The sequence below is a fragment of the Vibrio renipiscarius genome (assembly GCF_000827885.1).
Lineage (GTDB): Bacteria > Pseudomonadota > Gammaproteobacteria > Enterobacterales > Vibrionaceae > Vibrio > Vibrio renipiscarius.
Window position 1 is genome coordinate 519,043 of record NZ_JTKH01000024.1, and the last position, 57,671, is coordinate 576,713.

56 protein-coding genes and 2 pseudogenes (2 of these 58 only partly in view) are annotated in these 57,671 nt (G+C 46.0%); 25 read left to right on the forward strand and 33 right to left on the reverse strand.

The features are described 5' to 3' along the window. Positions 1-87, forward strand: the end of a protein-coding gene (locus OJ16_RS15925; protein WP_040992232.1) for an alpha/beta fold hydrolase. It extends 1,221 nt beyond the left edge of the window; the window shows 87 of its 1,308 coding nt (coding positions 1,222-1,308); its start codon lies beyond the left edge, outside the window; the stop codon is at positions 85-87. A gap of 62 nt (positions 88-149) precedes the next feature. After that, positions 150-563 (forward strand): alternative ribosome rescue aminoacyl-tRNA hydrolase ArfB, encoded by a 414-nt coding sequence (arfB, locus tag OJ16_RS15930; protein WP_040992233.1) that lies wholly within the window; start codon positions 150-152, stop codon positions 561-563. A gap of 105 nt (positions 564-668) precedes the next feature. Here the strand turns inward: arfB and OJ16_RS15935 are convergent, their stop codons facing one another. The 3 genes from OJ16_RS15935 to OJ16_RS15945 all read right to left on the reverse strand — a co-directional run bounded on the left by OJ16_RS15935 (position 669) and on the right by OJ16_RS15945 (position 2,686). After that, positions 669-1,496 carry a hypothetical protein gene (locus OJ16_RS15935; protein WP_040992234.1) on the reverse strand — a complete coding sequence of 276 codons (828 nt, stop codon included), beginning with the start codon at positions 1,494-1,496 and terminating at the stop codon, positions 669-671. 117 nt (positions 1,497-1,613) lie between these two features. Next, on the reverse strand, positions 1,614-2,042 hold the full coding sequence (locus OJ16_RS15940) for a MarR family winged helix-turn-helix transcriptional regulator (protein WP_040992731.1): 429 nt from the start codon (positions 2,040-2,042) through the stop codon (positions 1,614-1,616). Between the two features lie 14 nt (positions 2,043-2,056). Continuing rightward, positions 2,057-2,686 (reverse strand): cytochrome b/b6 domain-containing protein, encoded by a 630-nt coding sequence (locus OJ16_RS15945; RefSeq protein ID WP_040992235.1) that lies wholly within the window; start codon positions 2,684-2,686, stop codon positions 2,057-2,059. A 156-nt stretch (positions 2,687-2,842) separates the two neighbouring features. Here OJ16_RS15945 and OJ16_RS15950 point away from each other — a divergent pair, with 156 nt between their 5' ends. Further along, positions 2,843-3,274, forward strand: coding sequence for a cytochrome c (locus OJ16_RS15950; RefSeq protein WP_040992236.1), 432 nt, complete (start codon positions 2,843-2,845; stop codon positions 3,272-3,274). 252 nt (positions 3,275-3,526) lie between these two features. Here the strand turns inward: OJ16_RS15950 and OJ16_RS15955 are convergent, their stop codons facing one another. The 5 genes from OJ16_RS15955 to OJ16_RS15975 form a co-directional block, all read right to left on the reverse strand. Further along, a complete protein-coding gene (locus tag OJ16_RS15955; RefSeq protein ID WP_040992237.1) occupies positions 3,527-3,985 on the reverse strand; it encodes a YaiI/YqxD family protein in 459 nt (152 codons plus the stop codon). Positions 3,986-4,132: 147 nt separating this feature from the next. Beyond that, positions 4,133-4,468: a YkvA family protein gene (locus OJ16_RS15960; RefSeq protein ID WP_052810394.1), complete on the reverse strand. Its 336-nt coding sequence runs from the start codon at positions 4,466-4,468 to the stop codon at positions 4,133-4,135. Between the two features lie 229 nt (positions 4,469-4,697). Then, positions 4,698-5,822: a M20 family metallopeptidase gene (locus OJ16_RS15965; RefSeq protein ID WP_040992238.1), complete on the reverse strand. Its 1,125-nt coding sequence runs from the start codon at positions 5,820-5,822 to the stop codon at positions 4,698-4,700. A gap of 9 nt (positions 5,823-5,831) precedes the next feature. Next, positions 5,832-6,299 (reverse strand): YjiG family protein, encoded by a 468-nt coding sequence (locus OJ16_RS15970; RefSeq protein ID WP_040992239.1) that lies wholly within the window; start codon positions 6,297-6,299, stop codon positions 5,832-5,834. Further along, the gene (locus OJ16_RS15975) at positions 6,299-7,024 is read right to left on the reverse strand and encodes a nucleoside recognition domain-containing protein (RefSeq protein ID WP_040992240.1); all 726 of its coding nucleotides are present in this window, start codon (positions 7,022-7,024) and stop codon (positions 6,299-6,301) included. Before OJ16_RS15975 ends, OJ16_RS15970 begins: the two co-directional genes overlap by 1 nt. A 417-nt stretch (positions 7,025-7,441) precedes the next feature. On the opposite strand from OJ16_RS15975, the gene nhaD reads away from it, so the two are divergent. The 4 genes from nhaD to OJ16_RS20100 all read left to right on the forward strand — a co-directional run bounded on the left by nhaD (position 7,442) and on the right by OJ16_RS20100 (position 11,193). Next, positions 7,442-8,875 (forward strand): sodium:proton antiporter NhaD, encoded by a 1,434-nt coding sequence (gene nhaD / locus OJ16_RS15980; protein ID WP_040992241.1) that lies wholly within the window; start codon positions 7,442-7,444, stop codon positions 8,873-8,875. Positions 8,876-9,013: 138 nt separating this feature from the next. Continuing rightward, the gene (locus OJ16_RS15985; RefSeq protein ID WP_040992242.1) at positions 9,014-9,325 is read left to right on the forward strand and encodes a hypothetical protein; all 312 of its coding nucleotides are present in this window, start codon (positions 9,014-9,016) and stop codon (positions 9,323-9,325) included. A gap of 187 nt (positions 9,326-9,512) precedes the next feature. Continuing rightward, positions 9,513-10,709 carry a DEAD/DEAH box helicase gene (locus OJ16_RS15990; protein ID WP_040992243.1) on the forward strand — a complete coding sequence of 399 codons (1,197 nt, stop codon included), beginning with the start codon at positions 9,513-9,515 and terminating at the stop codon, positions 10,707-10,709. A gap of 304 nt (positions 10,710-11,013) precedes the next feature. Next, on the forward strand, positions 11,014-11,193 hold the full coding sequence (locus OJ16_RS20100; protein ID WP_040992244.1) for a hypothetical protein: 180 nt from the start codon (positions 11,014-11,016) through the stop codon (positions 11,191-11,193). Here the strand turns inward: OJ16_RS20100 and OJ16_RS16000 are convergent. Then, positions 11,190-11,663: a methylated-DNA--[protein]-cysteine S-methyltransferase gene (locus OJ16_RS16000; protein ID WP_040992245.1), complete on the reverse strand. Its 474-nt coding sequence runs from the start codon at positions 11,661-11,663 to the stop codon at positions 11,190-11,192. The genes OJ16_RS20100 and OJ16_RS16000 overlap by 4 nt on opposite strands. Beyond that, positions 11,660-13,014, reverse strand: a pseudogene (locus tag OJ16_RS16005) (AlkA N-terminal domain-containing protein). Before OJ16_RS16005 ends, OJ16_RS16000 begins: the two are co-directional and overlap by 4 nt. A gap of 247 nt (positions 13,015-13,261) precedes the next feature. On the opposite strand from OJ16_RS16005, the gene OJ16_RS16010 reads away from it, so the two are divergent. Continuing rightward, on the forward strand, positions 13,262-13,465 hold the full coding sequence (locus OJ16_RS16010; protein WP_040992246.1) for a hypothetical protein: 204 nt from the start codon (positions 13,262-13,264) through the stop codon (positions 13,463-13,465). 472 nt (positions 13,466-13,937) lie between these two features. Beyond that, positions 13,938-14,399 (forward strand): DUF2846 domain-containing protein, encoded by a 462-nt coding sequence (locus OJ16_RS16015; RefSeq protein WP_040992247.1) that lies wholly within the window; start codon positions 13,938-13,940, stop codon positions 14,397-14,399. Between the two features lie 70 nt (positions 14,400-14,469). On the opposite strand, the gene OJ16_RS16020 is transcribed toward OJ16_RS16015, so the two are convergent. Next, positions 14,470-15,351 (reverse strand): LysR family transcriptional regulator, encoded by an 882-nt coding sequence (locus OJ16_RS16020; RefSeq protein WP_040992248.1) that lies wholly within the window; start codon positions 15,349-15,351, stop codon positions 14,470-14,472. A gap of 248 nt (positions 15,352-15,599) precedes the next feature. On the opposite strand from OJ16_RS16020, the gene OJ16_RS16025 reads away from it, so the two are divergent. The 3 genes from OJ16_RS16025 to speB all read left to right on the forward strand — a co-directional run bounded on the left by OJ16_RS16025 (position 15,600) and on the right by speB (position 19,037). After that, complete coding sequence (locus OJ16_RS16025; protein ID WP_040992249.1) at positions 15,600-15,956, forward strand: DUF413 domain-containing protein; 357 nt, start codon at positions 15,600-15,602, stop codon at positions 15,954-15,956. Positions 15,957-16,196: 240 nt separating this feature from the next. Then, entirely contained in the window at positions 16,197-18,107 is a 1,911-nt protein-coding gene (gene speA / locus OJ16_RS16030) for an arginine decarboxylase (protein WP_040992250.1), read from the forward strand. Further along, positions 18,108-19,037 (forward strand): agmatinase, encoded by a 930-nt coding sequence (gene speB / locus OJ16_RS16035; protein ID WP_040992251.1) that lies wholly within the window; start codon positions 18,108-18,110, stop codon positions 19,035-19,037. It begins immediately after the preceding gene. Between the two features lie 164 nt (positions 19,038-19,201). On the opposite strand, the gene OJ16_RS16040 is transcribed toward speB, so the two are convergent. The 3 genes from OJ16_RS16040 to OJ16_RS16050 all read right to left on the reverse strand — a co-directional run bounded on the left by OJ16_RS16040 (position 19,202) and on the right by OJ16_RS16050 (position 22,275). Further along, a complete protein-coding gene (locus OJ16_RS16040) occupies positions 19,202-20,590 on the reverse strand; it encodes an SLC13 family permease (RefSeq protein WP_040992252.1) in 1,389 nt (462 codons plus the stop codon). Between the two features lie 114 nt (positions 20,591-20,704). Beyond that, positions 20,705-21,565: an alpha/beta fold hydrolase gene (locus tag OJ16_RS16045; RefSeq protein ID WP_040992253.1), complete on the reverse strand. Its 861-nt coding sequence runs from the start codon at positions 21,563-21,565 to the stop codon at positions 20,705-20,707. Between the two features lie 95 nt (positions 21,566-21,660). Then, positions 21,661-22,275 (reverse strand): TetR/AcrR family transcriptional regulator, encoded by a 615-nt coding sequence (locus OJ16_RS16050; protein ID WP_040992254.1) that lies wholly within the window; start codon positions 22,273-22,275, stop codon positions 21,661-21,663. Positions 22,276-22,488: 213 nt separating this feature from the next. On the opposite strand from OJ16_RS16050, the gene OJ16_RS16055 reads away from it, so the two are divergent. Then, on the forward strand, positions 22,489-23,511 hold the full coding sequence (locus OJ16_RS16055) for an acyltransferase (protein WP_040992255.1): 1,023 nt from the start codon (positions 22,489-22,491) through the stop codon (positions 23,509-23,511). A gap of 71 nt (positions 23,512-23,582) precedes the next feature. Here OJ16_RS16055 and OJ16_RS16060 read toward each other — a convergent pair whose 3' ends face one another. From OJ16_RS16060 to OJ16_RS16080, 5 genes are all read right to left on the reverse strand, one after another. After that, entirely contained in the window at positions 23,583-24,101 is a 519-nt protein-coding gene (locus OJ16_RS16060; protein ID WP_040992256.1) for a hypothetical protein, read from the reverse strand. Positions 24,102-24,152: 51 nt separating this feature from the next. Continuing rightward, the gene (locus tag OJ16_RS16065; RefSeq protein ID WP_040992257.1) at positions 24,153-24,539 is read right to left on the reverse strand and encodes an MAPEG family protein; all 387 of its coding nucleotides are present in this window, start codon (positions 24,537-24,539) and stop codon (positions 24,153-24,155) included. Positions 24,540-24,804: 265 nt separating this feature from the next. After that, positions 24,805-26,985 carry a 1,4-alpha-glucan branching protein GlgB gene (gene glgB, locus OJ16_RS16070; RefSeq protein WP_040992258.1) on the reverse strand — a complete coding sequence of 727 codons (2,181 nt, stop codon included), beginning with the start codon at positions 26,983-26,985 and terminating at the stop codon, positions 24,805-24,807. 202 nt (positions 26,986-27,187) lie between these two features. Further along, the gene (gene malQ, locus OJ16_RS16075) at positions 27,188-29,371 is read right to left on the reverse strand and encodes a 4-alpha-glucanotransferase (protein ID WP_040992259.1); all 2,184 of its coding nucleotides are present in this window, start codon (positions 29,369-29,371) and stop codon (positions 27,188-27,190) included. Positions 29,372-29,476: 105 nt separating this feature from the next. Then, positions 29,477-31,927: a glycogen/starch/alpha-glucan phosphorylase gene (locus tag OJ16_RS16080; protein WP_040992260.1), complete on the reverse strand. Its 2,451-nt coding sequence runs from the start codon at positions 31,925-31,927 to the stop codon at positions 29,477-29,479. Between the two features lie 542 nt (positions 31,928-32,469). On the opposite strand from OJ16_RS16080, the gene malT reads away from it, so the two are divergent. The 3 genes from malT to OJ16_RS16095 all read left to right on the forward strand — a co-directional run bounded on the left by malT (position 32,470) and on the right by OJ16_RS16095 (position 37,127). Then, positions 32,470-35,193, forward strand: coding sequence for an HTH-type transcriptional regulator MalT (gene malT / locus OJ16_RS16085; RefSeq protein ID WP_040992261.1), 2,724 nt, complete (start codon positions 32,470-32,472; stop codon positions 35,191-35,193). A gap of 228 nt (positions 35,194-35,421) precedes the next feature. Then, entirely contained in the window at positions 35,422-36,081 is a 660-nt protein-coding gene (locus OJ16_RS16090) for an NAD(P)H-dependent oxidoreductase (protein WP_040992262.1), read from the forward strand. Between the two features lie 170 nt (positions 36,082-36,251). Further along, positions 36,252-37,127, forward strand: coding sequence for a tetratricopeptide repeat protein (locus tag OJ16_RS16095; protein ID WP_040992263.1), 876 nt, complete (start codon positions 36,252-36,254; stop codon positions 37,125-37,127). Positions 37,128-37,202: 75 nt separating this feature from the next. Here the strand turns inward: OJ16_RS16095 and OJ16_RS16100 are convergent, their stop codons facing one another. The 4 genes from OJ16_RS16100 to OJ16_RS16115 all read right to left on the reverse strand — a co-directional run bounded on the left by OJ16_RS16100 (position 37,203) and on the right by OJ16_RS16115 (position 41,858). Then, positions 37,203-39,398, reverse strand: coding sequence for an immunoglobulin-like domain-containing protein (locus tag OJ16_RS16100; protein ID WP_040992264.1), 2,196 nt, complete (start codon positions 39,396-39,398; stop codon positions 37,203-37,205). 278 nt (positions 39,399-39,676) lie between these two features. Next, entirely contained in the window at positions 39,677-40,444 is a 768-nt protein-coding gene (locus OJ16_RS16105; RefSeq protein ID WP_040992265.1) for an alpha/beta fold hydrolase, read from the reverse strand. Between the two features lie 98 nt (positions 40,445-40,542). Further along, positions 40,543-40,950 carry a TrmO family methyltransferase domain-containing protein gene (locus OJ16_RS16110; protein ID WP_040992733.1) on the reverse strand — a complete coding sequence of 136 codons (408 nt, stop codon included), beginning with the start codon at positions 40,948-40,950 and terminating at the stop codon, positions 40,543-40,545. 23 nt (positions 40,951-40,973) lie between these two features. After that, positions 40,974-41,858, reverse strand: coding sequence for a DMT family transporter (locus OJ16_RS16115; protein ID WP_052810387.1), 885 nt, complete (start codon positions 41,856-41,858; stop codon positions 40,974-40,976). 139 nt (positions 41,859-41,997) lie between these two features. Between OJ16_RS16115 and OJ16_RS16120 the strand changes: the two genes are divergently transcribed. Further along, entirely contained in the window at positions 41,998-42,588 is a 591-nt protein-coding gene (locus OJ16_RS16120) for a TetR/AcrR family transcriptional regulator (protein ID WP_040992735.1), read from the forward strand. A gap of 57 nt (positions 42,589-42,645) precedes the next feature. On the opposite strand, the gene OJ16_RS16125 is transcribed toward OJ16_RS16120, so the two are convergent. Continuing rightward, on the reverse strand, positions 42,646-43,641 hold the full coding sequence (locus OJ16_RS16125) for an MBL fold metallo-hydrolase (RefSeq protein ID WP_040992736.1): 996 nt from the start codon (positions 43,639-43,641) through the stop codon (positions 42,646-42,648). A 343-nt stretch (positions 43,642-43,984) separates the two neighbouring features. Between OJ16_RS16125 and OJ16_RS16130 the strand changes: the two genes are divergently transcribed. Beyond that, positions 43,985-44,281, forward strand: a complete 297-nt coding sequence (locus OJ16_RS16130; RefSeq protein WP_040992266.1) for a PTS transporter subunit EIIB — start codon at positions 43,985-43,987, stop codon at positions 44,279-44,281. Between the two features lie 36 nt (positions 44,282-44,317). Beyond that, positions 44,318-45,727 (forward strand): glycoside hydrolase family 1 protein, encoded by a 1,410-nt coding sequence (locus OJ16_RS16135; RefSeq protein WP_040992267.1) that lies wholly within the window; start codon positions 44,318-44,320, stop codon positions 45,725-45,727. Between the two features lie 111 nt (positions 45,728-45,838). On the opposite strand, the gene OJ16_RS16140 is transcribed toward OJ16_RS16135, so the two are convergent. After that, a complete protein-coding gene (locus OJ16_RS16140; protein WP_040992268.1) occupies positions 45,839-46,780 on the reverse strand; it encodes a zinc-binding dehydrogenase in 942 nt (313 codons plus the stop codon). A 263-nt stretch (positions 46,781-47,043) separates the two neighbouring features. Then, positions 47,044-47,925 (reverse strand): LysR family transcriptional regulator, encoded by an 882-nt coding sequence (locus OJ16_RS16145; RefSeq protein ID WP_040992269.1) that lies wholly within the window; start codon positions 47,923-47,925, stop codon positions 47,044-47,046. 190 nt (positions 47,926-48,115) lie between these two features. Here OJ16_RS16145 and OJ16_RS16150 point away from each other — a divergent pair, with 190 nt between their 5' ends. Then, positions 48,116-49,312 (forward strand): MFS transporter, encoded by a 1,197-nt coding sequence (locus OJ16_RS16150; RefSeq protein WP_040992270.1) that lies wholly within the window; start codon positions 48,116-48,118, stop codon positions 49,310-49,312. A 54-nt stretch (positions 49,313-49,366) separates the two neighbouring features. On the opposite strand, the gene OJ16_RS16155 is transcribed toward OJ16_RS16150, so the two are convergent. Continuing rightward, entirely contained in the window at positions 49,367-49,804 is a 438-nt protein-coding gene (locus tag OJ16_RS16155) for a MarR family winged helix-turn-helix transcriptional regulator (RefSeq protein ID WP_040992271.1), read from the reverse strand. A 95-nt stretch (positions 49,805-49,899) separates the two neighbouring features. On the opposite strand from OJ16_RS16155, the gene OJ16_RS16160 reads away from it, so the two are divergent. After that, positions 49,900-50,391 carry a DUF2798 domain-containing protein gene (locus OJ16_RS16160; protein ID WP_040992272.1) on the forward strand — a complete coding sequence of 164 codons (492 nt, stop codon included), beginning with the start codon at positions 49,900-49,902 and terminating at the stop codon, positions 50,389-50,391. A gap of 172 nt (positions 50,392-50,563) precedes the next feature. Then, the gene (locus OJ16_RS16165; RefSeq protein WP_040992273.1) at positions 50,564-50,875 is read left to right on the forward strand and encodes a DUF3861 domain-containing protein; all 312 of its coding nucleotides are present in this window, start codon (positions 50,564-50,566) and stop codon (positions 50,873-50,875) included. 217 nt (positions 50,876-51,092) lie between these two features. Here OJ16_RS16165 and OJ16_RS16170 read toward each other — a convergent pair whose 3' ends face one another. Next, complete coding sequence (locus tag OJ16_RS16170) at positions 51,093-52,070, reverse strand: helix-turn-helix domain-containing protein (RefSeq protein ID WP_040992274.1); 978 nt, start codon at positions 52,068-52,070, stop codon at positions 51,093-51,095. Between the two features lie 92 nt (positions 52,071-52,162). On the opposite strand from OJ16_RS16170, the gene OJ16_RS16175 reads away from it, so the two are divergent. After that, complete coding sequence (locus OJ16_RS16175; RefSeq protein WP_040992275.1) at positions 52,163-53,533, forward strand: serine hydrolase domain-containing protein; 1,371 nt, start codon at positions 52,163-52,165, stop codon at positions 53,531-53,533. Between the two features lie 188 nt (positions 53,534-53,721). Here OJ16_RS16175 and OJ16_RS16180 read toward each other — a convergent pair whose 3' ends face one another. Beyond that, positions 53,722-54,327, reverse strand: coding sequence for a hypothetical protein (locus OJ16_RS16180; RefSeq protein WP_152613861.1), 606 nt, complete (start codon positions 54,325-54,327; stop codon positions 53,722-53,724). A gap of 112 nt (positions 54,328-54,439) precedes the next feature. On the opposite strand from OJ16_RS16180, the pseudogene OJ16_RS19995 reads away from it, so the two are divergent. Beyond that, positions 54,440-54,644: pseudogene (locus tag OJ16_RS19995) on the forward strand (IS110 family transposase); the annotation flags it as partial. 118 nt (positions 54,645-54,762) lie between these two features. Here OJ16_RS19995 and OJ16_RS16185 read toward each other — a convergent pair. Next, a complete protein-coding gene (locus OJ16_RS16185) occupies positions 54,763-55,842 on the reverse strand; it encodes a type I restriction endonuclease (RefSeq protein ID WP_040992277.1) in 1,080 nt (359 codons plus the stop codon). Between the two features lie 176 nt (positions 55,843-56,018). Then, positions 56,019-56,264 carry a hypothetical protein gene (locus tag OJ16_RS16190; protein WP_040992278.1) on the reverse strand — a complete coding sequence of 82 codons (246 nt, stop codon included), beginning with the start codon at positions 56,262-56,264 and terminating at the stop codon, positions 56,019-56,021. A 324-nt stretch (positions 56,265-56,588) separates the two neighbouring features. On the opposite strand from OJ16_RS16190, the gene OJ16_RS16195 reads away from it, so the two are divergent. Next, on the forward strand, positions 56,589-56,882 hold the full coding sequence (locus OJ16_RS16195) for a SemiSWEET transporter (protein ID WP_040992279.1): 294 nt from the start codon (positions 56,589-56,591) through the stop codon (positions 56,880-56,882). Positions 56,883-57,008: 126 nt separating this feature from the next. On the opposite strand, the gene OJ16_RS16200 is transcribed toward OJ16_RS16195, so the two are convergent. Then, positions 57,009-57,452, reverse strand: a complete 444-nt coding sequence (locus OJ16_RS16200; protein WP_040992280.1) for a GNAT family N-acetyltransferase — start codon at positions 57,450-57,452, stop codon at positions 57,009-57,011. A 33-nt stretch (positions 57,453-57,485) separates the two neighbouring features. Next, positions 57,486-57,671: the final stretch of a pentapeptide repeat-containing protein gene (locus OJ16_RS16205; protein WP_040992281.1), read on the reverse strand. The gene runs 261 nt beyond the window's last position; the window shows 186 of its 447 coding nt (coding positions 262-447); its start codon lies off the right edge, out of view; its stop codon occupies positions 57,486-57,488.

Consider the following 57,671-nt stretch of genomic DNA (forward strand, 5'->3'; position numbering starts at 1 on the left):
GGCCTTAGAGCCGATGGGGAGCGTATTCTAGATAAACTCATAGCCATGGGTGAACAAACGGCCGCGATGCTAAAGCCGTTGTGCTAAAGTAAGCACGACTCAATGACATTCTCTATCAACAAGACGCCCTCATTAGGGGGCAACAAATTATGCTAACAATATCGAATACCGTCACTCTACAAGCTTGGGAAATTCAATTAACCGCCATTCGCGCCCAAGGCGCCGGTGGTCAAAATGTGAATAAGGTTTCCTCTGCGATACATTTGCAATTTGATATCAACCACTCTTCTTTACCCGCTTTCTATAAAGAGCGGTTATTGGCGCTAAAAGACTCGCGCATCTCAAAAGAAGGCGTGATTACGATTAAAGCGCAGCAATTTCGTACTCAAGAGCAAAATAAAGAAGATGCGCTCAATCGCTTAGCGGAACTCATCAGAGCGGCAACCGTCGTGCAAAAACATCGCCGTGCGACTAAACCCACCAAAGGGTCGAAAGAACGTCGTCTCAAAGCGAAAGGCATTAAGAGCCAAACCAAATCACTACGTGGCCGCTTGCGCGATTAAAATCATCCTGTTCGATTGCATCAGACCATAAAAAAGCCGCCTAACGATAACGCTAGGCGGCTTTTAAACAATCAAAATATCGCTATCTAAATCAAGCCGATCGGATTAAAAACGGTGGTCGATAGAGACAAAAGCGCTTTTACGATCGCCAAGCCCGACTTCTCCAAGCAAGTACCAGCTGTCTGTCACTTGGTATTGCAAGCCCAATAACGGGTTCCACTTAGTAGTGAGGTGCTGATTAACCGTAAATTTTGCTTTTTCAGGTAAATGTGCGTTGATATCTTTTAAGCTACCCGACAGTGTTTGCTCGACATCTTGATACATGGCTCCCGCCCATACGCGAAGAGGGACACCATGCTTAGTAAGGTCATAACCAACACGTGGTGAAATCACTATCGCGTCGATTTCACCATCAATAATCGACAGCTTGGTCTTAGAATAATTGACGTCAACCAAGCCAAATACATTCTTATAACCACCCGCAAGCACAAAGCCCAATCCTGAAGTATACCCTTCAAGATCCAATTTAAAATCAATCGGCGCCATTTTAGGCGAGCGAGCATTTTTTCTCGTTATCGACACTTCCGTTTGGGAGTAACCATCCAGAGCGCCCAATAAACCGTATACGTTAAGGAATGGCAGTAACCATACATCAGCACGGAGCGTCATTACTTCGGTTTTTTGCGTACCACCGTTTGCTTCGAGTTCGAGGCCAAATACATCAACGATAGGCATTCCAGTCAATTCTATCGAATCAACACTGATGCCTTGCTCTAGTGTCATATAGCTTACGCTAAAGCCCACGGCTTTCGGCAGTTCATAACCGAGCGCCTCCGCCTTGTCTTTCCAAATAGGCAGCGAAAAAGATTCGGCTTGTGCAGAGAATGAGAACAGCGAGGTCACTAAGGTGGTGAAGAAAGTACGTTTAATCAAGGTCAGGGTACATCAGCAAAATAATCAGCGCGCATCATACTATGACGAAACCAAAAGTAAACCCTGAAGTTTACCTATTCTCGACGCGCCTTTTATCACCTTGACAAAACATGGCGTTTACACCGCTGCCACCATTTTTTTAAGCAAAGCGATCATCTGTGCTTGCTCTTCACTTTCTAAGCTACTTAGCATCGCTTGATTCACCGCTATTGGGATAGGCAATAACTGCTCTTTCAGATTTTTACCCTTGTCTGTCAAATAAATACGATATGAACGGCGACTATTAGGATCGGCTCTGCGCTCCACCAAACCTAAGTGTTCCAGCTTGTCGAGTGTGCGTGTTGTCGTGGAGTTCTCCACTTTCGATTTTTCCGCGATGTCTCGCTGTGTCACCCCTTCCTCTTCCCACAAACACATCATGGTGGGCCATAGGGCAACACTTAAGCCTTGTTTTTTCAGCTCAGCATCGAACATTTTTTCCGCTTTAACGGCGACGACGTTAATCATCCAACCAAAACTCGATTGTCTATCAAAGGTGTCATTCATCATTAGACCATTACTTAAATAATTGATAATGCAATTATTGCCATAGTAACTAATGAGGCGACGACTAGCATTAAAAATGCGTAGCCTTGTGAAGCAAATACAACCGGCTGTGCAGAGTCAACTTGCGATTGCACGCCAGTGATCATCGCCTTAACCAAGCCTTTGCCACGTAATTTATACAGTAAAATCGCCGCGAGGTGCACCGCCACCAGCGCAGGCAGAACTTTCGCTAACACGACATGCGTCTGCACTAATAGATCGAAGACATCGTCAGTTAACCATAAGTGTGCCAGTGGCAAACCATCGAGTAACCCAGCCAGAGCAAGCCCGGACAAACATTGGATCAATAGTGCCAACAATAGGCTAATCACCATCCAAGCCCCTAGCGGATTGTGTCCTACTTTTGCCTTAACTCGGCCTACCGCGTATTGCATTGTTGTCATTGGAGAGGACACAAAATAGCGAAAGCGACTGGTTTCACTACCAACCACGCCCCAAATCAATCGCCATACAATTAAGGTCAATAGTGCTAAGCCCAATTGTACATGCGGGCCATTACCTGAGTGACCACTTACAAGTAATCCCATAAACAGCAACGCTTGTAGCCAGTGATAAAGACGTGTCGCTAAATCCCAAATTTTCATATTGACTCTCATTTCTCGTGTATTCAGTCATTTAGGTGTGAAAACATTCGCACCGTTATTGTCTTGCCATTTAATTTACATGACAACTGTTGCGATCGCAACTATTGTTGTGTAAATTAGGTTTCAACGACAAACTACTCTACAGAGCGTAATAATATGAATCTTGCCTTAGCCCTACTCACGTTAATGACCCCATGTCTCGCACTTGCCAATAGCAGCGCCGATATCATTAAAGATCGCCAACAACATTTTGTGCATATCGAACAGCAACTTGATAAGGCTTCGGAGAGTTTGGACGGAAGTGATACTGATTGGGCACAATTGGAGATCACCGCATCACAACTAAAAGCATCCGGCGAATACTTACAGCACAGTTTTCCACAAGGGAGCCAAGACGGCAGCAAAGCCAATGAGAAAGTCTGGCAGCAGCCCGCTGAATTTGGGCAATTGATGAATGAAATGGACCAAGGCTTCGAAGAGCTCTATCGCGCAGTGAAACAACAGAACGCAGAGCTTGCTGAGCAAGGCATTGATGCTGCACAGCAAACATGCCGCAGCTGTCACCGCAGTTATCGTTCTCGCTGGTAAGGCCTTCTTGGCCAGGCATTAGTGGCGAGGCACTGATGACATCAAACTGAGCGCATGGGTAAGTCACGCTCGTCACTCATGTGTGAATAGCTGCATGAGCACAAGTAAACGTAGTCAAGAGAGACGGACTAGCGAAAAGAAGGTGAATGCTTACTATACCCAGCCTCCCCCTAAGACAAGGGGATCGTGAGCATCGACTCAAATCGATGCCATTTACTGGGTATATTGAGATGGTTCGGTTAGAACGACGGGCTACTTTTGCGCACGCTGCCACTGCACCAACCATTTGTCGAGTTGGTTGGCAAATTGTTGGCGATCGGCCTGATTCATTGGTGCAGGTCCACCACTTTGAATACCGCTACTGCGCATTGTTTCCATAAAATCACGAATATTCAGGCGTGCTTTTATGTTCTCTTTGGTAAATAACTCACCGCGTGAACTTAATGCGTGGCCACCTTTGGTGATCACCTCATCAGCCAGTGGAATATCACCGGTAATAATGAGATCGCCCGCTTCTGTACGTTTTACAATCTCGTTATCGGCAACATCAAAGCCCGCTTCTACTTGCAAACTGGTTATATTGGCCGCCGCCGGAGTACGGATAAACTGGTTAGCAACAAAAGTCACTTCTACGCCAGTACGTTGCGCGGCACGAAATAGCACCTCTTTGATCACGACAGGACACGCATCCGCATCAACCCAGATTTTCATATTAATTCCACTTATTTAATTTGGCCAAATTGTAACGTCAGACTGACGATTTGTCTCACTGTTGTTCGCCAAACTTGTCGCCAAACTCTTGCGGGTATTGATGATACAGGGCGCACTCCCTCTTCTCTTCTCTTCTCTTCTCAATGCTTACTCCCCCATTGAGTCCCATTTGTCGCGCGCTGCTTGTTCATGCTGTTCGGTGATCGCATTGCCAACCGTGTTGGCAGCCAATGTCATCGCCGCCATATCATCGGTAAACCCTACCCCAGCTAACACATCAGGCACCATGTCAGTAGGCAAAACGAAATAAGCCAATGCGCCACCCAATATCGCCTTATGGCGTACCGAGGTTTGTGAATCGGTCATCGCCAACCAAGATTTGATGCCCGTAACGGCGATTTCTTCACCTAACTTCTTCGCTGACCGTTTGACTTTACGCCAAAATGTTCGTTCATCAGGAGCGGATTTCTGCTCATCAAGCATTGCCAGCGTGGGCTCTGCAACCTTATTTTCCTGCGCGCCAATGGGTTCATTCAGCGACTCTATTGTGGAGTTCATTTTTACCTCCCGACTTTATTGAAACAGAATTATGTTGGCCATTTTACCTCAAAGTTTAGCCGTCGTTAGATGAACATGGGATTAATGATAAAAAAATCCCCCAACCGAGGTTGAGGGATTGTATTGGGGAACTAAATTGGCACTGCGCGAAAAATTATTTCGCTAGCTTCTCTAGTACACGCATCAACATACGGATACGTGGCTCAATCGATTCCAACAGCAAGTATTCTTGATCGCTGTGGAAACCTGCGCCAACTGGGCCGAAACCGTCCAGTGTTGGTACGCCTAGAATTGCCGTGTTGTTTGCATCCGAACCACCACCAACTTCTTTCCAGTTGATTGCGATTTCAAGCTCTTCAGCAGACTCTTCGACTAATGCCATTAGCGCTTCAGTCAGTGGGCTTGCCACCATTGAAGGCTTGTAAGCCTCACGTTCCATCGCGATAGAGACACCATCAACGAACGGTGTTTCAAGCATTGCACGTAGCTTAGTGTCAACATCGTCGTACTCTTCGTTGCTCCAGAAGCGAACATCAATCACAGCGTGAGCAGCTTCAGGAACGATGTTTGCGCCAGCACCACCCGATACCACGCCAACGTTTAACGTTGTGCCTGATTCGAAGTTAGTCATCGCATTGATCGCAAGAATCCAGTTTGCCATCTCAGTGATTGCACTACGGCCATTTTCAGGTTCGTTACCTGCATGAGCAGCCACACCCTTAAAGGTGATTTTGTAACCCGCCATGCCTTTACGCGCTTTCACTAAACCGCCGTCTGCACGAGCCGCTTCCGCAACCAAAACGTTTTTCGCGTTTTTCGCCACAGACTGAATCCATTCAACCGAATCAAGAGAGCCTGTCTCTTCATCTGGGTTCATACAGATACAGATAGACAATTTGTCTAGCACCGCTTGATCGAGGTTACGCATTGCGTAAACCACGTTTAGCAGACCTGATTTCATGTCTGAAACGCCAGGGCCGTAGGCTTTTTCTGCATCGTTCGTCATTGGACGAGCGGCTGCCGTACCCACTGGGAATACGGTGTCCATGTGACCAATCATCATCACGTCGATGATTTCAGCGTCTGGCTTATTGCGGATTTCTAGGCCAAGACCGGCTTTACCACAATCGACACGTTTAACACTCCAACCCGCCATATCCGCAAATTTTGCTTCAAACTGAGTTGCGATGAATTCGATACCTTCAACGGTGTAAGTGCCACAATCCACATCAATCAGTGGGCGAAGCTCTTCTAGATATTCATTTAGAGAAAAATTCATTACGTATCCTTAAACAAATAGGTTCATCACAAGCATTGCACCAAACGCGTTCAGAACAGAGATAGCGATCATCACTGGGATGTAGCGACCTTCTGTGCCGATAGGACCCATGATACGACCCATGTATTGAACTTGAGAACCCATTAGGTAGATAGCCGGTGCAAGAATCGCAATGTGTGCACCGTTTAGGATACCTTGGTCAAACAAAGTGATCACAACGCCCACAGCGCCGCCCATTGACATCCATGCGCCAATCAGTACTGCTGCCGCTTCACCAGGAAGACCAAAAATTGCCATGATAGGAGCAAAAACCGTACCCATCAGATCCAACGCACCCGTAATTTGTAGTGCTTTGATGATTACGAATGCCATCAATACGTTTGGTACTGTAGAAGTCGTTGCGATTACCCAGCCTTTTTTAGCGCCTTCAACAAAGATATCAGTAACCATTGGTTTTTTAGCTTTAACTTCGCTCATTATGCTTTCTCCTCTTGTAGACGTGCTTCTTCGTTTTTATCTTCTTTGCCTTCAGTGATGTTTAGGTAGATGCGGAATAAGTTAGCGCCTACAAACTTGAATACAAACATCACCGCGACAGCAAGACCGATAGAAGACGTCACCGCCATAGAACCATCTGCCAGCGTTAGCGTAAATAGCACTGCGCCTGACGAGAAGAAGTTAACGATTGCCGCACCAGCAGTGAACTGGAACATAGTAAATACATCCGTTTCACGCTTAGTTAGACGGCCTTCATCTTTCAGCTGACGCGTCATTGCCGCACCCGCATCCGTACTTTGTAGAGAAGCGATCAAAGCTAGACCTGAACTACCTGGGATACCCATAAGAGGGCGAAGTAGTGGTGTAAGCAGTTTGCGTGCTGCATCAAGTGCACCGTAGTGCTCAAGAACATTGATGACGCCCAAAGCGAACATAACGGTAGGAATTAGCGTTAACGCAAAGATGAAACCATCGCGAGCACCGCTACCGCCTTTACCACGGAATGATGTCATTGTCGCTTGCACGCCATCAGCCGTTTCTTGCACGCCGTATGCCACGCTACCGAACGAGCCATTTAGCGTCGTAAAGTCGAAAACACCGTACCATTCACTCGATTGCATAGCACCAGAGAAAAACACAACAGCGAAAGCCAAAGCAACATAGCATCCCCATGTCACCTTGCGATCTGTATTGGGAGTGGACATTTTTACACCTCAAAAGTTTTTAGGAACAGACCTCGCGATTCTGGGGCAATTGCTGTGCTAGAGAACTGATCCGTATCAAATCGACATTAACTCTGTTCATATCCTGCAATCTAACGTCACATTTTGTGACAATACGCATGAATATGAACACGCGCCAACTCAAGTTAATAACAATTCCAACGATAAATATTCATGGAATTAGTGATAAGTATTAAATATTTAGCCAATTGATTCGAATTAAGGCGACGTCACACCCAAACAAATTAATAGCACCTAGACTAAAGTGTTGTTTTATTAATCGCTTATTCCAAGTGCGCTTGCGGTAACGTCGTGAGAATAGGCAACCCAACCTCAAACCACCGACAACCAAACCACATTGCATCGGATGGGAATGTGAATACTTAAGGAGTTGAGTGAATGACAAGATTATGGCCAGCATGCGCCACCTTATTACTTTTCCCCGGTGTGGTTTTTGCCTCTGGCAATGATGAGCTTCCCCTCGCTCTCACGCAGTCCACAACGGGTTATGTGGCGCTGGTCATTTTCACGGTGGCTTATGCCCTCGTCATGCTTGAAGAACACCTGCAATTGCGCAAGTCCAAACCCGTTCTCTTGGCGGCGGGGTTAATTTGGGCGATGCTCGGCTATGTTTACTCACAGCACAATCAAATCGAGATTGCCAAAGCCGCGCTCGAGCACAACTTGCTGGAATATGCCGAATTGCTCTTATTTTTGCTCGTCGCCATGACGTATATCAATGCCATGGAAGAGCGGAAATTATTCGATGCCTTGCAAGCTTGGATGGTTGGAAAAGGGTTTGATTTCCGCGCGCTATTTTGGCTCACGGGAGTCTTAGCCTTTTTGATCTCGCCGATTGCCGATAACTTAACGACCGCTCTATTGATGTGTGCCGTTGTCTTAAAAGTGGGCGGCGATAATACCCGTTTTATCAATCTCGCTTGTATTAACATCGTCGTCGCCGCCAACGCGGGCGGCGCATTCAGCCCATTTGGGGATATCACCACCTTGATGGTGTGGCAGGCTGGCCATGTTTCGTTTTCTGAATTTATGCCGCTCTTTATCCCCTCCGTCGTGAGCTATGTGGTGCCCGCCATGATCATGTCGCGTTTTATTCCACGGACGAAACCCAATGTCGCCCATGTTCATGTTGAACTAAAACGTGGCGCACGACGTATTGTCGGCTTATTCATTTTAACGATCGCCACCGCCGTCGCTTTTCATGCCGTACTCCATTTCCCACCGGTGATTGGTATGATGATGGGGCTTGCCTACTTACAGTTTTTTGGCTTTTTCTTACGTCGAACCTTAAAACGCTCTCTTAAGCGCAAAGCCATGGCGGCCATCGCGAATCGAGACGATTTCGCGTTAAAACGTTTAGGTTCAGTCGTTCCCTTCGATGTATTTCGTCGTGTTTCCCATGCCGAGTGGGACACATTATTGTTTTTCTATGGGGTGGTCATGTGTGTCGGCGGGCTCAGTTTAATTGGTTACCTCAGCCTTGTATCTGAGGTCATGTATCTTCAATGGAACCCTGTATGGGCCAACATAATGGTCGGTATTTTATCCGCTATTGTCGATAACATTCCCGTGATGTTTGCCGTTCTCACCATGGACCCTGACATGTCGATGGGTAACTGGTTATTGGTCACACTGACGGCAGGGGTTGGCGGCAGTTTGCTCTCCATTGGGTCTGCGGCGGGTGTCGCGCTTATGGGAGCAGCACATGGTAAATACACCTTCTTCGGCCATTTGAAATGGATGCCCGTCATTGCACTCGGTTACGCAGCCAGCATCATGGCCCACCTGTGGCTAAACAGCGCACTATTTTAGAATAGAAAAAGTCATATTAAATTAGCCAGTTAGCACTCACTTACTGGCTAATTATTATAAAACATCTCGGTAAAACAGGAAAAACACATAACTTGGTCAATACTCAATAGTGACTTTGTAAACAATGAGAGGTTCACCATGGTTCGTATTCCCACCCTACTTTCTCTTCTTTGTGCCTTAATTATTAGCCCGTTAGCACTGGCCGATCATCACGCAGACGCCGTCGATATGGATGCTGCAAAAGACAAAATGATAGAAAAAGGTGACAAAGTCATGGATGAAAACCATGACAAAATGATGGATAAGCAAGACAAGATGATGGACAAGCATGACGGTGATATGAAAGAGCATAAAACCGAAATGAGATCTAAAATGCAGCATCACGAAGAAGATAAAAAGAAACTCATGAAAGCGGCCGAAGATACGGAAGTGAAGAAAGAGATGTTCTAAGCAAGTCGAGCTAAACGTTCTGACTATCGCCTCAGCGATAAGGTCAGGTTTGAGAAGCCGTCAGCGGTATACCTGCCTCAAATCAGGCGGGTATATATCCATAACATCTCTGATGGCTTCATGCTAAACTTAGCGCGATAACAAGGGGCGAAAAGCCCCTTTCCACTTTTTGATGCAGAGTTTAATCATGCCATTCTCAACACTTGGTTTAAGCCAACCAATCACAGACGCACTAAATCAGCTTGGCTATACCAAGCCAACCTCGATCCAAACTAAAGCGATTCCTGAGATTCTAAAAGGCCAAGACTTACTTGCTGCCGCACAAACCGGTACCGGTAAAACGGCCAGTTTCGTGCTTCCTATCTTAGAAAAATTGAGCAAAGGCGAAACTCAACGTAAAAAACGCATCCGCGCACTGATCTTGACACCAACACGTGAACTGGCGTGCCAAGTAGAAGAGAAAGTGCGTGACTATGGTCAAAACCTGCCACTAACATCATTAGCGATGTACGGTGGTGTTGACGATAAATCACAAAAACAAGCGCTAATCGAAGGCGTCGATATCCTAGTCGCAACACCAGGTCGTTTGCTGGATCTTTATGGCCAACATGCGATTCACTTCGATGAAGTTGAAATGCTGGTGCTAGATGAAGCTGACCGCATGCTGGATATGGGCTTTATCGAAGACATCAATAAGATCCTAGATCGTCTACCAAAAGACATTCAGCACCTTCTGTTCTCAGCAACGCTATCAAACAAAGTGCGCGATCTGGCTAAAACGGCGGTGTACGACCCATATGAAATTTCAATCGCGGCCAATCAAGCGTCTAAGAAAAGCATTGAGCAGTGGTTGATCTCGGTTGATAAAGACAAGAAATCAGCGTTACTGAGCCACCTGATCAAAGAGAACGATTGGGATCAAACCCTAATCTTCATCGAGACCAAGCATGGTGCCGCTAAACTGGCACAGCAGCTAGAGAAACGTGGTATTGAAGCGGAAGCCTTCCACAGTGGACGTAGCCAAGCGGTACGTACTCAACTACTGCAAGATTTCAAAGCCGGTAAAATTAAATACATGATCGCAACTGGCGTGGGCGCTCGTGGTATCGATATTGAAGGTCTAACACGTGTTATCAACTATGACTTGCCGTTCCCTGCGGACGAATATGTACACCGTATCGGTCGTACTGGTCGTGCCGATGCGCGCGGTGAAGCGATTTCGTTTGTGTCACGTGATAACTTCAAAAACCTGTGCATGATTGAAAGCCGCTTAGGCCATTTGCTAGAACGTCGTGAAATTGAAGGATTTGTACCGGCTAAACCGCTACCTATCTCAATTTTGAATTATGTTCCTATGCATAAGCGCATCAATAAAGACGCGTAATAAGCGCAGAGCACTTCAAGCAAGTAATCGATGACCAAGTACGCGGTGACTTTCAAACACCGCGTGCTTACTCGCATACTGTAAGCCCCATCGCTGCACATAAGAATCAACGGCGATATCCGTTGGCTTAAATAACTCCCCTACCTCAAAACCGATGCTTATCTCACCCTATTTCACCAACATGAAATAATGGTCACAATTTAAATACCATCGTTAAATCAGGCGCGATAAAAACGTTCTAGATCAAAAATACAAACCACAAGACGCCGTAGGCTGTCCTTCTATCGGATAGAAGGGAATCTCTATGTTTAAATGTGGACAGTGTCGACAATTCAGTCGAGCGCGTGACAATCTAAAAGATCTATGTGCCGCTTGGCAGCAACCCACTTTAGCAACGCGTGAGGCTTGCGACTTTTTCAGTCTAAAGAAAGCGTTGTTCGATCCTCAACAATACGCGAGCGCTCCCATCAAGAACAAGCCTTAATACCCTTGTTCTAACTTCAGCAGTGCAGCTTTTCTGGTCACGCCCCCGGCGTAACCGGTGAGTTTGCCATTTTTGCCAATCACACGATGGCAAGGCACAATGACTGAAATCGGGTTTTTCCCATTGGCCAACCCCACCGCTCTCACGGCTCTAGGGTTACCGATGGCATTAGCTAAATCCTGATAACTCCATGTCTCACCGAATGGAATCGTCGTTAAGGCTTGCCAGATTTGCATTTGAAAAGGGGTGCCCGTCGCCGCTAATGGCAAATCAAATTGATTTCGAATACCTAAATAATACTCATCAAGCTGCTTGATGGTTTCAACCAGCAGAGCGAAGTGATCATCTCGTTCTCCAAGATGCTCAGGCAAGGTCGTATTCACCTCAAACCACGCGCCAGTTACCCCATCATCATTTGCTTGTAAGGTCATTTCCCCTAAGGGGGTCTTCATCACGGTGTAGCGTTTCATTGTGCATGACTCCATAAGTGAAACGTTGCGTAGCTGCCAAAAGGGGCAACCGATTTGGCATTAATGTTAGGAAATTGAATCATTGCTTTTTTAACGACTAAATCTCCGTCTAAAAAACAATCCGGCTGAGAAAGCCCGCGCAACGCGGCATAACTCACCGTCCAAGGGCCAATGCCTTTCAATGCCAGCCATTGGCTAAAATCTGCGTCAGAATTGTGCATCATCAACTCTGCAAAACGGCTTAGCGTCTCTTTGCGGCTTTGTGGCATTCGTAAAAAGCTTAAGTCCGCTTGTGCCAACTCTTGTGGCGTGGGGAAGTGAGTGGCCCCTTGCGGTTGCAGTGTACTCACCAATAAATTCAATTGATTGATCGCGGCTTTGATGGAAACTTGCTGCCCGAGAATTGCTCTAACGCCCGCTTCCCACACATTCCAAACGCCAGGGATACGTAAACCCGAAAGTTGCACCAAAGCCGGTTCAAGGTGATGAAAATGGTCTTCAATGGCTTGTGTATCCACATCTAAATCCAGCATGCGGCGCACTTGCCTCACCAACCCCTTCATTTGAGTGATGTCAGACAAGTCAAATTCAAGCTGAACTTTATTGGCCGTACGGCCAAAATAAACCGAAAATTCACCACTCGCATCACCCAACTGGAAGCGGCGGTGATAACTATCTTCACCTACTCGCTCTAGCCCTTCGATAGCACGAAGGCGATAGAAATCCAAAGCGTATTGCCATGCAAACGGTCCATGGTAGCTCAATTCGATGGTGTGTGTTTCCAGCGGTAAATTAGCGGTTCGTCGTACTTCGCGGGGGTCAAGTTGAGTGCTTTTTGAAACGCATCATTAAAACGACGTGTACTATTGAAACCACTGGCAAAACCAATGTCCATGATGCTCATATTGCTGCTATGTAAGAGCTGCTTGGCAAACATCAATTGGTGATAAAGCGCGTACTGCTTCGGCGACATACCCAACTTTTTTTGAAATAACTGCCGCAAGTACCGGTCGCTAATACCCAGCCTTTCGGCCAATGCTTCTAATGTCGCATGCTGCAACGCCCCTTGTTCGATGAGGGCTAATGCACGTTCAAACGACGTTGAACTGCCTCGCCATGCCCATGAATGTGGTGCGCTGTCAGGCCGACAACGCAAACAAGGACGATAACCTGCGTGCAACGCCTGAGCCGCATCAATAAAATACTCAACGTTTTCTTCTTTGGGTAAATTGGCGGGACAAATGGGCCGACAAAATATCTTCGTCGTTTTCACCGCAACAAAGAATTGCCCATCAAATCGAGCATCTCTTGCTTGTCGAGCAAGCTGGTATTGACGTTGTTGATGATCCATTTTCTCCCCCTTATCCCAATGCAATGACACTTAGGCCGACCCTGTTAGTCATGATTTAGTTTACGTATTTTTTACTGATTTTATCGCCATATTCGGAACTCTATACTGTTTGTTAAAAAAAGTGGCGATTAAACTCATCATAGGGTTGATTGTTAACTGACCTTTCGCTAATTTTAACAGTAAGAATTTGTCTACTCGGCTTAAAAAAGAGACAAAAATCATAAAAACAAACAACAGGATGTTGGCTATGTATTTACAATCGTGCACCATTGTGCTGAGAAATCACTCAACCTTAATTTGCAAAACCGTCGAACAATCACTTGGTATCATCGACCATCATGGTTCGTCAAATATTGACGCTATCGTCATTAAAGCAAAGAAAGGCAATCACGTTCATCATTATCAAACCCTTTCTGTAGAAGAGTCGATCGAAAGTTTAATGAGTCTATAGAGCTCTCCCACCCCCTTACCGACTTTCTTACCGACACTTTCTACCCAACTTTGATACGCCATATTGGCAATGCACGAACGACTATGTGCATTGCCATTAATACACGACATCGCAACTCAATCACATCCGTTAAGCTCATTGCATGCCTCTGCTCTAGACATTCTCTCGCCAAGACAATCTTCTCCCCTCCCTTTACGACCTCTGTTTATTGAATGCTCGCTTTTCTTACCTTTCGATTTGTGTATCTTTTTTATTGCTTCTCTTCTGAATGACTGACCTTTTGAGTTACACATTCCATACTCTAAAATGTTCATATTCGAGCTTGTGTTGGTCGTAACATTGAGACAAAACTCAATTAATAAAGCTCTTGAGCGTTTCGTGCCTTGTACCGCAACTTCCCTTTAAACCCCCACAATCGATATATTCATCAATTATATTGGCTTTGCAAATCATAGTATTAAAGGGATTTCTTATGAAAAAGGCAGCTTTAGCTCTCACCATATTACTTGGCCTTTCTGGCTGTGCATCGGTTCCAACAGCGGATACAAGTCAAACGGAGAAGGTGCTTGAATTTTCTGCGCCGAGTGACAGTATGGCGGGTATTTATATCTACCGCCCTGATGCTTTTGCAGGCCAAGCGCTTAAAAAGGATGTCTATCTGAATGGCGAGTGTGTGGGTGAAACCGCACCCGGAGTCTTCTTTTATGAAGAAGTTGAAGGGGGCAAAGAACATATTATTGGGACAGAATCTGAATTCTCGGCCAACAATATCACTCTCTTGACCGAGACAGGGCGTCTCTATTTTATCGAGCAATACATTAAGATTGGGTTATTTGTCGGCGGAGCGCATGTTGAAGTCGTCGATGAAGAAACGGGCCGAGTAGAAGTTGCGAAGACGCAAATGGCCATTAAAGGCACGTGCAATAATCAATAATCAATAATCAATAACTGACCACCGATAAAATAAAACTCGTCAATCGACGAGTTTTATTTTAGTTCGGCACTTACATCTCGGCTGCGTTTTGCAAACTATAAGCGGTAATCGGGTCAATGTTTTTCACCAACTCTTCAACCTGCTTAATGGCTTCAACCGATGTGCTCGCCTTGCGATAGCTCAAATAAATCGGACGACACCACTCTTCAACGCCGTCCACTTTTTTCAATTGTCCGTTCGCTAAGAACGACTCAACCAAAGAAGCCGGAAGATAAGCGCTGCCGCCTTTTTCTAAGATAAAATCGAGGGCGATTCGGGCGGTTGATGTACGCAGATAAGGGGCTGGAATTTTCGCATGGCGCTCTGCATGTTCAGAGGCAAACTTAGTCCCCCAATCGACATAGACATATTTGTCGTCAAAAACGGAGCTTGTTGAATGCGCGTCGGTAGACACTAAGAGAAGAACAACATCGGCAACTTTCTTGCAGTTCAATTCATCCGCTTTGATTTGATCAAAGGCAAATGCCATATCAAGCGTGCGTTCTTGTAAACTACGAACCAAAGATTCACGCCCCATGACCTCGGCCATAAAGCCGTAGCCTTCAAACGCTTCTGTCGTCGCACTTAAGCAATTTTGTAGATACGCATCCCAGACATTTGGCGTCCCGCCCATCGTTAACTGCAATTTTTTCCCGCTTTCTAGCGATAGTTCTAACTTTGCTTGCTGCAACGTCGTCACCATCACTTCGGCATAACTGACCAATCGCTCTCCAGCTGAGGTCAATTTAATGTTATTGCGATCACGGATAAAAAGTTGAGTGTCAAAATACCCTTCTAACTGTTTAATGCGTGCACTTACGGCAGCTTGTGTTATGTACAAATTTTCAGCAGCGCGTCCAAAATGGCGAACCTTCGCCAACTCTAAAAATGTTTTAAAGACTTTTACGTCCATTGTTATACCTCAGAAAATAGCGCTGCAAGATTAGCAGGGAATTCCCAAATCAAAAAAGCAAGAAGCTGGAAAATGTTACATAGATTTAACAATATAAATTAATGGAAATCACAAAAAAATTTTGTTTTTCTTTTGACGATTTTACGCATAATTTTCGCCATGTACCAATGCTGATTAGGGCGAAAAACGTAAAAAATGCCCGCTTGCATTGGTCTTAGTCCATTACATACCATTTGAGGTTAATCGAAATGTCTGACACTGAATTTCGTCATGGCAAAAAACGTTTTTACGATAACACGAAGTTTCCACGTGGTTTTGCCAAGTCGGGTGATTTTACTCTTGCAGAAGAGGAAATCCTAACGCTTTATGGTGACACTATGTTTGGTTTGGAAACCGGCGAACTGTCTCCACAGAACGCAGAAGAGAAACACTTCGTTAAGGTAATTGAGAATCCAGGGAAGGCAAAAACCAAACTCGAGCGTATTTGGCTAAAATACATTCAACTTGCTCGAGGTCGTAAGCGCTTTCATACCCTCAATGGCCGCAATAAGACCGATGCGTCGGAAGATTTTTCTGAAGACAGCAGCCTAGTCGAAGAAGATTAATTCGCTTAAAACGCCTCAAATTTGAGGCGTTTTTTTTAACCCAAATCACAAAAAACGCCCCGTTTATCCGCCTGCTTTTGATGCTATACTTACTTGTCGATTCGACAATATTTATTTGTTTTACTCTCTTTCGCATTTATCCGTTAATGCGCGCGACACGTGAGCCCTATAATTCCGTGTCAGGTGTGATATCAGCGTAATCTGATTCATGTTCTTCTCTCTATTTTCGTGAGAATAGATGTGGAAAAAACATCCAAATTAGACCGCGTGCGCGCGGATTATAACGTTCACTACTGGAGCCAAGGTTTTTATGGCATTGATAACCAAGGTGAAGTGTACGTATCTCCTACTACCGACAAAGCGCACCAAATCCCATTAAGTTCGATTGTGTCTCAACTAGAACAGAAGCAACTAAACTTGCCTGTTCTTGTTCGCTTTCCGCAAATCTTGCACGAACGTGTGCACGGTATTTGCCAAGCATTCAACCAAGCAATTGACGAGTATCAATATCCAAACAACTACCTTTTGGTTTACCCAATTAAAGTAAACCAACAAAAAGAAGTTGTGGATGAAATTCTGGCAAGCCAAGCAAGCTTAGAAACCAAACAACTCGGCCTTGAGGCTGGCAGTAAGCCAGAACTTCTTGCTGTTTTAGGTTTGGCTCAAAAAGCCAGTTCAGTGATCGTGTGTAACGGCTATAAAGACCGTGAGTACATTCGTCTTGCACTGATTGGTGAAAAGCTTGGCCATAAAGTCTTTATCGTTCTTGAAAAGCTGTCTGAGCTTGATCTGGTTTTAACTGAAGCAAAAAGCTTGGGTGTGAAGCCTCGTCTTGGTATTCGTATTCGCCTTGCCTCTCAAGGTGCAGGCAAATGGCAAGCCAGTGGCGGTGAGAAATCGAAATTCGGCCTGTCAGCCTCTCAAGTCCTAACGGTTATCGATCGCCTAAAGAAAGAAGACCAGCTTGATGCGATGCAATTGGTGCACTTCCACCTTGGTTCGCAAATGGCAAACATCCGCGATATTCGTAATGGCGTTAATGAATCTGCGCGCTTCTATTGCGAACTACGTGAAATGGGCGCGAAAATCGATTTCTTTGATATCGGTGGTGGCCTAGCCGTTGATTACGATGGTACACGCAGCCAATCTTCCAGTTCAATGAACTACGGTTTGATTGAATACGCTCGAAACATCGTGTCAACCGTGGGTGATGTGTGTCAAGAATATCATCAGCCGATGCCCGTGATCATATCAGAATCCGGTCGCTCACTGACTGCGCATCACGCGGTGTTGATCACCAACGTGATTGGTACAGAAACGTATCAGCCTGAGCAAATTACGCCGCTAGAAGACGACGCACCGACACTATTGCAAAATATGTGGCGCAATTTGCAGGCGCTTCAAGAAGGCAGCGACGCGCGTGCATTAATCGAGATTTATAACGATACGCAAAGCGACTTGTCCGAAGTGCACTCACAGTTTGCGATGGGATTACTCAATCTCCCGCAACGCGCTTGGGCAGAACAAGTTTCACTGCGCATCTATTTTGAATTAACGCGTGCTTTAAGTACCAAGAACCGTTTCCATCGTCCAATTTTAGACGAGCTTCACGAACGTTTAGCCGACAAGTTCTTTGTTAACTTTTCTCTATTCCAGTCGTTACCTGATGCTTGGGGTATTGATCAGGTATTCCCTGTGCTGCCACTTTCAGGTTTGGATGAATTAGAAGATCGCCGCGCAGTCATGCTCGACATCACTTGCGACTCCGATGGTGCGATCGAGCAGTACGTTGAAGGCCAAGGCATTGAAACCACGCTCCCGGTTCCTGCATGGAGCACAGACAAGCCTTACTTGATGGGTTTCTTCCTTGTCGGGGCATACCAAGAGATCTTGGGTGACATGCACAACCTGTTTGGCGACACCCACAGCGCCGTTGTTACCGTCAATGATCAAGGCGAAGCGATCATTGAACGAATTGATGAAGGTGACACCGTTGAAGACATGTTGCGTTACGTTCACATTGACGTAGACGACATTCGCGAGCATTATCGCGAGCTCGTCAACAAACGGGTTGACCAACAAGAACAACAACAGGTGCTGCAAGAGCTTGAACAAGGCCTATGTGGTTACACCTATTTAGAGGATTTTTAAATGAATGATTTGTTTACTAAAACTGATTATTCACTCTACTCGAATTCGATGAGTTTTATGCGCCGTCCTTACCTGCGTAATCCTATTGGCAGCGATGCTGATTTGGTTGTGCTGGGTGTTCCTTTGGACATGGCAACATCGGGTCGACCAGGTGCGCGTATGGGCCCTGATGCAATTCGTAGAGCGTCTGTAAACCTAGCATGGGAAGGTAAGAAATTCCCATGGGATTTCAACGTCTTTGACCGTGCAAAAGTCATTGATGCTGGCGATCTTGTTTTTGATTGCGGTGACGCAGAAGATTTTACTTACCGCCTAGAAAAAGCGACCAGCGAAATCTTAAAAAATGGCAAGACGATGCTGGCATTGGGCGGTGATCACTTCATCACACTTCCGATCTTGCGTGCGTATGCCAAACACCATGGTGAAATGGCATTAATTCACTTTGATGCTCACACCGATACGTATGCTAACGGCAGTGCGTATGATCACGGCACCATGTTCTACCATGCGCCGAACGAAGGTCTTATTTCACCAAAGCACTCTGTGCAAATTGGTATTCGTACTGAGTACGAGCAAAAAGACCACGGCTTTAATGTGATCAATGCGATGCAAGCCAACGATATGACGGCAACGGACATCGTTGAGAAAGTCCGCACTATCGTGGGTGACAAACCGGTCTATGTTACGTTTGATATTGACTGTCTTGATCCCGCTTATGCACCAGGTACGGGTACACCCGTATGCGGCGGCTTAAGCTCAGATAAAGTGTTGAAAATTCTACGTGGTTTCGCTGGTATGAATATTGTGGGTATGGATGTCGTTGAAGTATCACCGGCTTACGATCACAGTGACATGACCGCACTCGCAGGGGCTACCGTTGCCCTTGAATTGATGTACGCTTGGGCATCAAACCGAAAATCAGCAGACTAACACTCTCCTTTTTCGGTTTTGAATAACCATCGTGTTCTTTTGAAAAAGTCAGTGTTCGCACTGACTTTTTTTTACCCGGTTATCGGGGGAAAGAGCCATGATTTACCGCTCATAAAAAAACGCCAAGCTCGCTTGGCGTTTTTTTTCAAGATGAGGTTTCGGTATTACGACCAGAACAACATCGCAATAATGGTTAGCACGCTAATACAAATAATATTTAGAATAATGCCCACCCTCATCATTTCATGTTGCTTGATGTGACCAGAGCCAAACACTATCGCATTCGGCGGCGTCGCCACTGGCAGCATAAAGGCACAAGACGCAGACACCGCAATCAAGACTGAAAGAATGATCGGCGACAAGCCAAATGCTTCCGCTACGCTGGCAAAAACAGGGATAAGTAACGCGGCACTGGCGGTATTACTGGCAAATTCCGTAAGGAACACCACGAAGGTCGCAATCACAATCACAATAATGAATAGGCCAAGATGAGAAATCATTTCACTAAGTGCATTGGCTAAAAAGACACTGGCCCCCGTCGCTTTCAATACATTACTTAGACAAATCCCCCCACCGAACAGCAGCAAGACACCCCAATCCGCCGTTTTTTCTATATCTTTCCAGTGCACCACTCGCGCAAAGTTAACCGCAACAATCGCACCAAGGGCGACGATGGTATCGAATTTTGCATAACCACCCAGCATTCCGTTAATCGGCTTACTGAATATCCAGAAAAAGACCGTGGCAGAGAAGATGGCGAGTGTGACCACTTTGCCTTTATCCCAATTCACTGGCTCGTGGTTTAAATCAAATTCACCATTCAAATCGGGTTTTAATACGCTATAGAGCACCGCTATCGCAACCGGTAATAAGATCGCTGCAGTAGGCAAACCAAAGGCCATCCAATCGGTAAAGGTGAGTCCCACTTCTGCCGCCGCAATGGCATTAGGTGGGCTACCAACAATCGTTGCAATACCCCCGATACTGGCACTATAAGCAATACCAAGCAGCACAAAAACGTAAGTCTGATGGCCGCTCTCTTCATTCACTTTACTAAGAACCCCTAGTACCAATGGCAACATCATCGCCGTTGTCGCGGTATTACTGATCCACATCGACAGCAAAGCGGTCACACCAAATAGCATGAACACCGCAACGCTCATTTTGCCTTTTGCCACAATGAGCACTTTATCTGCGATAACCTTATCGAGCCCTTGACGATGCATTGCCGCCGCCAAAGCAAAACCGCCTAAAAATAGGAAAATGATCGAATTAGCAAAATTGTTGAGCGCGGTTTGGGTATCAAACACACCAAAAAGGACCGCCATAACCGGCACCAGTATGGCGGTGACAGTCACGTGAAGTGCTTCGGTTAGCCACAAAATGGCAACAAAAATCAACATACTCAGGCCAAGGACGACTTGAGGATCAAACGGTAGGGTGAAATAGAGCGTCGCGAATAGGGCAATATCAGCCAAGATGATTAAACTATTCCGGTTTATGAGCCATTCTCGGGTATTGCTGGGTAGCGGAACACTATCATTTTTATTCATTATTATTTTCCTTATGAGGGGCAGATGAGCATCAAGAATGATCCCACATAACCCTCTCCGGAAATATTTTTCTTTGCGAATTTATTAACCACATCATAAATGTGGTTAACAATGTTAATCATTTGATTTAGCTATCAACCTATCGAAGCTATCCATCACTTGCTGGCACATCATTACACGCCCATGCCCTTGTCCTTGTGTTGCGACTAATTCTACATTTTCCATCTCATTTGCCGCACGCTGTGACACGGAGAACTTCGTGAATTTGTCATTTTCATCATGAACAATGATGGTTTTCTTACTGCGCTGCGATAACTTTTGATACGGGTCTATCGATTGCAGCGGGTAGTGATATTGCTCTTGCAGTTCCTCAACCACCGCATGAAATAGGCGCATTGAGTAACCTGAGCGGGCCACGCTGCTAAACAAGTTTTCAAGATAATCCAACACCGGAGCAATCAATAAAAGCGGTTTATCGACTAACTTACTATGACGACACTCAATGGCCGACGCTGTCCCCATGCTATGACCGACCAATCCTGCCACTTCATCCACACTATCAAGCACAGCATCGAGCCCATTAACAAAGGCAGGTATGTGGCCATACAACCCATCACTTTCGCCATGAGCTGGGTGATCATACGCAAGAGCGGTATAGCCTTGGCGCGCAATATGCTCCATCAATGGGAAATATTGACTGGCGGTTCCTGACCAGCCATGCGTTAGCACCCACACCGGCCCTTGCCCTAATGAATAGGCCGTGAGCGTCCCTTCTTTAGAGGCAATGGTACTTTTCACCACGCCTTCTGGCTGGTGATTTTTAGGCTGATTACGCACAGGCGTGAGCAACAACTTACGTGCGGTATTGCGCGCATGAGTCGGCGCAAGGCGGTGATGCAGCCGAGTAGAAACGTTGACCAAGCTGCGTTTTAAGCTGAACTTGTTCGACGTGTTGAAGTAAATTTTTTCGCTCATAGTACCTATCCTTTGGGGCACCGCATAAAACGAACGACCGTGCTTTTTATGCGGATAATAAAGGCAAACGGCTGTCACCATTTGCCTATCCGTTCTCATTGTTTGTTATTGGTTATCGAAGATGGTTTCCAATCACTCATTAAGCGCTCAACACCTTGCCAAAAGTGATGCTGGCTTACCTCTTCACCATGAATGGTGTAAAACAAATGCGCACTCAAATAGAGGCCATATAGCTCAAACGTAGCCTGCCTCGGCACAAGGTGAGGCTTAAATTCGCCCTTCTCGACACCTTTCGCCACCTGAATTTCTAAATAATCAATCCAATGCCGAATGGTCTTCTTGAGCCTTTTTTGTAATGGCGTGTCACTGCTCGACGCTTCTTTCCAAGCATCTAAAAACATACAGCTGCCCTGAAAAGAATGGTTCCAACCCAGCCAGTTATCAAGCAATGAACTCAACTTACGTTCAATATCATCATCGCCAATATGGCGAGCAGGTACGATAACGCGCTGAACAAAGACATCATTGGCGTGTTCAATAACACCAATTTGAAGATTCTCTTTTGAGTTGAAATGAGCAAACAGGCCACTTTTTGACATTGAGCACTGTTTAGCCAACTCACCGATCGTCAAACTTTCCAACCCGTTCTTACTGGCCAATTCAAACGCAGTCGTTAATATCGCTTCACGGGTTATTCGACCTTTACTCATGACTCAGCTCTTTTATTACACTCTCTCTATTTTTAGCACGACCGTTCTTATTTGCAAGTATAAGATTCATTTTGACCGATGACGTAAACTTGATTTGCATCCCGAATTTAAGATTATTCGTCGTAAAACAAAGCGAATGTTGATGGGTATCCATTGCACATTAAAGGTTTCCTGATAGCGTTAGCGCGTTTTCCATCAAGTAGATAATTTGTAATGGCATCAGAAAAAATATCCAGTATTGAACTTGGCCGCCTCATCGCAATTTTTGTCGTTGTCGCGATGCATTGCCAAATGTTCTTAACGTACTTCCTTTATCAAGACACACCTTGGGTTGGTTTCATCTTTAATCAATCGACACGCTTTGCGGTTCCACTCTTTTTCTTAATTTCAGGCTACCTTATCCAGCCTAAATTAATCACTGCACCTATCGAGACAGTGAAGCGTTACTGTGCGCCATTGCTGCGCGTTTTTGTCGTGTGGAGTGTGATTTGCTTGCTGATGCCGTTCAACCTTCACAAAGTCATGACCGAAGGCTACCTTGCCGAACGTGAAGGTTACTGGGGATTTCTCGCTCAATCGCCATTAAACTCATTACTTGAAGGCGGCCTAGTGCATTTATGGTTTATCCCTGCACTCATGCTAGCTGCCTTGATCACCGCTCTTTTTGTCAAGGCCGATAAATTAAATTGGCTCATCCCCGTCGCTCTCGTGATGTACATTTACGGTGTATTGGCGGGCAGTTACCAAAATATCACCGAGTTATGGACACCATTTTTCACCCGTAATGGTCCATTCTTCAGCACACTGATGTTTGCATTGGGCTTTGTGATTCGTCAAAAAGAGATTCGTGTAACCGCAACCCAAGCTCTAGTCATGGCTTTGCTCGGTATGGTGATTCACTTTTCAGAGGCGTATTTCTTAACCCAATACAAACAAGCCTTCAATGCCAATGACTTCTTATTGGGCACTGCACTTTGGGGGATGGGCTTGTTCTTATTTTTGCTGGCCAAACCAAACCTTGGCAACACACCATGGGTGCTGAACTTATCGAAACTCGTCTTACCGATTTACGTCGCTCATTTGCCAATGATCATCGTTATGATGAACGTCAGTGGCTTTTTAGGCCTCACTGGCGCCACTAAAGACGCTGCCGTTTTCTCTGGCGCGGTCATATTAACGTTGTTGCTGGTGAAAGGCTTGGAACGCACGCCACTGAGCAAGTGGTTATTCCGTTAGAAGCGGCACCGTTAAGAAAATAGACTCCGTTAAAAGAATAGAAACCGTCGCATTCGCGGCGGTTTCTTGTTTCATGCCTTTGAGCGCGCTAAATCGCGCGACAGTATCAACGCCAAACCAAACACCTGCAAAAATAAACTGATATTACGATACCAAGCGATACGCGCTTCAAGCCTCTGCATTTTTTCTGTTAGCGCAACATTACCCAAATAAAACTCATCAATTTGATCTCGATAATCACGTTGTGTCTCGTCAATCCTCTCCATGAACTGCATGACGTTATGTGGCTCAAGAGTCGGTAATGGCTCGCCTAGCCATGTGTAAAGTTGGCTCTTCATCGCGTGACTCACTTCAGCAACAGGCTGAGGTTGTGCGAGGTACAACAGCAACGACTCCCGCTTGCGCTCTAATGTTTCCACACGATTCCACGCCAATTGAATCGAATAGAGATTGTCTTGCTTACGCTCTGATAGACCGGCGACCTCCTGACCTCTCTTTTCCAAAACAATACTCGACATCATGATGGCCAAGATGTTGAGCACTAAACCAAGCAGGACTAAAAACCACGCTGGTGGCCACCGTAATCTCATTCTATTCCTTGTGTCTTTCACTTTATGACCGCGCTTTCATTCAATCTTGAACTACCAAAATTTATCGAATGGCAAATAAACTAAATTGAGGATGACCAACGCAAACATGGTGGCAAACGTCAGCTTCATTCCCATCACCCGGCCTTTAAAATCTTGACTCAATATCGCTCGTGCATGCACCACTCGGCCCACTAAAAAAACCACGCCGAGACCGTGAATCAATAAAACATTTGCCCCATTAAATTCCAATAGCGCCAACAGAATCACCGTCATAGGAATGCAATCGACCGCATTCCCATGCGCACTGCGCGCAACCTCTAGCGCTTCAATTTGACCATCGCCATGCGCCACCTGGTGGTGTTTACGCTGTTTAATCACTTGCACGGCAAGCCACATCATCAATAACGTTAATAACGCTGCATAAAGCGCCGTAATCATACAATTTCTCCTTTTGTATCAATCAGGATAAGCCTGTGGTGATAAACGTTAATCAGCAATAGAGATCAAAAGCTTATATACCAAAGTCACTTCAAGCTGCCGTGTTCATCGCTCTGCCACTCAGGGCCGTTTAAGGAAAGCTACGAGGGGTATTAGTCAGTGTAGGTGAGATTCAACAGCTTGTGAGATCCGTCAGAAACGAAAAAGCCCCTCACAAGGAGGGGCTAAACAATCGGGGTCTTTCAATCGTGCGTATGGCGCGTGCTTAACTGAGCTTATAAAACAGCGTCGATAGCGGTGGAACACTGATCAGAAGTGACTGAGCTTGACCTTCACTTTCTACTTTCTCCGTCGTCAAAATGGACTGCACGGCATAATCACTGCCGTCGTAGCCTTTGGCGTCCGTATTGAGCAGTAATTCATAATCCCCTGCTAGCGGCACACCAAGACGGAATTCTTCATGCGGAACAGGTGTGAAGTTAGACACCACCAGCACTCGTTCGCCTTTCTCACTGATTCGCTCGTGGGCCAAAATGCTGGCATCGGCGGCATCTTGGAGTCGCCACTCAAAACCTTTTGGATCACAATCCAGTTCAAATAATGCTGATTGTTCACGGTATAACGCATTGAGGTCGCGAGTTAAATTTTGTACGCCTTGATGGCGTTCAAACTGCAGCAAGAACCATTGCAATTGATCGTCATGATTCCACTCACCCGTTTGACCAAACTCCGCGCCCATAAAGTTGAGTTTTTTACCCGGCTGACCATACATATAGCCCATGTAGGCACGTAAGTTCGCCGTTTGTTGCCACTCATCACCGGGCATTTTGTTATGAATAGAACGCTTACCATAAACCACTTCATCATGAGATAGCGATAATACATAGTTTTCACTGTGCGCATAAATCAACGGGAACGTAATCGTGTTGTGGTGGTATTTACGATGAACCGGATCTTCTTGAATGTACGACAAGCTGTCATGCATCCATCCCATGTTCCACTTAAACCCAAAGCCTAAACCGCCCATGAACGTGGGTGCAGAAACCCCCGGGAACGCGGTCGATTCTTCGGCAATCGTCATCGCATTCGGGAAGTGTTTATACACTTCTTCATTCATCCATTTCAGCGTCGCAATGGCATCGTAGTTCTCATTGCCGCCATCAATATTCGGAATCCACTGGTCATGACTGCGCGAGTAATCAAGGTAGAGCATGGAAGCAACCGCATCGACACGAATACCGTCGATGTGGAATTGTTCAAACCAGTACAACGCATTAGACACGAGGAAACGACGGACATTTTCACGTCCCATATCGTAAATAAATGAATTCCAATCTTGGTGCCAACCGCGACGAGGATCGGGATCGTGGTACAGCGGCGTACCATCAAAATTCGCCAAGCCATGATCATCCGATGGGAAATGCGCAGGAACCCAATCCAGTACCACACCTAAGCCCGCTTGATGACAAGCATCGACAAAATACTTAAAGTCATCTGGCGAGCCAAAACGGCTGGTTGGTGCAAATAACCCAACCGGTTGATAACCCCAAGAACCATAAAACGGATGCTCAGACACTGGCATAAGTTCAACATGGGTATAACCCATATCCGTCAAATACGGCACGAGTTCTTCCGCTAATTGACGATAATTTAAAAACTCACCGTCTTTATCGCGTCGCCATGAGCCCGGATGCAATTCATAAAATGACAAGGCCTGCTTACGCTTTTCTGTCACCGGACGGTTTTGCCACTGCGTATCTTGCCATTGGTAACGAGAATGATCATAAGTGACCGAAGAGAACGAAGGATGCTGCTCAGCAAAGAAACCCCATGGGTCAGCTTTGTGAGGTAACCCTTCACCGTTTGGCCCTTTCAGCTCAAACTTATAGCGCGTACCTTCTGGTAATTCAGGAATAAAAATACCCCAGATACCATAATCTAAACGCTGCATTGGCGTGCGGCGGCCATCCCATTGGTTAAAATCTGCCACGACGCTACACGCACTGGCATGCGGCGCATACACAAGAAAACGTGTGCCACTGATGACCTCGCCATCACGCTCTAACGTGACAAACTGGGCACCCATATGGTGATACATGGCTTTTGGCGTGTGTAAATCATCGTATTCAGCATAAATGCCGTGATATTGATAAGGGTCGTCAATGACCTGTTCCGTACCATTCCAATCTACGGCAAGCTTATAATGCGTAAAGCGTAAATCGCGTGATTGAGTCAACACAAACCCTGAGTTGCCTTCACGATCCAATACGATTCTTGGCTCACCGTCTACGAGCAAAGCAACGCTGGTCGCGCCGGGCATCCAAACACGCAAAGCGCCATGCTTCGGATTAACATAAGGGCCTAAAAAGGAAAACGGTTCGGCAAACGATGCCTGTGAAAGCTGGTGATAAGCCTGTGTTATTTTATCTACGGTTTTCGTGTTCAAGTTATTCTCTCCCTAGCTTAACTTTAGGCTTAGCTGTGGCGCTAACGTACTGTGCGCCACTCAACAAGCAAAAGCCCGCTCAATGATGACATGACCATCGATGCGGGCAAATCTCTATAATGAATTCGGTATCATATTTAATATGGGCGTGCCTATAGTACCGAAAGTTGGGCCACAATGGAGTGACCCAGACAAAAGTTTTCTATCTCTGACTGGCTTTTGCTCGCGCCTCAGTCAGATTCGCCGCCACACGATTGACATTCGCTTCCGAAAACAGTCTATCAAGATCCATAGACAGCTTACGTCGCCAGTTTGGATACTCATCCACGGTGCCCGGAATATTGACCGGATTATCCATGTGTAACCAGTCTTCTAATTGCACACTCAGTAAGGCAGAAGACCCCGCCGCTACGTGATACTGCAACGCTTCCGACAAAGACTCATCCATTGGCACAAAATTGGCGTCTTGTCCTACCCCTTCCGGCAAGCGCCCATGCCAAGCAACAGAATCTAAAATGCCTTGCTTGCTCTTCAAACGATCATTGAACAAGGTTTGCAGCTGTTGCTCGTCAGGGTAAAGCCCCAACTCATGCCCCATCTTCAAGTCATCACAATGCCAAAAGCCTCGCAACGTTGGCATATCATGCGTACACAATGTCGCCATCGATTGTGATGCGTAATGCGATGGAGAGAGATAGCCGCCGTCTTGACGCGAGGTTTCAAAGAAGAAGACTTTGTAAGAATAAATGCCGGCTTCACGCAAGAGTTCAACGATCTCTTCAGGTACCGTGCCCAAATCTTCCCCAATAACACTGCAGTGGTGACGATGCGATTCAAGAGCCAAAATCGCCAGCATCTCTTCAACCGGGTAATAAACATACGCCCCTTGCGTCGCTTGCCCGCCTTTCGGAATCCACCATAAGCGCAATAAACCCAACACATGGTCAATGCGTAAAGCACCACAGTGCTTCATGTTGGCACGGAGCAATTGAATAAAGGCATCGTATCCCGTGGCTTGTAGCTTTTGCGGCGAGAGCGGCGGTAAGCCCCAATTTTGCCCAAGTGGCCCAAGAATATCAGGCGGTGCGCCGATGCTGGCATCTTGAACAAGACAGCCATTGTCTGCCCAAGTCTCAACCCCTGAGTCCGCAACGCCTACGGCAAGGTCACGGTATAAACCAACGGACATGCCTTTCTCGTCAGCAAGATCCTGTACTTCTTTGACTTGCTCTTCCGCGATCCATTGCAGGTAAAGATAGTACTGCACCTGCTCTTGATGCTCACGAATGTACTGTTGTACGGCTCGGTTACTAAAGTGTTGATACTGTTCAGGGAAAACAGGCCAGCCCCAAACGCTGTTGTCTTTCGCGTAAAAATCCGCGTGCAACGCATCAAATGCGGCTTGTTGCAACAAGCTGCCAGCACCCGATTCCACAAACGCTAAAAAGGCTTGTGCACGTTCACTATTGGTCTCCAAATGACGAGTTTTAAACTCTTGGAATAACAATGGCAAAATGGCCAATTTTAAGCTGGCGACTTCTTGATAATTTACCCAGTGAGACTCACGCGCTTGTTGCAAGCGTTGCTGGAAATCGGCACTGCCTACTTGCTGCTGGGCTTCGCTGCATAAAGAGAACTCAGGAACAGAGCTGACATCAATGTAAAGCACGTTTAGCCAACGGCGCGATGACGGGCTGTATGGGCTCGCGGCTTCTGGATTAGCCGGAAACAAAGCATGAATCGGGTTAAGGCCAACAAAATCCCCACCGCGTGATGCCACTTCGCCAACCAACTGCTTCAAATCACCAAAGTCACCGATGCCCCAGTTATGACCCGTACGCAAGGTATAAAGCTGAACGCTCGGGCCCCACATTTTTTTGCCACTTTGCATTTGTGGCTGCTGGTAACACGCTGACGGCGTGATGATAAGGGTCGACAAATACGGGCTTTTACGGCGTTTGCGTATCAAAGAAAGACGATGGTAGCCCCAAGGTAAATCTTTCGGCAGTGCAAAAACAAGAGGACCACCAGTTGAGCGTTCATCACGCACAACTTGCGATTGCAGGTAACCTTCAAAAATGTCGCCCGCTTCCGTTTCTAGGCGCCAACTAAAATCGCTATCACGGGCACTGACGCCCAAATACAGCTCAATTTCAATCGGTTGGTCTGCGCGCTTCACCATGACGGATTTCAGTACGTCTTTCTTATGTTTCTTTTCTGCCGATTTTAGCAAGTTTGCTGCGCTAGACGTATCGTAGCCCAGAGATCCTAGCAGGTGACATATCGTGTCTTCGCTGACATAAGCGTCTTCACCTGATGCGCTGATATAACGATCGGCGACTTTCGCCATCTCCGCGACGTGTTTTAATGTGTTTGAATCTATCATCACACTCTCCGAACGACACCGAGCAAAACCTATCACCTAACTCGATGCCATTTTTCAATAAGACGCCTCCTTGCCCTACACCAACACAAAGAGGCGATGAGGGGGTTAGCGTTTAACGCTTTCAAGTTTCCAGATGTTATTCACGTAATCGCGAATACTGCGGTCTGAGCTGAATTTACCCACTAATGCCGTGTTCAAAATGGCTTTCTTTGCCCAACCTGAAACGTCACGATACTGCTTATCCATGTCTTCATGCGCCTGCACGTAAGAAGCGAAATCAGCAAGCACCAAATACGGGTCACCGCCATCCAATAAGCTGTCGTAAGTTGCACGCAACTTACCCGGTTCACCCGGCGTGAACTCATCACCCAGCAGAAGATCGAGAGAAGCTTTTAATAACGGGTCAGCGTTGTAGTAATCGTATGGGTTATACGCGACGCGAGTTTGCTCAACTTCATCCACATCCAAACCAAAGATGTAGATATTGTCATCGCCAACTTCTTCACGAATTTCCACGTTCGCACCATCCATCGTACCAATCGTCAGTGCTCCATTAAGCGCCATCTTCATGTTGCCGGTACCCGAGGCTTCTTTACCCGCCGTTGAAATTTGCTCAGAAACATCCGCTGCTGGGATGATGATCTCCGCCAAACTCACGCGATAATCGGGCATAAACACCACTTTCAGCTTATTGCCAACGCGCGGGTCATTATTGACCTTCTCTGCGATCATATTGAGCGCATAGATGATTTGCTTGGCCAGGTGATAACCCGGAGCCGCCTTCGCCGCAAAGATCACCACACGGGGTGCCATATCAAAATCAGGGTCCGTAATCAGACGATGATAAAGAGACAAAATGTGCAGCATGTTGAGATGCTGACGCTTATATTCGTGGAGACGTTTAATCTGCACATCAAAAATGGCGTTCGCGTCTAACTCAATATCCATATTGGTTTTAACCCAATCGGCAAGACGCTGTTTGTTGGCTTTTTTCACTGCCATAAACTGCTGTTGGAACTCAGCATCATTGGCGTATTGAGAAATCGCCTCAAGCTGATCCAATTTGGCTGGCCATTCATCACCAATTTTATCGGTGATCAATTGGCTTAGCCCTGGGTTACAGAACTTCAACCAACGACGAGGCGTAATGCCGTTCGTCACGTTTTGCAAGCGACCTGGATAAAGCTCGTTGAACTCAGGGAACAAATCACGCTTAACGAGTTGAGAGTGCAGTGCCGCCACGCCATTAACCGCATAAGCCCCAACCACACATAAGTTGGCCATACGCACCATGCGGTGGAAGCCTTCTTGAATGATCGAGAGTTTTTGTTGCTTGGCGACATCACCTGGCCATTTCGCGCGCACCTCTTGTAAGAACAGGTGGTTGATTTGGTAGATAATTTCCATATGGCGCGGGAACAATCGTTGAATCAAGGATTCACTCCACGTTTCCAACGCTTCTGGCAATAACGTATGGTTGGTATAGGCGAACGTCTTAGTACAGATTGCCCATGCTTCTGCCCATTCCAAGTCTTTTTCATCAATCAGAATTCGCATCAATTCTGGGATCGCGATGGTTGGGTGTGTATCGTTAAGCTGAATCGTTTCATATTCAGGCAGTGATTCAAGCGAATGACCCACTTCTTCATGGCGACGTAAAATATCGCGTACCGATGCTGCACTGTGGAAGTATTGCTGCATCAAACGCAGCGTCTTGCCTTTTTCGTGGTTATCATTCGGGTACAGAACCTTGGTGATGTTACCCGCATCGATCAGCGCGTGCTGCGCTTCAAAGTAGTTGCCGTTATTGAAGCTCTCTAATGAGAACGGTGCAATAGCGCGGCATTCCCACAAACGCAGTGGATACACCGTTTCACTTTGGTAACCGACAATCGGTAAATCCCAAGGCATTGCTTTAACTGACATGCCTGGAACCCAGCGACGGCGCTCGCGGCCTTCGTCTTGGTACACTTCAACATGACCATAAAACCCAATTTGCTGGGCAAGCTCTGGACGAGCCACTTCCCATGGGTAGCCTTCTACACCACACCAAGCGTCTGGCGTCTCTTTTTGATGGCCTTTTTCAAACGATTGCTTAAACAGACCATATTCGTAATGCAAGCCATAACCCACTGTTGGGTATTCTTGCGCCGCCAATGAATCCATATAACAAGCAGCAAGGCGGCCTAGGCCACCATTACCCAATGAAGGGTCGCGTTCTTCTTCTAACAGATCCGTTAGGCTTTGGCCTAGCTCATTCATGGCATCATTGATTTGCTCATACAAGCCCATGCTAATGAGGTTATTACCCGTTAATCGACCAATCAAAAATTCTAAAGATAGATAGTTAACACTTTTGGCATTTCGAATACGCGTATCTTGCTCCGTTTCGAGCATATCGAACGTCGTGATTTCCGCCAGCGCGCGTCCCATCGCCAAATACCATGCTCGACTTGACGCTTTTTCGATCGTCGTTGCATAGGTGGCACCAAGGTGTTTTTTTACGCTGGTTTGAAAAGCGGTTTTATCAAACTGATTCTGTTGTGTCGGTTTCATGAGCGAATTCTCTCCTTGTTTCTCTCTTGATATCGTGCCCGTCGAAGACATGCTGAACATCCTCCTCCCCCACCCACGATGAAGGAGGAGGAGGGAGGGCGTAGACTCAAAAAAATCACCGTTAAAAAAGCCAACTCAATACACATCAAGCTGAAACGCCCATTTGACGGGCGCTCCAGGTGAGATCACCATTGTGTTTTCCATGCTATCGCAGAGCCACACGGGTTCGTGGTCGAAAAAGTACGCCGAAACCAATTGCACGTTATGCAACTTCGGTCACAAAATATATTCTCCGTCTCATTCATTTATTACATTTCTGGTGCAAACACAGCAAAAACTCACCGTCAAACGGTGGAATTTAGACGATCTAGATCACACTTACGGGGCGTAGACTCGCGCAAAACGTGAATCACACAAAGATCTAACGCATCACCGCTCACGCCTACATAAAACTTGAGTACCATAGAGATGTTGTTATTGATATTAACAATTCATCATGGATTGAAACGGGTGGAACAAGAGAAAGGATGAGGATAAATGAAATGTGGATTCCCTCTAAATTAACGCGCCCAGGGCGACTGCATAACGCAATATTGCGCCCCAGAGTATTGGAATTGTTGCAACAAGCGCTCTACTGCAAATTGGTGCTTTTTCGCTCGCCTGCGGGCTATGGAAAAACGACCATGGCAGCGCAATGGCTCGCCGATAAAACGCATGTGGGTTGGTACAGTATCGATGAAGACGATAATGATGGTTTTCGCTTTATCCACTATTTGTTGCAAGCGTTAAATAAAGCCACCGACAATGGTTGTCCAGCCGCGCTCAAACTTACGGATAAGCGCCAATTTTCATCCCTTCAATTTTCATCGTTACAGCCATTACTGAGTGACGTGTTTGTAGAACTGGCCGAGTTTACCGACCACGCCTATGTGGTATTGGATGACTACCACCTCATTCATGCTGACCACATTCACCAAGCGATGCGCTTTTTTATCAAACACATGCCTGACAATTTAACCTTAGTCGTCACAAGTCGTGCAGCGCCTGCGCTGGGGATTGCTAACTTACGTGTGCGCGATTTAATGATTGAGATTGACAGTGAACGTCTTGCTTTTGATGACGAAGAAACTGCGCGATTTTTTAAACAGCGTTTAAAAGATGAGGTGGATGTTAAAACCAGCGAACATTTATGCCAATACGTCGAGGGCTGGCCATCTGCCCTGCAATTAATTGCTTTGCAGGCACAGCATCAAAACAAATCTCTGCAGCAATCGGCGCTTTCCATTGCCCAATTCAACCCGAATCATATGTGGGATTACTTAGTCGAAGAGGTGTTTGACCGACTCGATGAAAATATCCAGCAGTTTGTTTTACAGTGCTCGGTGCTCGATCGCTTCAATGACACCGTTGCTGCGGAAGTCACCCAGCGAAGTGACGCGCTTAGCCAAATAGAATCTCTTGATCGCTACGGCCTTTTTATTCATCGGCTGGCCGGTGAACACAACTGGTATCGTTTCCACAACCTGTTCGCTGAGTTTCTCACTCATGAGCGCTTAGCGCGCATTCCAGAACAAGAGCAACCATTGCAAGATGCGGCGGCGCAAGCATGGCTGAATCAATCAGAGCCTTTACAAGCCTTAGTGCACGCCCAGAAATCGAAAAACCACGCATTGATTACCCGCATATTGCTGCAATATGGCTGGTACATGTTTAATCGTGGTGAATTTGAAGCCCTCGACGGTGCTATCGATAACCTGCCCAAAACACAGCTCTACCAACAACCAAAATTGTGCATGTTGCAAGCCTGGCTCGCGCAGAGTCAGCACCGTTACTACGATGTCGGCCGATTGCTCGATCAAGCAGACCTCGAGATGTCACGGCTTAATGTTACATTAAGTACGACAGATCAAGGTGAATTCAACGCATTACGCGCACAAATCGCCATTAATCAGAACCAACCTGAACAAGCATTAGAGCTGGCCGAATTAGCACTGAGCCAAATTGATAATTCGGTGTTCCACAGCCGCATTGTCGCGACGTCAGTGATTGGTGAGGTGAACCATGTATTAGGCAACCTCAGCCGAGCTTTACCCATGATGCAGCAAACCGAAAAACTCGCTCGCCAATATCAAGTTCATCACCATGCTTTATGGGCCATGCTGCAACAAAGCGAAATTTTGATCGCACAAGGTTATGGACAAGCCGCTTACGACATTCAAGAGGCCGCTTTTCAACTGATTGAAGAGCAGCAATTGCAGCAGCTTCCTCTGCATGAATTTTTATTACGCATTCGTGCCCAATTGCTCTGGAGTTGGTATCGACTTGAAGAAGCCGAATACTGTACGCAACAAGGCTTAAAGGTGCTCGATAATCACGCTGACAGTGAGCATCTTCACTGTTATTCAATGCTGGCTCGCGTCGCGGTCGCACGTGGTGAATTGGACAAAGCGGCCAAGTTTATTGAACAGATTAACCATCTGCTTAAGCAAGCAACCTACCATGTTGACTGGACAGCGAACGCTTCGTTATCGCAAATTCTATACTGGCAAGCACGCGAAGATTCTAATGCGTTAAAGCAGTGGTTAGATTGCGCCGTTCGTCCGGAGCAAGCCCGAAATCACTTCACCCAATTACAATGGCGAAACATCGCTCGGGTACAAATTCATCTTGGTCTTCTCGACGACGCCCAACAAACTCTGATCATGCTTCAACAACAAGCCGACATTTGCCAACTCGTCACAGACACCAATCGCAATATGATCGTATACGCAACGTATGCGCTCGAAAGTGGCCAAGAGGCACTGGCCAAACAGCAACTTAAGGATGCCCTAATTCTGACGAATCAGACCGGGATATTAGGGAATTACATCATTGAAGGAAGCCGGATTAGCCCTCTACTGAATAAACTCAACCACAAATCTGAAATGGGGGATTTAGAACGTCATCGTGCGCAAGAACTGCTCAAGGCCATCTCCACTACGCAGCGATGCCGCTCGGTACATTTTGACGAGGATTTTGTAAAAAAATTAGTGAATCACCCAGAGTTACCGCAACTTGTACGAACAAGCCCGCTCACCTTAAGAGAGTGGCAAGTGCTTGGATTAATTTACTCCGGTTTTAGCAACGAACAAATCGCTCAAGAGTTGGATGTCGCCGGAACAACCATCAAAACCCACATCCGCAATTTATATCAAAAGTTCAATATAACTAACCGGAAAGAAGCCATCACGACGGCAGAAAAGTTGCTGAATCTCATCGGCTATTAAGTAAAATCATTCCCTTAATGACCCGCCTATTTTTCTATACTGAAGAGAAGAATAGGCAGGTTTAGCGGTTAAGATTCTCGATGTTCATCCACTTCCCTCAACGGATTATAAAAATATTTTTGATAATGTTTTAAATCTTAGGTGGTTTTTCTTTTCAGCTTCCCCTTCTAGAATGCCCCACATCGACACGGCAACTTGCCAGCACATTCACACTAGTAGGGTACGAATATGACTCATCCAATTATCGCTGACTTAGAATCTCGCTACACAGCCAAAGCCTATGATGCAACAAAACGTATCTCTGCTGCTGATCTTGACGTTATCTACCAAGCGATTCGTTTATCTGCATCTTCAATCAATTCACAGCCTTGGAAATTTATTGTGATTGAAAGCGATGAAGCAAAACAACGCCTACACGATAGCTTTGCGAATAAGCACCAGTTTAATCAGCCGCATGCAAAAGCAGCGTCACACACTATTTTGTTTGCCTACAATCCGAACTACACCAAGGATTTGTACAAAAAAGTAGTCGATGCTGAAGTGACCTCAGGCCACTTACCTGCTGACATGTACGACAACATGTTAAACGGCGCATACGGCTTTGCTGAAGCGAACACAGATGAAAACGGCTTCAATGGCAACTGGACACGCGCACAGACTTACCTTGCACTAGGTAACACACTGCATGTTCTTGCTCGCTTAGGCATCGACTCAACCACAATGGAAGGCGTCGACCCAGAATTACTTGGTGAGCTATTTAAAGACGAACTTGATGGCCACGTTTGTGAAGTTGCGCTTTCTATGGGCTACCACCTAGATGGCGAAGACTACAACCACGGCAAACCAAAAGCACGCTTGCCGATGGACGATATTTTACAAGTATTATAAGGCTCAAATTTCACTGCCTTCAAAGCCCCGCGTATATCGTGGGGCTTTTTTTATGCATTGGTTATCAATACGAAACGACATCGCCCAATCAATCGACTTTGCTTTATGGGCTGCCAATCTGCTACTGTGAAAAAGAATACAAACATTATCATTTACAGTAAGGAAGCCAAATGCGCCAAATTACTTCGTTGTTATTGCTGATCTTATCGACAGTTGCCCTACCTGCGCACAGTGAAGAGAAATACTCAGAATCCGACCTCCTTGATCGTCCTTTGATGGAACGATATATCCTTGATGAAATAAAATCTCTGCGCCAATCTCAGCAAGACTTAGAACGTCGAATGGTGATTGAGATTACCGATCGCGAATTAGCCGTAGCCGATAAATCACTGAACTACGCGAATGTCACCGTCACTTACTTCTTTTACATCATTGCGGGCGTTGCTTCGATGATCGCCTTCATCGGTTGGCAATCCTTACGTGAATTTAAACACAACACCAAAGAAATGGCCGAAAGCCGCTTAGAATCGATCGCTCAAGATTATGAGAAAAAATTCAGTGCACTGGAGCGAGATTTAAAACGAAAAACTCGAATAATCAGCGAAAATAACAAAGAAATTGAGATTATCAACGAAGTTCACAACTTATGGCTACGCGCGCAAAGTGTGCAAACGCCAGAACAAAAAATTGCCGTTTATGATGAGATTTTACATATCCGTCCCGGTGACTTAGAAGCGCTGACCTACAAAGCCGATGCGGCCATGGATGCGAACGAATACAACTGGGCACTGAGCATTTGTAACCGTGTTCTGGACTTAGATGAAGTGAATGCGCCCGCGCTTTACCAACGAGCTTGTGCCTTTGCGCGATTAGGGATTGAAGAACAAGCGATTGATGATCTCACTCGAGCGATTGAGCTAAGCCCATCAACGAAAGATCTAATCGCCACTGAGCGTGATTTTGAATCTCTGCACGGCAATCAACGCTTTGAAGCCATGTTAGAGCAGTATACAGATGAAGCCTCTGGCGCTGAAATTACGCGATAAACATCCGTTCTAAATTGAACACAAATAAAAAAGCACCACTATTTCTAGTGGTGCTTTTTCACATTAAACGATTAATTACAGCTTAGTCCAAGCTTCTTTCCAGTATAGGCTGTCTGCTGGTGCGTAAGAGGCGCTTGCACACCATGCCGTTGTCGGCCAAGGCTTACATTCGTACACCGCATTGTCAGAACCTAGCACTTTGTCACCCGCTTGGTAGTTTGTACCCGCTTGGTATGGTGGAACATCGCTTGGTGGCGGTGTTACCGTGCCTTCTTCTTTGACCATGAACGACTGACTAAAGACCACCATCTCGCCATCAGTCGCAGAACCAACAACGTCTAATGTGTAACGACCTGCTGGTGTATCATAAAGGTCAAATGTGATTGAACGAGAATCCACCAAGTTTACTTTCGCTTGGTTCACAACCGTATTGCTGCTATCAATCGCCATCACGGTGACATCAAGCGCTTCGTTTGCTACCAATTCCAGTGATAGCGTTACAACGCCATTGACTGCAACGTATTCTTGAGCAAGACCGGTAACGCTCAGTTCAGGGTCAACATCTGGATCCGGTATTTCACCACCGCATGAGCTGTCAGACACCTTTTTCCAAACGCCCCACTCACCCGTAGTACCTGGCTCATCGCTGCGAGTCCACCAGCCTGCTTCCCATGTTGCCCCATTATGTGACACTTGGTCGCCTTCAACATACGTCGTTTCAGCATCCCACGCATTTGCACAGCTACTGCCATCGTTCACGACAACATTACGCTCAACACGCACCGTTTGGTTAGCGTTATCGGTGACGGCATAAGTCAGTGTGTAATGACCTGCGATTGCCGTATCCACCTCACCGGTTACACGGATCTGATCGGTCAACTCACCATCTTCCGCATCGGTTGCCGTCACACCAGCAAGTGAATCAAACGCACTGCCGATCAGTACTGTCGTATCTGATACGCCGCTGAATACGGGCTTCTGGCTGTAAACTTCAACACTACGTGCTTTTACGGTTTCATTGCCATCGCTATCTTGTACACGGTAAGTCAGCACATAAGTGCCAATTTGACGTGTATCGACACTGCCTTCAACAACGATAGCGTTGGTCAGATCGCTGTCTTCTTTATCCAACGCCGTCACACCCGCTAGCTCATCAAATAAACCACCGTGCAGTACACGCGTATTCTCTACGCCCTTAAAGACTGGCACACCTTCTGCTGGCGGTGGTGGTGGCGTTTGGCCGTGAACAAATGGACCGTAATCGTTAATAAACTCTTCGTTATACGCTTGACCAGCCGCGTTAGTGCCCATGTCCCAGTTTACTGACCAAGTCATCACACCACGTAGCGGTTGACCTTGCTCGCTAAGACGAGCAAATGCATTGTATAAATCTTGAGGATCTTGAACATAACCCGTCGCGGCAGCATCAATGCTTGATGGAATACCAAACACCAACTTGTCGCTTGGGATTTTGTGGAAACCACGGCTGCCATTGGCAAGCGAGTCCGAGATGTAGTAAATAAATTCTTCTTTCAGCGCATCGTTGTTTTGTGCAATCCAACCCACACCATCAATCCAAATACCATCGCCGCCTTGGTTGTAAAACTGTGGGTTAATCCAGTCGTAGTAACCTTCTAGATTCTCGATATATGGTACATATTTACCATGTTGAACTAGGTAAGGAAATTCAGGTGCCATGGTGATAAGAAAGTTCTTACCTTGCGCTTGGTAGTGATCTTTCACCATACGCAGCGCAGCAGGAATAACGGTTTGGTTATCCGCCGCCGTCACTGCCGCTTGCTCTAGATCGATGTCTAAGCCATCAAAACCGTAACGGTCAGTCACGCGAATAATTTCGTCGGCAAACGCTCGCTCATCACCCGCTTTCAATTCAACGTGTGCATCTGCGCCACCCAGTGCGATCAACACTGAACGGCCTTGTTTGTTTAACTCACCGATTTGATCGATAAACTGCTGCTCAGAAAGACCAATCGCTGGGTCTAAACGAAAAGTAGGAATACGGCCTTCAGCAACGTCGAACACTTTCATAAAGGAAACGTTAACCACGTTGTACATTGGGTTGACTTCTTCCAACGTCACGCACGGTGCATTGCCACCTTTGTAGCCTGCGCCGTCGCACCAGTTGTGCCAGTAACCAACGACAACACCCGCTTCTGGGTTAACCATTTTTGAGCTATCAGCGTATACCGAACCGGATGCAGCTGCGATACCTATCGATATTGCTAATTGAAGTGCATTGAATTTTAACATGTTCTACTTCCACAAAAATCGCTGTGGTTATCACAGCTCTGAAAACTTATTTTAGTGTTCAAATTTTGTTTTCAGATATTAAATTTGTGAAAAAACAAGGGCTTTTCGTCAAGTTGAGATCTTCTGTCACGATTTTAAAAGCCAATTCACATATTCATTGACTAAACAGCCAGTAAGTGTCGATCAGACGGTGGAAATTTTGGAACCAATCTTACAAAAAAGCCCCAACGACGTGGGGCTTTTCCTACAAAATCAACACCTCAGTGTTTGATTATTAATCAGTGATTGATTTGTAAAAAACGACGCAACACTTCACCGACCACTTCTGGATACTCTTTATGCGCTTCATGCTCGGTAAATGGCACGTTAAAAAACTCACAATCTGGCACACGGCTGATAAGCATGAGTGCTTCAGGCAGTGAAAATAAGTCGTCTCTGTCACCACGAATAATCAACGTCGAACAATTGATGTTGTCGACTTGCTCATTCGGATAACTGTTCTCTGATGTATCGAGCCACAATTCTTTAACCTCATCAAACAACAGATCAAAATCCGCTTGTGGGTTAATTTCATTGTAACGAGCCACTTGCTCCTCAAACTCTGCTTGCCAATCTTCGGCCGTCAAGTCCGGCAACATTTCGATTGTGGGATCATCTGAGTGTAAACGCCACTGAGAACCCAGTGTCGTTAAACTTAAAAGACGGTGATCATAGAGTGCAGCCAAGCGATAGCCAACAATGCCGCCATCACTAAAACCAAATAGATGAAATTTATAAACTTGCAGATGATCAAGTATCGCTTCGATATCTTGCTGATAGCGAGCGTAACTTAAAGGCAACTCTCCCAGCGTCGAGCGGCCATGACCTCGTAGATCAATTCGGATAATTTTAAATACATCCGGTATGTAACCTAATAGCCCATCAAAATCTTCACTACTCCCCAAACCGCCATGCAACATCACCAGCGGTTGACCATCAGGATTGCCCGACTCTTGGTAGTAAATTTCAGCGCCATCAATTAATAAATGCTGACCAAAACCAGACATAATCCTTCCTTATTGTGTTGTAACTCAGGTTTATTCTAACGTGAGAAAACATTTAACAACGTCCATTTCTTCACAAAAAACAAGGCAAAATTAGCCAATTACTCGCGCAAGATCGCAGGTTTGATATCGACTAATTTCGTTTGGTTCAAACAATCCAGTCCACGAACTCGCAAAGTACTCTCGCTCATGCCCTCGATCGCCAGCACTGCAACACCGATAGGATTAGGCCGATGGGGCGTGCGCAAGGCAAAGGTACCTTTGCTCATGCCTTGTCGTTTCGTCCACTCATTCATCGCGTCGTGATCTGTGGACAAACCGTCATCACGTAACCAATAAAGCAGCATAATGTCATCCCCGACATTGAGCCCTTGCAAGCCCGCGGCGTATTGCTCATCAACGTGAATCTCGCAAAGCGGCCCACCCTGTGGATCAATATTATTGGGGCACTCGCGGAGTTGTTGATACGGTGTTGTGATCGTCCCGATAAATCGTAGTGTGTTGCTCATGTTACTGCTCATGTTGTCGCTCCTTATTTGACCGATTTCATTGCTGAATAGGCATAGATAGCAATCGTGACAAAGATAATCGCACCACCCACAAGGCTCGCGGTTGGAGGAACTTCATCAAAAAACAACAGCGCCCACGCCGGGGCCAACACCGTTTCTAACATCAAAATCATGCCCACTTCTGGTGCGGTGATATACCGCGTCGCGACCTGAGAAAGCACTCGACCAAACGGCGCAGTTAAAAGCCCCATCGCCGCCATGATAAGCCACGTCTCAGCGCTGTAACTCGAGGGGGTCGTGAAAAAAGCCATTACGATCATCAAAAAAAAGCCACCAAAACCAACACTCGCCATACGGCTGACTTGTTGATATTTACGCAGCTGTACTTGGTTCAGAGACAAGCACATGACGGCAAACAACGCCAAGGCATCACCTTGCCAATGGCCACTTTGAAAAGAACCAGAAACAACAATCCCAATGCCAACCATGACGGAAATAATCGCAATCCATGTTGAGCGCTGAGTGATTTCCGCTAAAAACCACCAACTAAATAGCGCGGCTAATGCGGGTGCTGCACTGAGAATCACAAACGTATTCGCAACCGATGTGAGCTTAATGCTCAACACTAAACCGGCGGCGCTGCCCAGCATCAGTAAACCGGAGACGACAACTTGCCAACCGCTCTCGCGAATCGCCCCCACCAAACCTCGAGGGTCACGCAACTGAATGAAAATCGGCATCGAAATCGCGGTAAACAGACCAAACAAAAATGCCGTATCAACGCCGCCCACCCCGGAAAAACGGATGAAGATCGGATCTAGGCTCATTAATACGGCCCCAATCAAGGTCAAAACAAAACTCATCATTTTGTCGCTACGCATCATCCAACGTTGTATCACTACTGACATATACACCTCCGCCCTAAAATCATACTTGTGAGTATGATTTACTATTAAGCGCATTGCGTCAACAAAAATCATACCGTATAGTATGATTCTAAAATTAGTGGGTTGAATTGATTAAATTGGTAAGTGGATGGGTATCGCGATGAATAAAGTCGAACAGAATAAACAAAAGAAGAAGGACATCATTTTAGCGACGGCAAAATCCGTCTTTCTCAATGAAGGCTACGTCGCCGCCAATATGGACAATATTGCCAAGAAATCGCAAATCACTAAACAAACGATTTATCGCTACTTCCCATCAAAGTTGGCACTTTTCACCGCCACTTTGCACAGCTTAAGCGAAGATTTCGATCAGAGTTTTACTGAGCACTTACAACATCCAGACGCTGAACACGCACTACTCGGCTTTGCTAAAGCGTTTGTCGCGCTTCACCTCAGTGAACAACATATTGATACATGTCGACTGTTGATTGCAGAAGGACGCTCAGCGCCTGAAATCATTGCCACTTTTCATGAGGTTGGAGAGGATGATATGGATAGCCAACTCATCACCTTCTTTCAACAACGCTTAGGCATTGAGCAACCGCAAACCACCATAAAATTATGGACCGGTATGCTGTTGTCACTACGAATGGGGGTATTGCTGGGAATGGCATCGCCAAATGATAAAGAGGTGGAACAACATGCGATTACCGCAACGACGTTCCTTTTAAATGGATTAAAACACTCATAATAGCGACTCAAAACGCTAACTTCTGCTTACCCACAGAAGCTAGCGTCATGCTATTGATTAGAACGTCAATGCGTCGCCTTGTTCTGGGAACAAGAAATTCACACCCAGTGTATTGATTGCATCAAGTTGACGCTTGATCACCACTTGTGGATCGTCGCCCTTCTTCAAACTGTACTTGATATGGCTAACTACAACATCTAAGTCTTTCAAGCTGCCTTTGCCCACCATAGACTCAAGCACGCTAAGCTCTTTCACTAACCAATTCGGCGTTAGGTGACCAAACAGCGCTTTATCTGGCGTCTCATTGGTAAACGACACTTCAATCACCATGCCTTTAAGCTGGCCTTGCTTCACAAACGGAGTCAGCGTTGACCACACTTTGTTTAGCGCATCGCTCTTTTCTACTGCATCAGGGCCCGTATCACCAAAGTAAACAAACACATCCCCTTGTTTATCTTTTAGAAGAAACGCTGTGGATTGACCGCCAGAGTGTGACAAAGGCATGGCCATCACTTGCATGCTGGTGTCTGCCACGGGCTGCCACTCATATTGAGGCAAATCGGTGTAGGTGTATTGGCTGATCTTAAAGCCATTGCCTTCGTTACCAAAGTTCGGCCATGCCGACCAGTTGAAGTAATTATTCATGAGGCCTTCATTGGTCGATGCTAAACCGTAGATAGGCTTTTTGCTGTCATCTGGCGAACTGATGACCATACCCGCCACGTGATCAAGATGCGCGTGACTAATCATATAGCCTTTGATCTTCTCTTTCAGCAAGTAGCCTTCTTTGGTGTATGGTGACTCAGAAGGCACATCAATGTCATCAAATGCGCCTTTTTCTTCCGCCACAATCAGGCCGTTAACCACTGAACCGGCATCCAGCATCACGTAGTGACTGTCTAATTCACTTTTGAACATAAACGCCGTTAGGTTGCCATCTTGGATGCCACCTTTACTGCCGAGTGTCACCGCTTCAAATCCCGCCGCGCTAACATTGAATGCCGCACCCAGTGACAAACAGCCAATCAGTACCGCCAATTTCGTTTTAAGCATATCCATTCTTATCCTTATTCTGTGGTGCGCGCTGAAATCACAATCGACCTCATTCAAAGCAGCGCCATTTAATCGCAGCAAAACGTCTCATTATGAGAGTAAAAGAATTTTATTACAGATAGTTAACTCAATTATTCGAACTTTGAATCGATGATTTTATCGACATCATTAAGTGTGCTAATCAACCTACCGAGAGATTCCATGCCTAACCCCATACGCTCGTTAGATAAGCGATCAGAGCACCGTTGCCGAATCTAGCTCACTGTTTGACGTTTTGTCTCTGGCATCAAGCTTGCGACAGCGCATAATCTGATTTGAACAAAACAATAATGAGCTAAAAATAATGTTTGCTGCATTACGCAAAATTTTTGCTGCTTTAACCCATGTGAATCCCAATGTAGAACAAGACGTTGACACCATCGTCGGCGCATTGGGTGGACTGGTAAATATCAATGATTGTGGTGCGTGCGCGACTCGTCTGAGGCTTGAACTGAACGACCTCACATTGCTCGACGAGAAAACGCTCAAGCAACATGGAGCCATTGGTTTGGTTCGAATTGATCAGCGCCATGTGCAAATTATCTATGGCCTCAAAGCCAACACCTACGCGCAAATTATTGAGCAAAGACGTAACCAGTAGTCATTCACTTTTTCTATTTCGTATCGGGGATTTATTATGACAACCACTGTATTTCCAAGTGACTTTCTTTGGGGCGGCGCCATTGCCGCGAACCAAGTAGAAGGCGCATACCTGACCGACGGTAAAGGTCTATCAACTTCAGACATGTTGCCAAATGGCATTTTAAGCCCTCACCAAACTCGCGAAGCGCGTACCGCTGGGATCAAAGATCTCGCCATCGATTTTTACCACCGTTATCCAGAAGACATCGCGCTATTCAAAGAGATGGGGTTTACTTGCCTGCGTCTCTCAATTGCATGGACCCGTATTTACCCGAATGGCGATGAATTAGAGCCAAACCAAGCCGGCTTAGAATACTACGACAAGATTTTTGCCGAATTAGCCGCACATAACATCACACCATTCGTGACGCTGTCACATTATGAAATGCCGTATGCGCTGGTAGAGAATTACAATGGCTGGGGTAGCCGCAAGTTGATCGAATTCTTCACTCGCTATGCACGCACCGTTTTTGAGCGCTATAAAGACAGCGTAAAACTGTGGCTGACCTTCAACGAAATTAACATGTCATTGCATGCGCCTTTTACTGGGGTCGGCTTACAAGAAGACGCGTCTGAGCAAGCGATTTTCCAAGCGATTCACCACCAACTTGTGGCGAGTGCCCAAACCGTGCAACTGTGCCATGACATCATTCCAGATGCCAAAATCGGTAATATGTTGCTTGGCGCATTGGCCTACCCCCACACCTGTCACCCTGACGATGTGATTGCTGCGATGCATGAGAACAACCAATGGTTATTCTTTGGCGATGTACAAACTCGTGGGCGCTACCCGGGCTATATGCTGCGCTATTTCCGTGACAACAACATCACCATCGAAATGGAGCAAGGGGATGTCGAAGCGCTTGCCGCTGCTAGTGTCGATTTTATCTCGTTCAGCTACTACGCATCCGGTTGTGCCAGCGCACGCGAACAAGAAAAAGAAGTGGGCAATATCATTGCAGGCGTACCCAACCCTTACCTCGAAAAGAGCCAATGGGGTTGGTTAATTGATCCTAAAGGTTTGCGAATTTTGCTGAACTTCCTGCACGATCGCTACCAAAAGCCGTTATTTATTGTAGAAAACGGTTTAGGCGCTCGCGATGAGATCACTGAAAATGACGAGATCATTGATGATTATCGCATCGCTTATCTCAACGATCACCTCGTGCAAGCACACGAAGCCATGGAAGATGGCGTTGAGTTGATGGGTTACACCACGTGGGGGCCAATCGATCTTGTCGCCAACTCAACCGCAGAAATGAGCAAGCGCTACGGCTTTATTCACGTCGATCGTGACAATGAAGGTGATGGTGATCTGACTCGTCGACGTAAAAAGAGCTTCTACTGGTATCAAGAAGTCATTAAGACACAAGGCGCGTCATTGGTTGTCAATAGCCCAAAATAAGCGGCTCTCTTGATGTTTAAGCGACCTAAAAATCCCCGCATTGCGGGGATTTTGTCTAAAACAGATAGACCGAGTGATACCGCTCACTGGTAAGCGCATAATGGCGACGAACTAATCGAGCGTGACCACCGTTTTCAATTTCGTGTGTTCGCTGTTCTCAAGAGCTTCCTGCAGGTGCTCGAATCGGAAACTCACAGGCAAACTCACCTCAAGGCGACCTTCAACGATACGCTCAAGTAACGCTTCACCGTTGTGCATCAACGCTGACCAATCTTCTTTATCACCAAAATCATGCAACGCACCAAGCGCAATTTCGTGATACGAAATCGTGCGAGTGAATCCAGGGTCAATCGGAGCAGGAATGCGATCTTGGATACAAATAATGTGTCCGTTTGCTCGTAGCGACGGCACTAACGTCGCCGCATTGGCCCCGCTCACCGCATCATAAATAGCGAAGTATTTCGTCTCAATTTGAGATTGGTCGCGATAAAGATGACGAATACCCAAACTCGCCGCTTTCTCTTGGTTCAAACTAGCAGAAACGACATCCACCACATAACCTGCGGTGATTAACATTTGGGTGAGCAAATTATTCACCGCACCAAAACCAACAATAAGCACTTCTTTTTGACGGGTTTGAGGGATTTTTTCAAACGCTTGCCATGCAGTAAGCATGGGGCAAGGCAGGGCTGCTGCAAGCTCAAACGAGAGACGATCAGGCAGCATCAACACTCGCTCGGCATTCAAAACGGTCATCTCCGCGAAGCTTCCATGACATTTTAGTGCCGCGTGATACGCCACTCGACGACCGATGAAACGCGCATCAACCTTCTCCCCAACGGCGACTATCACCCCTGCGCCATCCACGCCCGGTACATGCCCACTTGGCCAGTTTAATGGATTCGCCTTGATAAATTTCCAATCCACTGGATTGATACCAATGGCTTTGTTTTGTACCAAAATTTCATCGGCAGCCAATGGTGGCGTTTCTGCTTGTCCCAGCACAACACGATGCGTCTCGGTTTGATATTGCCAAATTTGGTGCGGTTTCATCTTTATTCCCTGTGTTTTTGCTAATGCTAAAGAATAAGGCACGACTTGAACGCTCTGGGTGCCTGTATATACTTTGTTTCTCGCTTGTTTTTTGCTTTGTTTTACGCTTTGTTAGGATGCGGCAGTGCTCGTCCGAGTAGACCGCTATACCATCGCGATATTATCAAAACCATTGCTTGGCACTCATAGCAACAAAGACAAAATATATTTGTTAAATTTGCAATAGTGAGCATATTGCTGACGACCCGATCCAACGGATGTGCCTACAAATCCAACTTAGGCTGAATAAAATCAATAAAAGCTGATATCCGTTTTGCCACAGAAGAAGACTTATAATAAACCGCGTTGATTTGCTCCCGCCCTGAATGACTGATTTTTTCCCCTTCCAACAAAGCAATTAATCGGCCTTCCGCGAGGTCTTTCTTCACCATAAAACCCGATAGACACGCAATGCCATTCCCCATCAATGCTAACTGCCTCACCGTTTCACCATTACTTGAGGTCATCGTCGGCGTTAAGCGTTCAAACCCTTTAAGAGGCCAATCATTCAACGCTTTGGGGGTGGTAAATCCTATCGTGTCATGTTGGCTGAGATCGCTACTTTTACTGGGAAAGCCTCGTCTTGCGAGATAGTCAGGTGAAGCCACAATATACAATACGCTTCGACCTAAAGGTCGGGCATGCAGTGTGGAGTCGCTGAGTGTCCCGATACGAATGGCGAGATCGGTTTTCTTTTGTAGCAAATCGACAAAACCTTCATTTGACGTTAATTCCAGTTCAATGTCGGGATAGGTTTGATTAAAGAGCTGCATCAACGGCACGAGTTGATGAAACACAAACGGGCTAGCGGCATCGACACGCAATCGCCCTTTGGGCAATTCTCCGCGAGAAATAATATCTTCTTCCGCCTGCTGCAATTGCATCAAGCCTACCCGAACTGCGTCTACAAATTGTCGCCCTTCATCCGTCAATTCGATGCGCCTTGTGGTGCGATTCAATATCGTCACCCCAAGTTGGCTTTCCACCTTGCTCACCGATCGCGATACACGTGCAACCTGTATATCGAGGCTTTCCGCTGCCGCTGAGAATCCTCCCGTATCCACAACGGAAAGTAGAATTTCTAGATCATTCGATTTTGTTCTCATGTTATTCCTCCCCCATTCATTTTAGAACGCCTCCACTATTATTGCATTTATAACAAATATCATTTGTTAAATAACCCATTTTTCACAATGAAGTTCTTACGCAAAATACGCCCTATCAAATCACGACACAGCCACACATTCATACCCGTTTTACTGCTGTGTTTTGGAACCTAACAAAAGAGTAAATGATATGCCTTTAGCACTCCTCGCATTGACGCTTAGCGCCTTTGCCATCGGAACCACCGAATTTGTTATTGTTGGATTGCTTCCGACAATGGCGGCCGATTTACATGTTTCGTTGCCGTCGGCGGGCCTTTTAGTCAGCCTTTACGCGCTCGGTGTCGCCATTGGTGCGCCCGTATTAACCGCGTTAACCGGTCAATGGAATCGCAAACACGTACTGCTTGCTGTGATGGCACTTTTTGTTGCCGGTAATGTCCTTGCATGGCAAGCGCCAGGGTATAACACCCTCGTTGCCGCCCGCATTTTAACGGGGCTCGCGCACGGCGTCTTTTTCTCGATCGGCTCAACCATCGCGACGGGATTGGTTTCTAAGGAAAAAGCAGCCAGTGCGATCGCCATAATGTTTACGGGATTAACGGTGGCGCTTGTCACAGGGGTGCCGCTGGGCACTTACATCGGTCAAACTTTCGGTTGGCAATCGACGTTTCTGATTGTGGCGGTATTGGGGCTGATCGCGCTCATTGGCAGTGCTTTCCTTGTGCCGAGCAATCTAAAACAACCGGCTGCGACAAAATTAACATCGCAACTGAAAGTTCTCACGCAACCGCGCCTATTGCTGGTCTATGCGATTACAGCATTCGGTTACGGCGGCACGTTTACCGCGTTCACTTTCCTTGCGCCTATTTTGCAACAGGAAACAGGATTCAGTGCGAATGCGATCAGTGTGATTATGCTGGTGTATGGGGTATCAGTGGCGTTTGGTAATATTTGGGGCGGTAAAATGGCCGACAAAATGGGGCCAATTAAAGCGCTGACTATTATTTTTTCAGGGCTTGCGACTATTCTCGTCGTATTTAACTTTACTGCAGTGAACCCAATCACTGCCGTCGCCACCATTTTGGTTTGGGGTGCCTTTGCTTTTGGTAATGTACCGGGCCTACAAGTGTATGTCGTTAAGTTGGCCGAGAAATACACGCCTGACGCTGTTGATGTCGCTTCCGGTTTAAACATTGCCGCGTTTAATGTCGGTATTGCACTTGGTTCTTGGGGTGGCGGTATGATTGTGTCAAAAATGGGCTTGATGCATACCCCTTGGATTGGTGCCGTGGTCGTTATCATCGCACTGCTTCTGACTCGCTTGAGCGGACGCCTTGATAAACAAACAGAAAACCACAGCTCAAACGCGACGATACTCGTGAAATAACACCTCACTTATCGTATGAAGTGGTCAATGCTTGCGCATTGACCACTTCGACGTTCATTTGGTTGAGGTCATACTCAAATTTTTAGCCATCTTTTTTGCCACGTAATCAAACACGTCGAGTTCTTCGTCCGATAGACCCTCTTTGATTTTATCAAACATCACCTCATCGACCTGAGCGATCGTTGACATGATCGCCTGACCACTCTCCGTAATCAGCAAACATTGACTGCGTTTATCTTCTGGATTTGGCGCTTTAATGATTAAGTTTTTCTCAATCAAGCTATTCAGTAACCGGGTGACTTGCGCCTTATCTCTCTCTAAAAAATGGGCAATATCAACCGCCGTACATCGTGGCTTCTTAGAAATAATCTTGAGCACCCGCACATGCATTGGCGCGATATCGAGCGCTAATGTTTCGATCTGTGCTTGCGCATTACGCTTCAAGCTGTGCACTAATTTAAACAGGCTATCGAGTGATTTTTTGTCAGACATCGGACAATTCCCTCGCCAACATAGTTGACATTATCAATTAAATTATTATAGTTGATATTATCAACTTAATTGAACGCTATTTCAAGGTGGGAAGAATGAACACACAAACGATGAGATCTGAATCGACCATTGACGAGAACAAAACTCCCATCATTCAAAAAATAGTCGTTCTACTGGGTATGATCACTCTGATGGGAGGGACGCTAACGGGAGTGATGACTTATGGAAACGTAGGCTACAGCGAGTCTTTTTGGCTTGACTGGTTAACCTCGTTTCTTACGGCGGCGGTCACCGTGATCCCTCTGGGGTTCGCATTAACTGTATTGCTAACGAAAGGGGCGGAAAAATGGCTGCCTAATATGGCGGAAGGCCCTCGAAATGCACTCGTCGGTATCGCAATGGCGGGCATTATGGAATCCGGCATGGCTTTTACCACGACGTTGAATAACATCGGTTTAGAGAACCACTCCGCATTCTTTACCGCTTGGTTAAATAGTCTGCTTGGCGCATTGCCTGTCGCACTGGTGTTAATGATCACGGTTTCAATGACCATTAAACCGAAAGTAGAACAGTTTTTAAAAAGCTAGCAACCAGACAGATTCAACCCACTATCAATCCTAATAATGCCCGCAACACAGCACAGCACAGCACAGCACAGCACAGCACAGCACAGCACAGCACAGCACAGCACAGCACAGCACAGCACAGCACAACATAACACAACACAACACAACACAACACAACAGTAAGGTAACTGATATGACGACTCATACGAAAAAAGACAAGCAGTACCGTGTCACGATTGAAGAAATCAATGCGGATCAGGAAGCGGCGCAAACACTTCAGTTTGAATACCAAGACCGTGAAGATCTGTTCACTCTGGTCGACAAACTCAAACAAGGTAGCGGTCTGGAACCCGAACATGTGAACAGAGTAGCGGTTGCGTTACGCTTACTTGGTCCAGTGATGATGCATAATCGCAAGCACGCATTGTTTGCTGACTTTATGCCGCACTTCAAAAACTTCATGCAACACCTAAAAAGTACCGTCAAAGAATCGATGAAAAAATAGGGTCATCGCTAAGCGCCTTGTGGAAAGCTTTCTGAGTCTGCTCATGGCAGCCCTTAGAGGGGAATCAGTAGAAAGTGCTCATTAGAGAAAGACTAGGCGAGTCGTTCGCGGCGTCAGTTGAACGACTCACTAAAACGAACGAGAGACGAACGAGAAACAAGATGAATAGAACGCATTTTGGCGTGTTCGAGCGGATTTTTAATATGGGTGTCGGTGCTTAATGCCCCTTTCTCTTGCTTCGATAGCGTGGCGCCGTCATTCCAACCCACCCTTTAAATGCACGGTTGAAGTTACTTAAATCGCTGTAACCGACTTGCCAGCTGATTTCTTGAACGGAAAGTTCCGTCTCTTCGAGGAGCTGCTTTGCTTTTATTTCACGCACCTGCTCTTTGGCCTCTTTAAAGAGAATATCCCTACTTTTCAGGTTTCTTTGCAGCGTTCGCTTGGTCATGCCGAGCATGGTTGCAAACCACTCAATATTGAACCAAGGCAAGGTCGCATAAGTGCTTATTAAAGTCTCGACGGCATGATGCCAATCGAGGGGGTTATCTTGTTCAGACATCGCGCGATAGTCATCAGGCAGTGGTATCGCAATTGCGCCATACTGCTGCTCAAACTGAAGATCGGCATCAAAAAAATGCTTGGGTAATTTACGCGCGCTGTTGCTTTTAGAGACTAACTTCACATGTGATGGCTGCCAGCGAGTATCGATGAACTGACGACAAAGGCTAATCACCGTCAGAGTGCGAAACCACTCCGATTGCTCAAAACCCGATGTAGATGGGTGATAGCAACTTCGATGACACAACCACCACAATCCATCGCATTTCTCGGTCCACATAGTGACGTGATTACTTAACGTCGATATTTCTATCATCAAGCAACGTACCGCTTGATCGAGGGAAGTGCATTGGCCAATTTTCCGATCTAGCTCGGGCGACAATTGATCGAGAGAAGCTCGACGCCCAACTTCAATCCCAATCGAATAGCCGAACTTACGCTCAAGACCATGAATGAAGCGAGTCACATCTTGCGTAGGAAGCCACTGGTTCGCTTGCGTCAACTCAATGGGCAGACCGCACTCAATCGCCACTGTGCGCCAGTCCAACGCCTGTTTGTCACAATACTCAATATACGGAGCAATGTTACTGGTAGAACTAAGCAATATGTTGGTGGTGTTCGAGGATGCTTTCATTGATTGTGGCTCTACGTTTAAATGTCACCAAATGACCTAATTAATTGTAGCGCAACTCCCTATACTTCTCCCAACCAAACAGGAGAATATTTATGAAACTCAAACTTGTCTCGGCACTCGTCTCGCTCGTTACTGCATCGTCCTTTTCCATCGCATCAGAATCGGTGGCGAACAACCCAGTCGACGCCGCACTTAAAGTGGAAGGCGCTCAGGTTACGCTCACGGTGAAAGACGCTCACCAATCCTTTACGCCTGCATTCGTAAATTCGGCTCGAGAGAATTTTAATAACTTTCATTGGCAAATGGGCGGGGACCACAGTGTTTACTACAACATGCACATGGGTGAATTTTTACCGACCGCTTTTGCCGCGCCAAACCCTGACTACAAACCATTAGTGAAAAACATTGATGCACGCCTTGCTCATTTGACCGTGAATACGAAGAGCAAAGGTGAGATGACCATGGAAGATTACCTCGCGGATGAACAGTTTAGAACTCAAGGCTTCATGTTGATTCACAAAGGCGAGATCGTTTATGAAGCATATCCAGGCATGAGCCCTACCGATACGCACGTTTGGGCATCAACAGCAAAAACGACCGTGGGTACTGTGGTTGCGATGTTAGTGGAAGAAGGTAAAGTCGACCCCGAAAAAGACATTACTGATTATGTCGCCGAGCTTAAAGGAACCAACTGGCAAGGTATCACCGTGCATCAAGTTTTGAACATGTCGACAGCGTTAGATAACGAAGAGACATTGGAGTCTATCTTGAACCCAGACTCTGACGTTGTGCGTTTCTTTGCGGCTTCGTTTAACTCTCCAAGGGCAAAAACAGGGGAAATGGAAACTTGGATGAATGTCGCCAAAGGCGCTCAGAAACTAGAGGGCGAAAAAGCAGGCGACCATTTCCGTTATGCGTCTATCAACACGATGGTTTTGACCAAGCTAGTGGAGAACATTGAAAACAAAACTTGGACCGAAGTGTTCGAGGAACGTGTTTGGTCAAAAGTGCATGCTCGTCAGCCAATGCAGTTCAACCTAACACCGGATGGCATGGCTATCGCTGTGGGTTTGGTATCATCAACGGTTGAAGATATGGCTCGCTGGGGCACTCTGTTCACACCGAGCTGGAAAGCGGTGGCAGATGAGCCCGTGATTTCTCAAGCCGTGATTGATCGCATTCGCAATAGCGGTGATCCAAAAGCATTTGTCGGTACGAGCAAAGAAAACAGCTCACTGCATGCGTACAACGAAAAAGCGGACTACAACGCATATCAATTCGACTTTATCTTCAACGATGGGGCGATGTCGAAAAGCGGTAACCTTGGCCAATTTATCTATATCGATCCTGCACGTGATTTTGTTGGTGTGATGTTCTCAACCAACCCATACCATTCTGGTTTTGGTGAGAACAAAGGCCCTGCTCTGATGCGTTCCGCCGCAAAATTACTGGCTGATAAATAGGCCCATTTGAGAGAGTAGAATGACTGACCAACCGAATCTTGGGTTGGCGTTAAAGACTATTTTTCGAGTACTCAGCCAATACAATAAAGCCAGTCACTAGGACTGGCTTTATTGTATTGGCATACGTTAGATATTTATATACGTTATATCGTTGTAAACGTTAGGCACATTTAAACCTGAAACATCACTCATTCTGAACTTTCGCGCTCTTGTAATATGCTTTGATTTATTTGCTTGAATATTGAATTCGGTATTGCATGCTTTACATAGAAACCCAAGGAGGTTTGAAAACCCGTCAATATGTAGACTTGATCTTTTGTATTATAACTATTTTCACTAATGCATATGTAACCATGCAATGTCGGATCTAAATATTTATTCTCTATAACAAAATCACACTCTCTCGACGCATAATTTGCTCTAGGCTGGACTATTTGCACATGGGCATAAATTTTACCAAAAATACGAGCATGTAAGCCTGGAATCGCATAGGCGAAACAAATATGCAGCGTATATCCGATAAGAAACAGTCGAAACACCAACTCAATAAACTGCAAACTCTTTCGTTTAGACATCATCTTTGCCGTAACGACTTTAAAGCCGAAGCCAAAAATAACCACCGTTAGCACCACGGCTAAGCCTTTCGCTATTTTATTCGTAAGATCATTGGGAACAAACTCAATAAAATAACCATACATAGCAAATAGCATCAAAAGCAAGCCCATCAAAGCCGCCAGAGATTTTAGTACTATGAGTTTTTTATTCATGAATGATTTAACGTCTACGCCTTCCAAAACCTATCCCTAAAAATATAAAACCACCGAACGAAGCCTTTGGGCATAGCGCTATACGATAAGGCTTGAAAGTGCCAATCAACACCGCGACAACGTCAAGTAGGACGGGTATAAACTGCTGACTACGATAGCAAAGATGCCACTCATGCGTATAGGCACACAAGCGTGCGGTGAGGCGCATTATTGAGCGAGAATACTCTACAAACTGGGGGGATGATGGCCGTTAATGACGTGCTCCCGTATCGAACCAAATCAAAAACGACCTGAATGATGCCGTTGCGGCCTGCGAAGCGGTTAAGCGCCCTTCTATTCGCTTTGAGAAAAGACACAAACTCACCAAACACGATCGCGCAATTGACGATAAAGAGAAGGCTTTGGCGTTGATCAGGATTAAACGTTGACTGCGCTACGCTTAATCCTTATTTATTAAGCCATTTATTCGTACAAAGATAATGTATTCTGCAATTGTTCCGAGAAATTAAATATACCATCAACACTATCTATCGCATGACGGACTTCTGTTTTCGACTCATCAAAGATACCGATATATTTTTGTTTGGTATTAAACCACAATCGGCAGATCGGCTTACGATTATTGTCATCAAGCAAGATACCAAAATAGCTTTGAGTGTCTCTTGAGTGAACTCGCTGAACTTCGATTTTTTGTCTTAGGATCGCTTTAACAATGTTAAAACCTTCGATCTCTTCATCAGTCGTATCTACTTTAGGTTTATCAGAAACTTCCTCGATAATTCCTTCTGAAACTTCAGGAACATCTATTTTCACTGAGTCTTTCACATCGCCACCAATCGCTGATTTGAGGCGAGCATTGATACTATCATTTAGAAATTGTTTCAGGGCTTTTGTTGTAATCTCTAAAAACTGTGATTTAACCTTCGTCGTTTGCACACCGTCATACACCCTAGAGGTAAAGAATTTAACAAAATCTTCCTCCGGTTCTTTAAACTGTTCTGATAGTACTTTCTTTATTTGATTGAGGTATTTCAACTCACCAGCGGCATCAACAACCGAATCGACATCAAATGACGACTTCGTTAGCTTTTTGATTTCGGGGACAACGTGCTCATCCAACTCTTCAAGATCTAGTGTTAAGAAAGGTTTTTCATCCATCTTATTTGGAGCATCTAGATCCGTATAAAACTGATATTGAGCACCATTAGTCAGAATTGCGATTCGTGCATTAGTGACAGAAAAATAACGGAAAAGCTGATTTGCATGCTTAGTAGACAGCGACTCACTGTACTTTTTACACTCTATCAATATTTGAACTGCACCATCTTTTATCAGTGCATAGTCAACTTTCTCACCTTTTTTAGTTCCGGTGTCAGCTGTAAACTCGGGGACCACTTCATTCGGGTCAAACACGTCATAGCCTAATACTGAATGTAGGAATGGCATCACTAAAGCGTTTTTTGTCGCTTCTTCCGTTGCTAAGTTATCTGATACTTGCGATACCTTTTTAGAAAGCGCTTGGAGGCGTTCGATAAAGTCCATATATACTCCACTTATTGCATTGCAAATTGTGGATTATATATTAAACAAAAATAACAGCATGCTATTCAATTTAATTTTGTGAACAACGCAGGCACTAACGAACGACATAAATTCCCCCTCCCTAGAGCCTGCCACACTTAAATAGAATACATTTTCACCGGAGGTGAAATATCTGGTTATTCTTTCGGTAAATGTCCGGTTTTCTTCGCAAGCTTTTGCATGGCTTCGGCAAACGTTGTTGTGCCGCCTTTCGCTTGAACCTGTACGACCTTGTAGCCCATTTTTTCTAGCGCTCGGCACTCTGCCAAAACCGCTTCATCGTCTTGCAGGCTACCCTGTACAGGCTGATGAATGTAACAGCCCTCAAGTTGACCGTCTTCGACCAGTTGGTGATGTCTCAGTGCATTGATATCAAAATTCATAGTAAGTCTTTTCATTAAAATGGGGAGTCTCGGTGGCAAAGGCCGCGAGGATTTATAATTTTATCGTTTGTACCACAAGGCATTATAACCATAAAAAGCGAATGCAAATACCGCAATCCAATCGGGTGTGAGCAGGGACGGTTTGCATCAGGAGAAACTGCCACTGTGCGTCCTCGATCCCCCGCAGGCGTGAATCTCAGGACACAAGTCGACACCTTTATTGCTCACCCTAATAAAAGCCAAGCCCTCTTCGGCAATGGAATGACTAACGTCTTAATTTATCACTATACTTTCAGTCTAACTGGGTAAGGAAAAGGATAACCAATGCCGCTCATCGAACGAATCGGAAAGGCGCTAGAGCCGCTGATGCTTGTTATGGGGTTAATCAGCCCAATCGCCACTATGCCGCAACTCTATAAACTGTACTTCTCGCACAGTGAGCATGCGTTAGGCTTATCACTCACCACTTGGTTGCTCTATTCGTTTATCGCGCTGCTCTGGACGATTTATGGTGTCTATCACAAGAACCCAACTATTTGGGTCGGCAACTGCTTGGGTTTTTTAATGTATGTCGCCATGGTCGTGGGCATCATTATCCACACGGGTGGGACTTACTAGAGTAAGTTGTGGCTGAGATGCACAAGCGAACGGTACCATCACCAACAAAGCGCGTGAGCAACGAAGCCTTGGGCATCGATGCGCTAAGTGATGAGGCTGGAAGCGCCAGCCAACACCGCGGCAACATCAAGCAGAATGTGGGCATTCACTCACACGTTTACGTAGGCCTATGCGGCTATGACCGGAGGGAAAATCATCAAAGCGCGTAAACTCTTCAAAGCCCAAACTCTGGTAGAAAAGCGGAGCCTGCCAGCTTTGTGTCCACAACCACAGGCCAGATAACTGCTGCTCTTTCGCGTAGGCTTCTGCCTGCGCCATGAGTTGTTTACCCATGCCTGTACCACGGTAACGATCATCAACCCAAAGCTCATCAATATAGAGCCACTGCCACAACAAATCTGCGGTGAGCGCAGCAATCAGGTTGCCTCCCTCATCTTGCACTGTCCAACTTAAGCGCTGTTTATTATATTCAGGGGCGTCTTGAGCTTGACTGTGAGATTCAAAACCCGCACTCAATTGCCGCTGTTGCTGATCATCAAGATCACCCATCGTAAATTCAATTTTAGTCATGTTTTCTCTCAATTATTATCATTGTTGAAATGTCTACGTACGAACGCACTGCGGCTGGCTAGCATCTCGTAAGGTAATAATGGTGTCGCTAATAAGAGGTTTTTCAAACGCGCCTTCACTGAGTTGGGCATCGGTGAAATTGGTGCGATACAAGTCTGCGCGATAGAAATCCACATTCAGCATTTTGGCTTCACTCATATCAGCGTTGCGCAGGTCTGC

What these genes read in the sequence shown, in the direction of transcription:
- arfB (WP_040992233.1), top strand. Translation starts at nt 150, where the DNA reads ATGCTAACAATATCGAATACCGTCACTCTACAAGCTTGGGAAATTCAA.
- OJ16_RS15940 (WP_040992731.1), bottom strand. Translation starts at nt 2,042, where the DNA reads ATGAATGACACCTTTGATAGACAATCGAGTTTTGGTTGGATGATTAAC.
- OJ16_RS15945 (WP_040992235.1), bottom strand. Translation starts at nt 2,686, where the DNA reads ATGAAAATTTGGGATTTAGCGACACGTCTTTATCACTGGCTACAAGCG.
- OJ16_RS15950 (WP_040992236.1), top strand. Translation starts at nt 2,843, where the DNA reads ATGAATCTTGCCTTAGCCCTACTCACGTTAATGACCCCATGTCTCGCA.
- OJ16_RS15955 (WP_040992237.1), bottom strand. Translation starts at nt 3,985, where the DNA reads ATGAAAATCTGGGTTGATGCGGATGCGTGTCCTGTCGTGATCAAAGAG.
- OJ16_RS15960 (WP_052810394.1), bottom strand. Translation starts at nt 4,468, where the DNA reads ATGCTTGATGAGCAGAAATCCGCTCCTGATGAACGAACATTTTGGCGT.
- OJ16_RS15965 (WP_040992238.1), bottom strand. Translation starts at nt 5,822, where the DNA reads ATGAATTTTTCTCTAAATGAATATCTAGAAGAGCTTCGCCCACTGATT.
- OJ16_RS15970 (WP_040992239.1), bottom strand. Translation starts at nt 6,299, where the DNA reads ATGAGCGAAGTTAAAGCTAAAAAACCAATGGTTACTGATATCTTTGTT.
- OJ16_RS15975 (WP_040992240.1), bottom strand. Translation starts at nt 7,024, where the DNA reads ATGTCCACTCCCAATACAGATCGCAAGGTGACATGGGGATGCTATGTT.
- nhaD (WP_040992241.1), top strand. Translation starts at nt 7,442, where the DNA reads ATGACAAGATTATGGCCAGCATGCGCCACCTTATTACTTTTCCCCGGT.
- OJ16_RS15985 (WP_040992242.1), top strand. Translation starts at nt 9,014, where the DNA reads ATGGTTCGTATTCCCACCCTACTTTCTCTTCTTTGTGCCTTAATTATT.
- OJ16_RS15990 (WP_040992243.1), top strand. Translation starts at nt 9,513, where the DNA reads ATGCCATTCTCAACACTTGGTTTAAGCCAACCAATCACAGACGCACTA.
- OJ16_RS20100 (WP_040992244.1), top strand. Translation starts at nt 11,014, where the DNA reads ATGTTTAAATGTGGACAGTGTCGACAATTCAGTCGAGCGCGTGACAAT.
- OJ16_RS16000 (WP_040992245.1), bottom strand. Translation starts at nt 11,663, where the DNA reads ATGAAACGCTACACCGTGATGAAGACCCCCTTAGGGGAAATGACCTTA.
- OJ16_RS16010 (WP_040992246.1), top strand. Translation starts at nt 13,262, where the DNA reads ATGTATTTACAATCGTGCACCATTGTGCTGAGAAATCACTCAACCTTA.
- OJ16_RS16015 (WP_040992247.1), top strand. Translation starts at nt 13,938, where the DNA reads ATGAAAAAGGCAGCTTTAGCTCTCACCATATTACTTGGCCTTTCTGGC.
- OJ16_RS16020 (WP_040992248.1), bottom strand. Translation starts at nt 15,351, where the DNA reads ATGGACGTAAAAGTCTTTAAAACATTTTTAGAGTTGGCGAAGGTTCGC.
- OJ16_RS16025 (WP_040992249.1), top strand. Translation starts at nt 15,600, where the DNA reads ATGTCTGACACTGAATTTCGTCATGGCAAAAAACGTTTTTACGATAAC.
- speB (WP_040992251.1), top strand. Translation starts at nt 18,108, where the DNA reads ATGAATGATTTGTTTACTAAAACTGATTATTCACTCTACTCGAATTCG.
- OJ16_RS16040 (WP_040992252.1), bottom strand. Translation starts at nt 20,590, where the DNA reads ATGAATAAAAATGATAGTGTTCCGCTACCCAGCAATACCCGAGAATGG.
- OJ16_RS16045 (WP_040992253.1), bottom strand. Translation starts at nt 21,565, where the DNA reads ATGAGCGAAAAAATTTACTTCAACACGTCGAACAAGTTCAGCTTAAAA.
- OJ16_RS16050 (WP_040992254.1), bottom strand. Translation starts at nt 22,275, where the DNA reads ATGAGTAAAGGTCGAATAACCCGTGAAGCGATATTAACGACTGCGTTT.
- OJ16_RS16055 (WP_040992255.1), top strand. Translation starts at nt 22,489, where the DNA reads ATGGCATCAGAAAAAATATCCAGTATTGAACTTGGCCGCCTCATCGCA.
- OJ16_RS16060 (WP_040992256.1), bottom strand. Translation starts at nt 24,101, where the DNA reads ATGAGATTACGGTGGCCACCAGCGTGGTTTTTAGTCCTGCTTGGTTTA.
- OJ16_RS16065 (WP_040992257.1), bottom strand. Translation starts at nt 24,539, where the DNA reads ATGATTACGGCGCTTTATGCAGCGTTATTAACGTTATTGATGATGTGG.
- malQ (WP_040992259.1), bottom strand. Translation starts at nt 29,371, where the DNA reads ATGATAGATTCAAACACATTAAAACACGTCGCGGAGATGGCGAAAGTC.
- OJ16_RS16080 (WP_040992260.1), bottom strand. Translation starts at nt 31,927, where the DNA reads ATGAAACCGACACAACAGAATCAGTTTGATAAAACCGCTTTTCAAACC.
- malT (WP_040992261.1), top strand. Translation starts at nt 32,470, where the DNA reads ATGTGGATTCCCTCTAAATTAACGCGCCCAGGGCGACTGCATAACGCA.
- OJ16_RS16090 (WP_040992262.1), top strand. Translation starts at nt 35,422, where the DNA reads ATGACTCATCCAATTATCGCTGACTTAGAATCTCGCTACACAGCCAAA.
- OJ16_RS16095 (WP_040992263.1), top strand. Translation starts at nt 36,252, where the DNA reads ATGCGCCAAATTACTTCGTTGTTATTGCTGATCTTATCGACAGTTGCC.
- OJ16_RS16100 (WP_040992264.1), bottom strand. Translation starts at nt 39,398, where the DNA reads ATGTTAAAATTCAATGCACTTCAATTAGCAATATCGATAGGTATCGCA.
- OJ16_RS16105 (WP_040992265.1), bottom strand. Translation starts at nt 40,444, where the DNA reads ATGTCTGGTTTTGGTCAGCATTTATTAATTGATGGCGCTGAAATTTAC.
- OJ16_RS16110 (WP_040992733.1), bottom strand. Translation starts at nt 40,950, where the DNA reads ATGAGCAACACACTACGATTTATCGGGACGATCACAACACCGTATCAA.
- OJ16_RS16115 (WP_052810387.1), bottom strand. Translation starts at nt 41,858, where the DNA reads ATGTCAGTAGTGATACAACGTTGGATGATGCGTAGCGACAAAATGATG.
- OJ16_RS16120 (WP_040992735.1), top strand. Translation starts at nt 41,998, where the DNA reads ATGAATAAAGTCGAACAGAATAAACAAAAGAAGAAGGACATCATTTTA.
- OJ16_RS16125 (WP_040992736.1), bottom strand. Translation starts at nt 43,641, where the DNA reads ATGCTTAAAACGAAATTGGCGGTACTGATTGGCTGTTTGTCACTGGGT.
- OJ16_RS16130 (WP_040992266.1), top strand. Translation starts at nt 43,985, where the DNA reads ATGTTTGCTGCATTACGCAAAATTTTTGCTGCTTTAACCCATGTGAAT.
- OJ16_RS16135 (WP_040992267.1), top strand. Translation starts at nt 44,318, where the DNA reads ATGACAACCACTGTATTTCCAAGTGACTTTCTTTGGGGCGGCGCCATT.
- OJ16_RS16140 (WP_040992268.1), bottom strand. Translation starts at nt 46,780, where the DNA reads ATGAAACCGCACCAAATTTGGCAATATCAAACCGAGACGCATCGTGTT.
- OJ16_RS16145 (WP_040992269.1), bottom strand. Translation starts at nt 47,925, where the DNA reads ATGAGAACAAAATCGAATGATCTAGAAATTCTACTTTCCGTTGTGGAT.
- OJ16_RS16150 (WP_040992270.1), top strand. Translation starts at nt 48,116, where the DNA reads ATGCCTTTAGCACTCCTCGCATTGACGCTTAGCGCCTTTGCCATCGGA.
- OJ16_RS16155 (WP_040992271.1), bottom strand. Translation starts at nt 49,804, where the DNA reads ATGTCTGACAAAAAATCACTCGATAGCCTGTTTAAATTAGTGCACAGC.
- OJ16_RS16160 (WP_040992272.1), top strand. Translation starts at nt 49,900, where the DNA reads ATGAACACACAAACGATGAGATCTGAATCGACCATTGACGAGAACAAA.
- OJ16_RS16165 (WP_040992273.1), top strand. Translation starts at nt 50,564, where the DNA reads ATGACGACTCATACGAAAAAAGACAAGCAGTACCGTGTCACGATTGAA.
- OJ16_RS16170 (WP_040992274.1), bottom strand. Translation starts at nt 52,070, where the DNA reads ATGAAAGCATCCTCGAACACCACCAACATATTGCTTAGTTCTACCAGT.
- OJ16_RS16175 (WP_040992275.1), top strand. Translation starts at nt 52,163, where the DNA reads ATGAAACTCAAACTTGTCTCGGCACTCGTCTCGCTCGTTACTGCATCG.
- OJ16_RS16185 (WP_040992277.1), bottom strand. Translation starts at nt 55,842, where the DNA reads ATGGACTTTATCGAACGCCTCCAAGCGCTTTCTAAAAAGGTATCGCAA.
- OJ16_RS16190 (WP_040992278.1), bottom strand. Translation starts at nt 56,264, where the DNA reads ATGAATTTTGATATCAATGCACTGAGACATCACCAACTGGTCGAAGAC.
- OJ16_RS16195 (WP_040992279.1), top strand. Translation starts at nt 56,589, where the DNA reads ATGCCGCTCATCGAACGAATCGGAAAGGCGCTAGAGCCGCTGATGCTT.
- OJ16_RS16200 (WP_040992280.1), bottom strand. Translation starts at nt 57,452, where the DNA reads ATGACTAAAATTGAATTTACGATGGGTGATCTTGATGATCAGCAACAG.